Annotated in this window: 47 protein-coding genes, 2 tRNA genes and 1 pseudogene (1 of these 50 running past the window's edge); 7 read left to right on the top strand and 43 right to left on the bottom strand. The window is 62.7% G+C overall.

Translation table 11 applies throughout. The annotated features are described in order from the left end of the window. The 3 genes from rpoB to H3S97_RS07480 form a co-directional block, all read right to left on the bottom strand. Positions 1–2,740: the 5' portion of a DNA-directed RNA polymerase subunit beta gene (gene rpoB / locus H3S97_RS07490; protein WP_198220152.1), read on the bottom strand. 827 nt of this gene lie to the left of the window's left edge; only the first 2,740 of its 3,567 coding nucleotides appear in the window; its start codon is at positions 2,738–2,740; its stop codon lies off the left edge, out of view. 194 nt (positions 2,741–2,934) lie between these two features. Continuing rightward, positions 2,935–3,585: a hypothetical protein gene (locus tag H3S97_RS07485; protein WP_198220151.1), complete on the bottom strand. Its 651-nt coding sequence runs from the start codon at positions 3,583–3,585 to the stop codon at positions 2,935–2,937. Positions 3,586–3,615: 30 nt separating this feature from the next. Further along, positions 3,616–4,647 (bottom strand): A/G-specific adenine glycosylase, encoded by a 1,032-nt coding sequence (locus tag H3S97_RS07480; protein WP_198220150.1) that lies wholly within the window; start codon positions 4,645–4,647, stop codon positions 3,616–3,618. A gap of 90 nt (positions 4,648–4,737) precedes the next feature. Between H3S97_RS07480 and H3S97_RS07475 the strand changes: the two genes are divergently transcribed. Next, complete coding sequence (locus H3S97_RS07475; protein WP_198206066.1) at positions 4,738–5,391, top strand: tRNA (cytidine(34)-2'-O)-methyltransferase; 654 nt, start codon at positions 4,738–4,740, stop codon at positions 5,389–5,391. A 15-nt stretch (positions 5,392–5,406) separates the two neighbouring features. Here H3S97_RS07475 and H3S97_RS07470 read toward each other — a convergent pair whose 3' ends face one another. The 19 genes from H3S97_RS07470 to H3S97_RS07380 all read right to left on the bottom strand — a co-directional run bounded on the left by H3S97_RS07470 (position 5,407) and on the right by H3S97_RS07380 (position 27,901). After that, positions 5,407–6,771, bottom strand: a complete 1,365-nt coding sequence (locus H3S97_RS07470) for a PFL family protein (RefSeq protein ID WP_198186819.1) — start codon at positions 6,769–6,771, stop codon at positions 5,407–5,409. A 10-nt stretch (positions 6,772–6,781) separates the two neighbouring features. Next, complete coding sequence (locus H3S97_RS07465) at positions 6,782–7,054, bottom strand: ACT domain-containing protein (RefSeq protein WP_029677784.1); 273 nt, start codon at positions 7,052–7,054, stop codon at positions 6,782–6,784. Positions 7,055–7,168: 114 nt separating this feature from the next. Continuing rightward, positions 7,169–8,431: a galactokinase gene (gene galK, locus H3S97_RS07460; protein WP_198220149.1), complete on the bottom strand. Its 1,263-nt coding sequence runs from the start codon at positions 8,429–8,431 to the stop codon at positions 7,169–7,171. After that, positions 8,428–9,711, bottom strand: coding sequence for a galactose-1-phosphate uridylyltransferase (gene galT, locus H3S97_RS07455; RefSeq protein ID WP_198220148.1), 1,284 nt, complete (start codon positions 9,709–9,711; stop codon positions 8,428–8,430). The genes galK and galT overlap by 4 nt, the downstream gene beginning before the upstream one ends. A gap of 82 nt (positions 9,712–9,793) precedes the next feature. Beyond that, positions 9,794–10,669 carry a DeoR/GlpR family DNA-binding transcription regulator gene (locus H3S97_RS07450; RefSeq protein WP_332468276.1) on the bottom strand — a complete coding sequence of 292 codons (876 nt, stop codon included), beginning with the start codon at positions 10,667–10,669 and terminating at the stop codon, positions 9,794–9,796. 218 nt (positions 10,670–10,887) lie between these two features. Then, positions 10,888–11,631 carry a polyprenol monophosphomannose synthase gene (locus H3S97_RS07445; protein ID WP_198220146.1) on the bottom strand — a complete coding sequence of 248 codons (744 nt, stop codon included), beginning with the start codon at positions 11,629–11,631 and terminating at the stop codon, positions 10,888–10,890. Positions 11,632–11,639: 8 nt separating this feature from the next. Further along, positions 11,640–13,001: an NADH:flavin oxidoreductase/NADH oxidase gene (locus tag H3S97_RS07440; protein ID WP_198220145.1), complete on the bottom strand. Its 1,362-nt coding sequence runs from the start codon at positions 12,999–13,001 to the stop codon at positions 11,640–11,642. Between the two features lie 88 nt (positions 13,002–13,089). Next, entirely contained in the window at positions 13,090–15,375 is a 2,286-nt protein-coding gene (locus H3S97_RS07435; RefSeq protein WP_232356369.1) for a transglycosylase domain-containing protein, read from the bottom strand. 41 nt (positions 15,376–15,416) lie between these two features. After that, on the bottom strand, positions 15,417–16,136 hold the full coding sequence (locus H3S97_RS07430) for a Crp/Fnr family transcriptional regulator (protein ID WP_198220144.1): 720 nt from the start codon (positions 16,134–16,136) through the stop codon (positions 15,417–15,419). 123 nt (positions 16,137–16,259) lie between these two features. Next, complete coding sequence (locus tag H3S97_RS07425; protein ID WP_198220143.1) at positions 16,260–17,507, bottom strand: lipoate--protein ligase family protein; 1,248 nt, start codon at positions 17,505–17,507, stop codon at positions 16,260–16,262. Continuing rightward, a complete protein-coding gene (locus tag H3S97_RS07420) occupies positions 17,489–18,436 on the bottom strand; it encodes a TM2 domain-containing protein (RefSeq protein ID WP_232356368.1) in 948 nt (315 codons plus the stop codon). The genes H3S97_RS07425 and H3S97_RS07420 overlap by 19 nt, the downstream gene beginning before the upstream one ends. Before the next feature lie 30 nt (positions 18,437–18,466). Then, positions 18,467–19,510 carry a 3-isopropylmalate dehydrogenase gene (locus H3S97_RS07415; RefSeq protein WP_045935085.1) on the bottom strand — a complete coding sequence of 348 codons (1,044 nt, stop codon included), beginning with the start codon at positions 19,508–19,510 and terminating at the stop codon, positions 18,467–18,469. Positions 19,511–19,576: 66 nt separating this feature from the next. Next, positions 19,577–22,000, bottom strand: a complete 2,424-nt coding sequence (locus H3S97_RS07410; RefSeq protein WP_198220142.1) for a S9 family peptidase — start codon at positions 21,998–22,000, stop codon at positions 19,577–19,579. A 7-nt stretch (positions 22,001–22,007) separates the two neighbouring features. Further along, complete coding sequence (locus H3S97_RS07405; protein ID WP_045935083.1) at positions 22,008–23,198, bottom strand: App1 family protein; 1,191 nt, start codon at positions 23,196–23,198, stop codon at positions 22,008–22,010. A gap of 10 nt (positions 23,199–23,208) precedes the next feature. Next, positions 23,209–23,622: a glycine cleavage system protein GcvH gene (gcvH, locus tag H3S97_RS07400; protein ID WP_045935082.1), complete on the bottom strand. Its 414-nt coding sequence runs from the start codon at positions 23,620–23,622 to the stop codon at positions 23,209–23,211. Positions 23,623–23,661: 39 nt separating this feature from the next. Then, a complete protein-coding gene (locus H3S97_RS07395) occupies positions 23,662–25,266 on the bottom strand; it encodes a L,D-transpeptidase family protein (protein ID WP_198178779.1) in 1,605 nt (534 codons plus the stop codon). 81 nt (positions 25,267–25,347) lie between these two features. Further along, entirely contained in the window at positions 25,348–26,385 is a 1,038-nt protein-coding gene (gene nudC, locus H3S97_RS07390; protein ID WP_198178777.1) for an NAD(+) diphosphatase, read from the bottom strand. Further along, positions 26,382–27,239 carry an alpha/beta fold hydrolase gene (locus H3S97_RS07385; protein WP_198220141.1) on the bottom strand — a complete coding sequence of 286 codons (858 nt, stop codon included), beginning with the start codon at positions 27,237–27,239 and terminating at the stop codon, positions 26,382–26,384. The genes nudC and H3S97_RS07385 overlap by 4 nt, the downstream gene beginning before the upstream one ends. A gap of 32 nt (positions 27,240–27,271) precedes the next feature. Next, positions 27,272–27,901, bottom strand: coding sequence for an NUDIX hydrolase family protein (locus H3S97_RS07380; protein ID WP_198220140.1), 630 nt, complete (start codon positions 27,899–27,901; stop codon positions 27,272–27,274). Positions 27,902–28,072: 171 nt separating this feature from the next. On the opposite strand from H3S97_RS07380, the gene trxA reads away from it, so the two are divergent. Both trxA and H3S97_RS07370 read left to right on the top strand, forming a co-directional pair. Then, complete coding sequence (trxA, locus tag H3S97_RS07375) at positions 28,073–28,417, top strand: thioredoxin (protein ID WP_045935079.1); 345 nt, start codon at positions 28,073–28,075, stop codon at positions 28,415–28,417. A gap of 149 nt (positions 28,418–28,566) precedes the next feature. Further along, entirely contained in the window at positions 28,567–29,574 is a 1,008-nt protein-coding gene (locus H3S97_RS07370) for an aggregation-promoting factor C-terminal-like domain-containing protein (protein WP_198176810.1), read from the top strand. A gap of 709 nt (positions 29,575–30,283) precedes the next feature. On the opposite strand, the gene H3S97_RS07365 is transcribed toward H3S97_RS07370, so the two are convergent. Beyond that, a complete protein-coding gene (locus H3S97_RS07365; protein WP_110412464.1) occupies positions 30,284–31,684 on the bottom strand; it encodes an NCS2 family permease in 1,401 nt (466 codons plus the stop codon). A 206-nt stretch (positions 31,685–31,890) separates the two neighbouring features. Here H3S97_RS07365 and H3S97_RS07360 point away from each other — a divergent pair, with 206 nt between their 5' ends. Further along, complete coding sequence (locus tag H3S97_RS07360) at positions 31,891–32,094, top strand: hypothetical protein (RefSeq protein ID WP_198186809.1); 204 nt, start codon at positions 31,891–31,893, stop codon at positions 32,092–32,094. 4 nt (positions 32,095–32,098) lie between these two features. Here H3S97_RS07360 and H3S97_RS07355 read toward each other — a convergent pair whose 3' ends face one another. The 5 genes from H3S97_RS07355 to H3S97_RS07335 all read right to left on the bottom strand — a co-directional run bounded on the left by H3S97_RS07355 (position 32,099) and on the right by H3S97_RS07335 (position 37,040). Next, positions 32,099–33,085 (bottom strand): AEC family transporter, encoded by a 987-nt coding sequence (locus H3S97_RS07355; protein WP_198220139.1) that lies wholly within the window; start codon positions 33,083–33,085, stop codon positions 32,099–32,101. A gap of 68 nt (positions 33,086–33,153) precedes the next feature. Further along, positions 33,154–33,933, bottom strand: a complete 780-nt coding sequence (gene pstB, locus H3S97_RS07350; protein ID WP_024627440.1) for a phosphate ABC transporter ATP-binding protein PstB — start codon at positions 33,931–33,933, stop codon at positions 33,154–33,156. Between the two features lie 31 nt (positions 33,934–33,964). Beyond that, positions 33,965–34,945 carry a phosphate ABC transporter permease PstA gene (gene pstA, locus H3S97_RS07345; protein ID WP_198220138.1) on the bottom strand — a complete coding sequence of 327 codons (981 nt, stop codon included), beginning with the start codon at positions 34,943–34,945 and terminating at the stop codon, positions 33,965–33,967. Then, the gene (gene pstC, locus H3S97_RS07340; protein WP_198206083.1) at positions 34,942–35,895 is read right to left on the bottom strand and encodes a phosphate ABC transporter permease subunit PstC; all 954 of its coding nucleotides are present in this window, start codon (positions 35,893–35,895) and stop codon (positions 34,942–34,944) included. Before pstC ends, pstA begins: the two co-directional genes overlap by 4 nt. Next, positions 35,892–37,040, bottom strand: coding sequence for a phosphate ABC transporter substrate-binding protein PstS (locus H3S97_RS07335; RefSeq protein WP_198220137.1), 1,149 nt, complete (start codon positions 37,038–37,040; stop codon positions 35,892–35,894). The genes pstC and H3S97_RS07335 overlap by 4 nt, the downstream gene beginning before the upstream one ends. A gap of 330 nt (positions 37,041–37,370) precedes the next feature. Here H3S97_RS07335 and H3S97_RS07330 point away from each other — a divergent pair, with 330 nt between their 5' ends. Further along, entirely contained in the window at positions 37,371–38,942 is a 1,572-nt protein-coding gene (locus H3S97_RS07330; RefSeq protein ID WP_198220136.1) for an MDR family MFS transporter, read from the top strand. 155 nt (positions 38,943–39,097) lie between these two features. Here the strand turns inward: H3S97_RS07330 and H3S97_RS07325 are convergent, their stop codons facing one another. The 14 genes from H3S97_RS07325 to H3S97_RS07260 all read right to left on the bottom strand — a co-directional run bounded on the left by H3S97_RS07325 (position 39,098) and on the right by H3S97_RS07260 (position 56,197). Then, the gene (locus H3S97_RS07325) at positions 39,098–39,895 is read right to left on the bottom strand and encodes an HNH endonuclease family protein (protein WP_232356367.1); all 798 of its coding nucleotides are present in this window, start codon (positions 39,893–39,895) and stop codon (positions 39,098–39,100) included. A 54-nt stretch (positions 39,896–39,949) separates the two neighbouring features. Next, positions 39,950–40,798: an aldo/keto reductase gene (locus H3S97_RS07320; protein ID WP_198220135.1), complete on the bottom strand. Its 849-nt coding sequence runs from the start codon at positions 40,796–40,798 to the stop codon at positions 39,950–39,952. 127 nt (positions 40,799–40,925) lie between these two features. Beyond that, positions 40,926–42,014 (bottom strand): class C sortase, encoded by a 1,089-nt coding sequence (locus H3S97_RS07315; RefSeq protein ID WP_198220134.1) that lies wholly within the window; start codon positions 42,012–42,014, stop codon positions 40,926–40,928. A 568-nt stretch (positions 42,015–42,582) separates the two neighbouring features. After that, positions 42,583–43,413 carry a hypothetical protein gene (locus H3S97_RS07310; protein WP_198220133.1) on the bottom strand — a complete coding sequence of 277 codons (831 nt, stop codon included), beginning with the start codon at positions 43,411–43,413 and terminating at the stop codon, positions 42,583–42,585. 192 nt (positions 43,414–43,605) lie between these two features. Beyond that, positions 43,606–45,603 (bottom strand): LPXTG cell wall anchor domain-containing protein, encoded by a 1,998-nt coding sequence (locus tag H3S97_RS07305; protein ID WP_198220132.1) that lies wholly within the window; start codon positions 45,601–45,603, stop codon positions 43,606–43,608. 244 nt (positions 45,604–45,847) lie between these two features. Then, entirely contained in the window at positions 45,848–47,362 is a 1,515-nt protein-coding gene (gene araA, locus H3S97_RS07300; protein ID WP_154313154.1) for an L-arabinose isomerase, read from the bottom strand. A gap of 31 nt (positions 47,363–47,393) precedes the next feature. Next, a complete protein-coding gene (locus H3S97_RS07295; RefSeq protein WP_045923976.1) occupies positions 47,394–48,086 on the bottom strand; it encodes an L-ribulose-5-phosphate 4-epimerase in 693 nt (230 codons plus the stop codon). A 64-nt stretch (positions 48,087–48,150) separates the two neighbouring features. Next, the gene (locus tag H3S97_RS07290) at positions 48,151–49,764 is read right to left on the bottom strand and encodes a xylulokinase (RefSeq protein WP_198220131.1); all 1,614 of its coding nucleotides are present in this window, start codon (positions 49,762–49,764) and stop codon (positions 48,151–48,153) included. Positions 49,765–49,866: 102 nt separating this feature from the next. Then, positions 49,867–50,988, bottom strand: a complete 1,122-nt coding sequence (locus tag H3S97_RS07285) for a LacI family DNA-binding transcriptional regulator (protein WP_045935061.1) — start codon at positions 50,986–50,988, stop codon at positions 49,867–49,869. Between the two features lie 38 nt (positions 50,989–51,026). Next, positions 51,027–51,734, bottom strand: a complete 708-nt coding sequence (locus H3S97_RS07280) for a ribonuclease HII (protein ID WP_198220130.1) — start codon at positions 51,732–51,734, stop codon at positions 51,027–51,029. Between the two features lie 7 nt (positions 51,735–51,741). Beyond that, on the bottom strand, positions 51,742–52,506 hold the full coding sequence (gene lepB / locus H3S97_RS07275; protein WP_198178749.1) for a signal peptidase I: 765 nt from the start codon (positions 52,504–52,506) through the stop codon (positions 51,742–51,744). A 145-nt stretch (positions 52,507–52,651) separates the two neighbouring features. Continuing rightward, on the bottom strand, positions 52,652–53,023 hold the full coding sequence (gene rplS, locus H3S97_RS07270; protein WP_024627419.1) for a 50S ribosomal protein L19: 372 nt from the start codon (positions 53,021–53,023) through the stop codon (positions 52,652–52,654). Between the two features lie 222 nt (positions 53,024–53,245). Beyond that, positions 53,246–54,943, bottom strand: coding sequence for a glucose-6-phosphate isomerase (gene pgi / locus H3S97_RS07265; RefSeq protein ID WP_198220129.1), 1,698 nt, complete (start codon positions 54,941–54,943; stop codon positions 53,246–53,248). Between the two features lie 129 nt (positions 54,944–55,072). Further along, complete coding sequence (locus tag H3S97_RS07260; RefSeq protein ID WP_198186798.1) at positions 55,073–56,197, bottom strand: mannose-1-phosphate guanylyltransferase; 1,125 nt, start codon at positions 56,195–56,197, stop codon at positions 55,073–55,075. 122 nt (positions 56,198–56,319) lie between these two features. Between H3S97_RS07260 and H3S97_RS07255 the strand changes: the two genes are divergently transcribed. Then, a tRNA-Thr gene (locus H3S97_RS07255) sits at positions 56,320–56,392 on the top strand. A gap of 40 nt (positions 56,393–56,432) precedes the next feature. Next, positions 56,433–56,513 (top strand) — tRNA-Leu (locus H3S97_RS07250). Positions 56,514–56,566: 53 nt separating this feature from the next. On the opposite strand, the pseudogene H3S97_RS07245 reads toward H3S97_RS07250, so the two are convergent. Beyond that, positions 56,567–57,671: pseudogene (locus tag H3S97_RS07245) on the bottom strand (hypothetical protein); the annotation flags it as partial.

Below are 57,671 nucleotides of genomic sequence, written 5' to 3'. Positions count from 1 at the left end.
GGGTGCCATCGGCCATGAAGGGCATATCCTCCTCGGGCAGGATCCTCGAGATGACGCCCTTGTTGCCGTGGCGGCCCGAGAGCTTGTCGCCCTGGGTGATCTTGCGGTGCTGGGCGATGTAGACCCGGATCATCCGGTTGACGCCGTTGGGCAGCTCGTCGCCGTCCTCCTCGGCATCCTCGCGGGTGACCTCCTTGACCTCGATGACCGTTCCGGTCTCGCCGTGAGGAACCCTGAGGCTGGTGTCGCGCACCTCGCGACTCTTCTCGCCGAAGATGGCCCGCAGGAGCCGCTCTTCGGGTGTCAGCTCGGTCTCGCCCTTGGGGGTGACCTTGCCGACCAGGATGTCCCCGGCCTCGACCTCGGCGCCGATGCGGATGATGCCGCGCTCGTCCAGGTTGGCCACCGCATCCTCGCCCACGTTGGGCAGGTCGCGGGTGATCTCCTCGGCGCCCAGCTTGGTCTCGCGGGCGTCGGTCTCGTACTCCTCGATGTGGATGGAGCTCAGGGTGTCGTCCTGGACCAGCCGCTGGGAGATGATGACGGCGTCCTCGTAGTTGTAGCCGTTCCAGGGCATGAAGGCCACCAGGACGTTCTTGCCCAGGGCCATCTCGCCCTTCTCGGTGGCGGGGCCGTCAGCCAGGACCGTGCCGGCCTCGACCCGCTCCCCGTCCTTGATCAGGGGGACCTGGTTGTAGCAGGTGGTCTGGTTGGACCGCTGGAACTTGGCCAGCTTGTAGGAGGACTGGGTGCCGTCGTCATTCATGACGCGGATGATGTCGGCGGAGACGTAGGTGACCACGCCCGGCTTCTCGGACAGGATGACATCGCCCGAGTCGATGGCGGAGCGCCACTCGGAGCCGGTGCCCACCAGGGGACGCTCGGACTTGACCAGGGGGACGGCCTGACGCTGCATGTTGGTGCCCATCAGTGCTCGGTGGCCCTCGTCATGCTCCAGGAATGGAATCAGGGAGGCGCCCACCGAAACCATCTGCCGGGGGGAGACATCCATCAGGTCCACCTGGGAGACGGGCACATCCTTGGCCTCGGCCTCGGCGTCACGCACCAGGGCCTCGTCCTCGACGAAGTGTCCGGTCTCGTCGATCTCCTGGTTGGCCTGGGCGATGGTGTGCTCGGACTCCTGATCGGCGGTCATGTAGACCACGTCGTCGGTCACCTGGCCATCGATGACCTTGCGGTAGGGGGTCTCGATGAAGCCGAAGGGGTTGACCCGGGCGAAGGTTGCCAGGGAGCCGATCAGGCCGATGTTGGGGCCTTCAGGGGACTCGATGGGGCACATGCGTCCGTAGTGGGAGGGGTGCACATCGCGCACCTCCATGGAGGCGCGGTCGCGGGACAGGCCGCCGGGGCCCAGGGCCGAGAGACGACGCTTGTTGGTCACGCCGGCCAGCGGGTTGTTCTGATCCATGAACTGGCTCAGCTGGGAGGTTCCGAAGAACTCCTTGATGGTGGCGTTGACCGGGCGGATGTTGATCAGGGACTGCGGGGTGATGGCCTCCGCGTCCTGGGTGGTCATCCTCTCACGGACCACGCGCTCCATACGGCTCAGGCCGGTGCGCAGCTGGTTCTGGATCAGCTCGCCCACCTGACGGATGCGGCGGTTGCCGAAGTGGTCGATGTCGTCCACGTCCACCCGCAGCTCGATGTCCTTGCCGTCGCGGCGGCCGGGGAAGGTCTGCCCGCCGGCATGCAGGGTCACCAGGTACTTCAGGGTGGCGATGATGTCCTCGGGATGCAGGCTGCGGTCGTTGAAGTCGGCCTCAAGACCCAGCTTGCGGTTGATCTTGTAGCGGCCGACCCGGGCCAGGTCGTATCGCTTGGTGTTGAAGTAGAAGGAATCCAGCAGGTTGCGGCCGGCCTCGGGCGAGGCTGTGTCCGCGGGCCGGATCTTGCGGTAGAGGTCGGTCAGGGCCTCGTCCTGGGTCTCGATGGTCTCCTTCTCCAGGGCGTCCAGCACCAGTGGATAGCCCTTGAAGGCCTTGCGGATCTGCGGCTTGGTCATGCCGATGGCCATGAGGAAGACGATGGCGGACTGCTTGCGCTTGCGGTCCACGCGCACGCCCAGCACATCGCGCTTGTCGATCTCGAACTCCAGCCAGGCGCCCCGGCTGGGGATGATCTTGGCCCCGAAGATCTCCTTGTCGGAGTTGCGGTCCTGGGTGCGGTCGAAGTAGACGCCGGGAGAGCGGACCAGCTGGGAGACGATGACGCGCTCCGAGCCGCCGATGATGAAGGTGCCGTGGGGGGTCTGCAGCGGGAAGTCGCCCATGAAGACGGTCTGCGACTTGATCTCGCCGGTGTCCCCGTTCTCGAACTCGGCGTTCACGTACAGGGGGGCGGAGTAGGTGTAGTCCTTCTCCTTGCACTCCTGGACCGTGTGCCGGGGCTCCTCGAAGTAGGGATCGGAGAAGGTCAGGCTCATGGTCTGCGCGAAGTTCTCGATGGGAGAGATCTCCTGGAAGACCTCATCCAGGCCCGAGACGGGGGCCACGGTATGGGTCCCGTTGACCCGATCCTCCTCGACACGCTTCTTCCAGCGGTCATTGCCGACCAGCCAGTCGAAGCTATCGGTCTGCACGCCCAGGAGGTAGGGCACCTCGATGGGTTCGCGGATGGATCCGAAATTGACACGATCGGTGGCCTTGTGCAGTTTGATATCGTGTTCGTCAGCGCGTGCCTGCGTTGCGGTGGTACTACTTACAGCTTTATTGGCAGCCAAAATGGACGTTCCTTATCGCTCGCCGTACTCGATCATTCCTGTTACCCCAGGGAGATGCCGAATGGCCGCCATATGCCTATTCGCGGGCATCTCCTCGATGATGTATGCCCGCTATATGACACACCTCATGCAAAGACAAAACTATAGCAGACAAGAACCATGGATGCAATCGGCGTGTCGTCTTGGAAAAGCTGCTATTGGACCATGACCGGCACTGGCTGGGAGACCACATTGGAATCGGCCTTGAGCACCAGCTTGGCCTGGTAGGAACCGGCCTTGACCCGGGGCAGCTTCTGGTCGGGCTGACAGCTCTCCTGGCTCCTGTCGGCATGCCAGGTGATGGTCTGCACATCCTTGTCTCCTGTGGCCATGAGCAGGGTGCGCGCCCCCACCGGGCAGGCATCGGAGCGCCAGACGGTATCCTGACCGCTGGTGATGACCAGCACCCGGCCACCGTCGGAACCGTCCACCAAGCATGAGCCCGTTCCCTTGTGCCGGATGGTCACCGTAAAGTCGATGGACCCGCCGACCCCAGTGCTGGGATCGGGCGCAGCCAGCTCCAGGGCCAAATCCCCCTTGTCGCAGTCAGGAGCCCCGGAGGAACGCTTCTTGCCGGCGTCCTTCTTCTGCTTGTCCTTGTCCCTGGATTTGGTCTTTGTGGTCTGCTGGGCGCTGGTCGAGGCTCCCTGGCCCCCATCACCTCCACGCAGGGCTCTGATGCCGGCCCCCACGCCCCAGACCAGGCCAGCGCAGACCAGCAGGAAGAGCACCGCCAGCAGGGCGGCCGCAATCCTCCGGCGACGATACATCCGCCGCTTCTTCTCGCTCATGCGTCGCTTGGCCATACTTCTCCAGTCTAATCGCCGGGGCGGCCTTCACTTCGGCAGACTCAGACTGCCATCCTGGCCGATCTCCAGAAGACCATCCTCGTCCAGGGATGCGATGCACCGATCAAGCCGGATTTCGTCCTTGCACAGGGGTTTCAGATCCTTCCTTGGGACAGGCGCGCCCGAAGCCTGCCGCAGGGCCTGAAGGATGGCGCCGCGGACCTGCCGGTCGGTGCCTGCGAAGCGTTGCCGGGGCCTGGTCCTGCCTGCGCCCAGACCGGGCAGTCCGGCCTTGAGAAAGCGGCAATGGCCGGCCAGAGGGCATATGTCGCAGGCCGGCTTGCGGGCGATGCAGACCGTGGCACCCAGCTCCATGACGGCCTGGTTCCATCGGGCCGAGGGCGGCTCCCGCCAGGCTGCCGACCTGACCTTCGGATCAGCCAGTCCCAGACGGCCACTGCCGCCATCTTCCTGGACACCGCTGTCTTCGGCACCGATATCCTCCGGCCCTCCGTCCTCGGGCAGGACCTGCCAGGCCAGCTGGCGCTCCTCTCGACTGGCAGCGCCCCCGGTGGATTCATGCCCCAGAAAGACCCTGGAAAGCACCCTGCGGATATTGGTGTCGATGACGGCGATCCTCTCGCCGTAGGCAAAGCTCATGACAGCGCTGGCCGTGTAGTCGCCGATGCCAGGCAGGGCCACCAGCTGGTCGTAGTCACGGGGCAGCCGGTCTGCATACTGGCCGGCCACCTGCTGCGCACACTCCTGCAGGCGCAGGGCTCGGCGCGGGTAGCCCAACCGGCCCCAGGCCGTGATGACCTCGGCCTTGGGTGCAGCAGCCAGGGAGGCCGCATCCGGCCAGACCTTCATCCAGGCCGTCCAGTAGGGCACAACCCGGCTCATCTGGGTCTGCTGGCTCATGACCTCGGAGACCAGGACCCCCCAGGGCGTGGTTCGTCCGAAGCGCCAGGGCAGGTCGCGGGCGTATCGGCTCCACCAGTCGAACAGCCGCAGACGGATGGGCTCAGTCTTCGCAAAGGCCGTCTCCGCGTTCTCCATGGTCACACCACCCTTCGCCATCCGGTTCCGCCTCATTCAACGGCCGTATTCTGCCCGACGGTGCCGACCAGCCCTGCCAGGCCTGTCGTTTGGCGACGGTAGGTTGGCCTCATGAACAGGCAGGAGCAGGAGCGGTCAGGCGACCCATCGAAGGCCGTCGAAAGCATGTACGAGTACGGATACCGCAAATCGAATTATGGTCCCGACGAGCTGGTCACCGACGCCCACGGCAACCCTATCTCCGTGGTGGATGCCATGATGAAGGCCGATCAGGCCAGCCGGGTGAAGACCTCCACCCCCCACCTGTGCTACTACTCGCCGCGAATCCCCGGCAACACCGGATCGGCCATCCGCCTGTGCGCCGTGACCGGCACCATCCTGCACCTGATAGAGCCCCTGGGCTTCAACCTCAAGGACACCAAGCTGCGCCGGGCCGGCCTGGACTACCACGACATGGCCCACGTGGTTCTGCACCCGGACTTCGACGACCTGGTCCGCTCCATGCCCGACAGCCGGATCATCGCTTTCACCGCCCACGCCGAAAAGCTCTACACCGAGGTCGACTACCGGCCGGACGACATCCTCCTGTTCGGCCCCGAGCCCGGCGACATCCCCGACCCCATGGACATCATGGCCGGCCCCCACGTGGCCGAACAGGTCAGGCTGCCCATGCGGCCCAGCCTGCGCAGCCTGAACCTGACCAACTGCGCCTCCATAGCCATCTACGAGGCCTGGCGGCAGCTGGGATTCCAAGGCGGCCGCTGAACCCTGCGAGCGCGCTCAGTTCTTGAAACTGTGAATGGGCGCCGGGATGTGTCCGCCCCGATTGACGAAGTCTGCGCAGGAGCGGGTATTGACGGGCACGACCGGACCGCCGCCCATGAGCCCGCCGAACTCGGCCCACTCGCCCACCTGCTTGCCGATGACAGGAATGACCCTGACTGCGGTGGTCTTCTGATTGATCATCCCGATGGCCGCCTCGTCGGCGATCAGGCCGGAGATGGACTCGGCGGAGGTGTCCCCGGGGATGGGGATCATGTCCAGCCCCACCGAGCAGACGCAGGTCATGGCCTCAAGCTTCTCCAGGGTCAGGCTCCCCTCTTGCGCAGCCTGGATCATGGCGGCATCCTCGGACACTGGGATGAAGGCCCCGGACAGCCCGCCCACCGAACTGGAAGCCATGATGCCGCCCTTCTTGACCTGATCGTTGAGGATGGCCAGGGCCGCAGTGGTCCCGGGTGCGCCCACCTGCTCCAGGCCCATGGTCTGCAGGACCTCGCCCACCGAGTCTCCGACAGCCGGGGTGGGTGCCAGTGACAGGTCGATGATCCCGAAGGGGACATCCAAACGACGGCTGGCCTCCTGGGCCACCAGCTGCCCCACCCGGGTGATCTTGAAGGCCGTGCGCTTGATGGTCTCGCAGAGCTGCCCGAAGTCGGCTCCCTTGGCTGATTCCAAGGCGGTCTTGACCACGCCGGGCCCGGAGACCCCCACGTTGATGACGGCCGACCCCTGGCTGACCCCATGGAAACCGCCGGCCATGAAGGGGTTGTCATCCGGGGCGTTGCAGAAGACCACCAGCTTGGTGCAGCCGGAGCTGTCCGAGTCGGCGGTGCTCTCGGCAGTGGCCTTGACGACCCGGCCCATCAGGGCCACGGCATCCATATCGATGCCCGTCCTGGTGGAGCCCACGTTGACGCTGGCGCAGACCCGTTCCGTCTGGCTCAGCGCCCTGGGCAGGGACTTGATCAACAACCGCTCGGCCGGGGTCATGCCCTTGCCGACCAGGGCCGAGTAACCACCAATCAAGTTGACACCGACCTCCTGGGCCGAGCGGTCCAGGGCCTTGGCCACGGTTACATAATCCTCCACGGTGTGGCAGGCTCCGGCGGCCACCAGAGAGATGGGGGTGACGGTGATGCGCTTGTTGACGATGGGAATGCCGTACTCGCGGGCGATGGAGTCCCCGGTGGACACCAGGTCGCCGGCCAGGGAGACGATCCTGCGATGAATGTTCCGGCAGAGCATGTCCACATCCCCGCTCACACAATCCAGCAGGCTGATACCCATGGTGATGGTGCGCACGTCCAGGCGCTCCCGATCGATCATGTCGTTGGTCTCCAGGACCTCGTCACGTGTGATCATGGCTGCCTCCTCAGACCCGGTGCATCCTGGTGAAGATCTCCTCGCGCTGGCAGCGGATGGAGACTCCGATGTCCTCTCCCAGGGATTCCATCCGCTGGCTCAGTGCATCGAAATCATCCCGGCAGGCCGTGCAATCCACAATCATCATCATGGTGAAGAAGCCGTCCAGAATGGTCTGCGAAATGTCCAGCACATTGATACCCTGCTGGGAAAGGTCTGTGCAGACCTTGCCGATGATGCCTATGGCATCCTTGCCCACCACCGTGATGATCGCCTTGTCCATGGCCGTCCTCCTCATCCACCTCACCCTTGACCGGACCCACTGAAAACCGGGACCCCGCTCCTCCAGCTTAGAGGAGCGCCGGGAGAAGCGGGGTCGTGAGGTCTGCAGCCTGATTCAGGATTCGCGCGCAGCCGCCGAGGAGGGCAGGGCGATCAGGGCCCTGGGGGCCTTGAATCCCTTGGAAGCGAATCGTCCGGCGATGTCACGGGCAAGATCGGAACCCTTGCCGGCGTCAGCCAGGGCGATGATGGATCCGCCGAACCCGCCGCCGGTCATGCGAGCCCCGTAGGCCCCACCCTGGCGTGCTGCGTCCACGGCCTCGTCCAACTCCGGGCAGGTGACCTCGTAGTCGTCCCTCAGGGAGTCATGGGAGGCGTTGAACAGGCGGCCCGCCAGGACGTAATCGCCCCTGCCGAAGGCCTCGATGAAGCGGTCCACCCGCCCTATCTCGCTGACGACATGACGGACCCGCCGACGCATGGTCTCATCGGGCAGCCGCTCCAGCAAGGCAGCCAGGGCGGATGGCGGATCAGCAGCCCCATTGACCCGGTCTGCCGCCTGGCGCAGGTTGGCCACCCCCAGCAGATGCGCAGCCTGCTCGCAGGTGGCCCGCCGCTGATCGTATTGACCATCGTTGAGCTGGTGCTGGGCCCTGGTGTCGACCACCAGCAGCTCCAGGCCCGCAGCCTGCAGGTCGAAGGGCACCTGGCGCACGTTGCTCATGGCATCCAGCTCCGGCCGGCAGTCCAGCCGCAGGGCGCAACCGGATCGACACCGCATGGCGGCGCTCTGATCCATGCCGCCGGTGGACGCGCCGGCCATATCGTTCTCAGCCGTGATGGCGGCCTGGATCAGCCTGACCCGGCCAGCCTCGTCACCGCCCAGCCCCAGAGCGAACAGGTCATCCAGGGCCAGGGCCACGGCACAGGTCATGGCCGCCGAGGAGCTCAACCCGGACCCGACTGGCACGCAGGAGGCCAGGGCCAGGTCGAACCCTCGAACCTGGGGGAAGCCATCCCGCTGCAGGGCCCAGGCCACGCCGACCGGATAGGCCGCCCAGCCGCTGACTCCCCTGGCCTGAAGACCATCCAGGTCAGCCTGGACCGGGTTCTCCGGATCCATGCTGGAGACCAGGCGGACCCGGCTGTCCGTCCTGGGACTGGCGGCCACATAGGTACGGTTGGGCAGGGCGATGGGCAGGCAGAGCCCGGCGTTGTAATCCGTGTGCTCGCCGATCAGGTTGACCCGGCCTGGAGCGCTCCAGACGCCCTGGGGATCCTCGCCATAGACCTTCTGGAAGAGCTCGCGGGCCTTGGTAGCCCCTTGGCCGTCAGCTCCCTGGGTCCAGGCCTGTATGAATTGGACTGTCGTCGTCATTGATTCTCTCCATTCTCCAGGTCCAGGGGCCCCAGCTGGCGGAATCGGTCGGCGATCCGCTCAGGAGTGGTGTCCGACACCCAGGCGGCCATGCCTGACTCGGACCCGGCGAGATACTTGATTTTGTCCACGGCACGGCGGAAGGAGAAGAACTGCAGGTTGAGCCGGTAGTCCTCCCGCCGCGGATCGTGCAGTGGGGCCTGGTGCCAGGCGGCGATGTAGGGCAGATCCATCCCCCTGCCGTCGCCCCTGTCGAAGAAGGCGTTGCCCCGCTTGAGCAGGGTGGAATACATGACGGCCAGGTCCCAGCGCTCCTGGTCGTTCAGCTGGTCCAGGCTCAGGATCCCGTCGCGCACGGGGGCCATGTGGACCTCCAGCGGCCAGCGGGCGGCGGCGGGCACATAGGCCACCCAAGTGGCGTTGCGGAAGACGATCCGTCGACCGGAGTCCAGCTCGGCCTTGAGGATGTCCGCCAGGAGGTTGCCGCCGGTGCGTTCCTTGTAGTCGGCGCACTGTCTCAGCTCCTGCTCAAGGCGGGGGGCGATGAAGGGATAGCAGTAGATCTGTCCGTGTGGGTGGGCCAGGGAGACGCCGATCTCCTGTCCATGGTTCTCGAAGGGGAAGATCTGTTCGATGCCCTCCATGGCCGAGATCTCTGCAGTGCGGAAGGCCCAGGCCTCCACCACCGTCCGCAGACGCGAGACAGGCAGATCGGCAGGGAGTGCATGCTCGTCAGGGTCGAAGCAGACCACCTCGCAGCGTCCGTTGGCCTCGCGCACCGGCCAGAGGGGATTGCCGTCCACCAGGGATGGCTGATCGGCCGCCTGCATATCGGGCACCTGCATCATGGAGGGGAAGCGGTTCTCGAAGACCGCCACGTTGTAGTCCACATCGGGGATCTCCCCATCCTGGTAGGGGTCTCCGGGCTTTCTGGCGGCCAGGGGGTTGCCCTTGGCGGTGGCCTGTGGCCCGGCGGTGATGGGCCGGTTCATCCGGGCCGTGGCCATGGGGATCCAGTCTCCGGTCAGAGGGTCCCGGCGCATCTGCGGCGGCTGGAAGGGCACCGTCCTGCCCTCCTGATCCTGGTGCGGGGCGAACCGGTCGGTCAGCGGACGAGGATCGTCCAGACGCCTGGTCCTGCGGCCGGATACATACTCGGGATCATCGTCCAGGTAGAAGAACCGACGCCCGTCGGCCAGCCTGGTGGGGGTGATGCGGATGTGCCCCCTGGCATAGTCGCCGGGAACATACCGTTGGGGGACATACTGCTCTGACTTCATGCTGCTCCTTCATCGTCCGTGATGATTGACAATCCATGGCAACCCGCTATGGCAACCTGCGCACCCCTGTGTGACCGGTCGTTCATTGAATCTGGGCTGCTTTCCCGGCATCGGCCTTAGACACGTCGGAAGAACCCTCTTGAGCCTGGCCTTCCTCGGGGTTGACCGGGACCAGGACCAGCCGCTTGACCAGGGACCGGGTTGCCTCGGCCGACTCGTGGTCCAGCTGGTCGTCGGTGATGACGGTGTCCACCTGGTCGAAGGAGGCGAACAGGGAAAGGGAGGTGCAGCTCCACTTGGTGTGGTCGGTCAGGATGATGGTCCGGTCGGCGATGTCCATCAGGGCCATATCCGTAGCCGCCTCCAAGGAGTTTGGCATCAGGAAACCCCGCGGAATGGAGACCGAGTGGGTCCCCAGGAAGACCGTGTTGACCCGCAGGGAGGCGATGACCTTGTCTGCAATGGGGCCGACCAGGGAGTTGGACCGGGTGATGACACCGCCGGTGACGATGACCTCCACATCCTTGCTCTCCATGGCCTGGACCAGTTCGGCCACGGGGATGGAATTGGTCAGCAGGGTCACGCCCGCGCACTGGCGGCTCTCCAGCAGGTGCTGGGCGAAGACATAGGCCGTGGTCCCTCCCCCGATGGCGATGACGTCGCCCGGGGAGACATAGTCGATGGCGCGACGGGCGATGGTGTCCTTGAGGCCCATGTCCATCTGCGACTTGACCGAGAAGAGCGGCTCAGCCAGAAGCGAGCTGGTGGTGACGGCCCCTCCGTGGACCCTCTTGAGCAGGCCCTTGTCCGCCAGGTCGGCAATGTCACGGCGGATGGTCATGGCGGAGACGCCCAGCTCCTTGGAGAGGGCGGTGATACGGACTGCGCCACGAGTACGCAACCGGTTCAATATCAGATGTTGGCGTTGTGACGATATCATTCGAACATTATCGCACACATTCGCCCAAATTGGCAAGCTGGCAATCGGACTGCGGTCGCTGCCCAGATGCAAGGGCGAAAATCGACATTTCTCAGATACTGGGACCATTCTTCCATACACCTGAGGCTTGCCAGGACTCTTACAGAAATCCAATCACCGAAGTGTAATTTGTCCTTTAAAGTCCCAACAAGGCCTGCAGGGTCGCTTATGAAAACGAACACGAATATGAGCCAATGTCAGTTTCGACGGGTCAACCGTTCAAGTCCCCACAGCGTCACCTGTGCCATGGCCTCCAGCACGATCCCGGCATCCATCTTCGAGCTGCCGCGAACCCGCTCCACGAAGACTATAGGCACTTCGACCACACTGACGCCCATGGCCTGGACTCGGCGCAACATATCCACCTGGAAGACATAGCCGCTGGATCGGACCCTTCCCAGATCGATCCGCCTCAACACGTCCGCTCGATAGACCCGCAGGCCGGCGGTCATGTCCCTTACCGAGGATCCCAGGGCGGTGCGGGCATACCAGGATCCCGCGCGCGAGATCAAATCCCGATGCCAGGGCCAGTGTTGAGTGCGGCCTCCGCGCACCCTGCGCGAGCCGATGACCAAGCCCGGATGCGTTTCTCCTCGGGCCACAGCCAGCATCCTGGCCAGATCCTGAGGTCGGTGGGAACCGTCCATATCCATCTCGCAGATCAGGTCATAGCCATGCTCCAGCGACCAACGGAACCCCTGTACGTAGGCTGGACCCAACCCGCGGCGGGCATGCCGATGGATGACGTGCACGCGAGGATTGCCACTGGCCATATCCTCAGCCAGGGCGCCGGTGCCGTCCGGCGAGTTGTCGTCGACGACCAGGACATCGACCTCGGGGCAGCATGCCAAAAGCCGAGGAAGGGTCACCCCGATGTTGTCAGCCTCCTGGTAGGTGGGCATGACCACAACGATCCCTGCTCCGCCACGAACAACGTCCATGGCCGCTCTCAGCGTGCGATGCCGTAGGCCCCGCGCCGGTAAGGCTCAGGGTAGGGGGCCTGCTGAGCGGACAGCCCCAGTTTGTAGGCGGCCCTGAGCGGCCAGTAGGGGTCGCGCAGGCAAGCTCGACCGATCTCGACCGCATCGGCCAGGCCCTTGCGCACGATCCGATCAGCCTGCCTGGGCTTGGTGATCAGCCCCACCGCAGTGGTGGGAATCAGCACCTGGCTGCGCACCTGGTAGGAGAAGGGCACCTGGTAGTTGGGAGCGGCCGGAATCTTCACGCCTGGCACCAGACCCCCGGTGGAAACGTCAATCAGGTCCACCCCATGCAGCTTGAGCACCTTGGCAGTGCGGATGGTCTCGTCCAGGCCCCAACCGCCGGTGGCCCAGTCGGTGGCGGACATGCGCACCAGCAGGGGCATGCCCGAGGGAATGACCTCGCGCACGGCATCGGTCACCTGGATCAGCAGGCGCATCCTGCCGGACAGGTCGCCCCCGTACTCGTCGTTTCGTCGGTTGATCAGGGGATCAAGGAATTGGGAGAGCAGGTAGCCGTGGGCGGCATGCAGCTCCACTGCCAGGAAGCCGGCCTGAACGGCTCGCACGGCAGCGGAGCGGAAGTCGGCCACGATGGAGGCTATCTGGGCCCGCGAAAGCTGGACGGGGACCGCCATCCGCCCAAAGGCGATGGGGCTTGGGCCTACAGGTTGCCAGCCGCCCTCGGCCACGGGCACGGTGGCGTTGATGTAGCCCATGGAGGAGCACCCGGAGGAACCCTTGCGACCAGAGTGGTTGAGCTGGACGATGGGCACTGCCCCGGCGGCCTTGACATCCCGGACGATGCCCTGCCAGGCCCTGGTCTGCTCGTCGTTCCACAGTCCCACATCGCAGGGCGAAATCCGCCCCTGGGGATTGACGGCCGTGGCCTCCCCAATGACGACTCCGAAGCCGCCCAGGGCCCGGGACACATAGTGCTGGTAGTGGAAGTTGGTAGGAACCCCGTCGTGCCGCAGGGCCGAATAGGTGTCCATGGGCGGCATCCAGATCCTGTTGCGGATATGCTGGTCGCGCAGTTCCATGGGCTGGAAGAGCGCAGGCAGGGCCCTCTCCCGCCTTCTGCCTGATTTTGATTTCCCAGCCTTTTTGGACCTTTTGTCCTTCTTGCCCTTCTTGGCCGATTTGACCCCCTTGGCAGCCTTGCCAGCCTTCTTCTTTCCGTCGGCAGCATCCGACTCGAAGGGCCGGATCGGTTTGGAGACATCCAGCCTGCCGGAGCCGCTCACCGGCCCTGGCATCGCCTGATCTTCCTTGACCCGGCTGTCGGCCCGAGGGGCCTTGTCATCCAGCTCTGAGTATTCCTGGACCATCAGTTCCTGCCTCTCCCGGCGGGCGGCCGCACCCCTCGTGGTCCGCCCGTTGACGAATCCCTCATGGTCTCCATTGTAGGCACAGGCCCTAGTCCTCCGGCGAATCCACCGTCTGCGACTGGTCCTGACTGGTCCGCTGGTTGCCTTCTTGACCTCCTTGGCTGTGACGGTAGCTCTGCCGTTGTCTGCCCGAGGACCGTTGCTGGGACTGCTGGGACGGCTGAGGCTGCTGGACCCCGCCGGTGAACCGGGGATCGGGATTGCCATAGGAGTTGTCCGGCTGGATATTGGCTGCGGCCAGGTAGGTGTTCATGAAGTCCTTCCAGGCCGGGGTGGCGATATACATGCCGTACCAGGTGTGCATGGACCTTCCGTTGATGGTCCTGTTGGTGAAGGAGACCTGACCCTCCGCATTGCCCACGGTGACGAAGGCGGCCACCTGGGGCACGAATCCGCCGGTCAGCATGTACTTGTCCTCATGGGTGCCGGTCTTGGCGAAGGTCTTGCGTCCCCCGTCCAGCTGGGTCGTGGATGCCTCGCCTCCTGGCTGGACAACGCCCTGGTTGAGTGCATAGGCGGCGGTCTCGGCGATGCCCGGATCGATGGCCTGATGGCAGTTGGCCTTGGGCACCTTGACGGACTTGCCGTTCTTGTCGATCACCTTGGTCATGGCTATGGGGCTGCAGGCCACCCCCTTGGCGGCGATGGTGGCGTAGACGTTGGCCATGGTCAGCGGGGAGGCCTGGACCGCACCAATGACCATAGGCGGCTGGAAGGTGTTGACCGAGTGGATGTCCATCTGATCCTTGGGCGAATTGTGGTAGCCCATCTCCTTGGCCGTATCGGCTATGGTGCACAGACCGATCTGCTGGGCCATGGAGGCCTGGGTGGTGTTGTGCGAACGCACCAGACCCTGCAGGGGGGTCTCCGGAGATGTGGTGCCGCCGCCGGAGTTCTCCACATGCCAACTGCCGGTGCCGAACCCGTAGGGGGTGCCGTCCGCCATCTTGCAGGCGAAGGAGGTCTGAGGGTAGCTGGTGGAGGTGCGCAGGGGCTGGTTGATGGATTTGCCGGCCTTCATCCAGGACACCAGGTTGATGGGCTTCCAGGTCGATCCCACAGGGAAACCCCAGCCGCCGCCGTCGACCTGATCCACAGCGTAGTTGATGGCCGTTCGTGTGCCGCCGCCCGAGTCCTGGGTGGCATCGTAGATGCGGTTGATGCCGAAGCCCAGGACCTCGCCTGTGCCCGGGCGGATGGAGGCTATCGTGACCTCGAAGCCGCTTCGATCATCGACGGGGATGGTGTCCCGGGCCGCCTTCATGGCTGCAGCGTTGGCGTTGACGTCCATGGTGGTGTAAATATCCAGGCCGCCCTCCTTGAGGAGCTTGTTGCGCTCCTCCTGGCTCTTGCCGAACTCCTTGGAGTTGAGGATCTGCTTGGTCACGTAATCGCAGAAGAAGGCTGCGTCCCCAGCCGCCTGGCATCCGGCATCGACCGACTGCACGTGCAGCATCTGGTCCAGAGGCTTGGCCTTGTTCTCGTCATACTGGCGCTGGGTGATGTAGTTCTCCTGACGCATCAGATCCAGGACGATGTCCCGCTGCTCCTGGGAGGCCTTGATATTGACGGTTGGATCGAAGCGGGCGGGATTCTTGGTCACGGCGGCGATGGTGGCGGCTTCGCCCGGATCCAGGTCCTTGGCCGACTTGCTGAAGTAGCGCCTGGCCGCCGACTCAACCCCGTAAACGTTGGTGCCGAACTGAGCTATGTTCAAATACCCTTGAAGAATCTCGGCCTTGGAGTACTTCTTCTCCATCTGCACCGCAATCAGCATCTCCCGCATCTTGCGGGCTATGGTCTCCTCCTGGGCGTGGTACTCGGCGATGGGGTCGTTGTTCTCCTCAGCCTGGCTCATGAGCACATTCTTGACATACTGCTGCGTCAGGGAGGAGCCTCCCTGGGTGTCGCCCTGTTTGATGTAGGTCTGGATGAAGGCCCTGAGCACGCCCTGGGTGTCCACGCCGGCATGCTCGAAGAAACGACGGTCCTCGCGGGCCACCACGGCCTTCTGCATGTAGTCGGAGACGTCCTTGATGGGCACCACGATTCTGTTCTGCGCATAGAAGGTGGCGATGACCGTATGCCCGTCGGAGGCGTAGAGGCGGGACTGCTGGGGCAGATCGTTGACGTTGAAGTCGATGTTGTCCGTCTTCAGGGCAGGCATCAGATTCCTGGAGGCGGCGTTGATGCCGAAGACAGCGGGGAACAGGAAACCAGAGACGACCACGCCACCTGCGACGCAGAAGATGAGGTAAGCCAGCAGCAGCGTGAAGAAGCGCCTGACCGACATGGATTTCTTTTGTTCGGGCATGGTCTCCATCCTAGGCCGTCGGCTCTACCGAACAGTGGCGTTCACATGCGCGAGCGTCGAATCAGCGGTCCGGGCTGGAAAATGATGATGGTGCGGCCTTTGCGAGAGATCCATCCCCGGTTGGAGAAGTCCATCAGAGCCTTGTTGACGGTCTCTCGTGAGGCACCGACCAGCTGGGCCAGCTCCTCCTGAGTCAGGTCGTAAGGAACCATCAGCCCCTGCTCGAAGGGTTCGCCGAAGCGTGTGGCCAGATCCAGCAGGGTCTTGGCCAGGCGGGCCGGCACGTCCAGGAAGACCAGGTCGGAGATGCGCTCGTTGTCGGTCCGCAGTCGGTGGGCCAGCACCTGAAGCATGTCCACAGCCACCTTGGGATGCTGGTTGAGCCAGTCGAAGAGGGCATCGTGGTCCAGGGCAGCCACCTTGGTCTTGTTGACCATGACAACGGCCGAGGCGGTACGCGGCCCGCCAGAGGGGTCAAAGACGGGAATCTCACCCAGGATCTCCCCGCGCCCGTGGATGCTGAGCAGCTGGATGCGACGGTCGGGCGACTGGCGGACCAGCTTGACCCGGCCCTCCTCCAGCAGATACATGCGGTGGTCGGTGTCCCCCTGTCGAAAGACCGTGGACCCCTTGGCGTAGGTGGACTCGTGCATGCTGTCCAAAAGCTGATCGGCATCCAGCCTGGGCACCTGTTTGAATAAGGCGGTCTGCCTGAGGGCGTTCCCGTCATCGGGAATCTCGTTGGGCTTGTGAACCGCCATACTCCGCACTCCTTTTCGCCATGTCTGGCGGGTCTGCACCGACTCACGCATGGTTGATGACCTCACGCCGGGTTCGACGCGACTGAGCACGATTATACCCACACATATCAACCCCTTGCCGGGTCAGGCGATCTGGGCGGTCCACTCCTCACGGCCGTAGCGTTGCCGGGTCAGAGTGCGGGCCCGCTGCTCGACCTCGGGCGCTGGACTGGATATATGCAGATCCGCCACCAGGGAGGGCAGGGTATCCAGAAGGGCATCGATCAGGGATTGACGGGACAGAGTGGTCTGCCTGTCGATGGGGTCCACCCGACTTCTGACCGAGGTCACGGCCTTGTCACGGAACTTCTCCGGGTCCACGTTGAGCACCTGGGCCATCAGATCGGCATCCACCGAATAGGAAAGCGTGGTGTGGTGGAGCAGCCCGCCCGGTCCGCGGGAGCCTGCCGGCAGCCTGCGCTGGGCGGCGCCACCCATCTTGCCCTGCGGGGAGGCGATGTCATTCATGCCCTGCCAGCCCGCCTGGATCCCCAGCATGCGCAGACCACGAACCAGCCAATAGTCGCAGATACGGTAGGAGTCGATCATGTCCGCCCCCTTGACGAAGTCCAGGGGCAGATAGAGTGAATAGGTGATGGCCCGGTCGGGCTGAATGACCATGGTGCCACCTCCGGTGCAGCGACGGACCAGGGTAAAGCCCAGACTGCGTGCCCGCTCGACGTGGACCTCCCGGCTCAGGGACTGGAAGCGCCCCAGGATCACCGCCGGCGCCGCCCAGTTCCAGATGCGCAGGGTGGGCGGCAACTGGCCTTGGGCCACAGCGTCATTGAGAGCCTGGTCCATGGCCATCTGCATGACCGGCTGACGTGGACGGTCCCTGATCAGGTCCAGCTTCAGGCCAGACCAACGGCGGCGGCATTCGGCCTGGTCCGGCTGGGAATGACTGGAAAACGTCTGGTCCGACGCTGATGACAGTCGGTCGGGCTCGCCTTGTCCGTGAATGACCAGCCCATCCGGCAGGGCACGCTCCAGCGCGGTCACCAGGGTCCATGGGGACACACCGACTACCCGTTGGCCATCCCCTTCTGCCATGACCCTGCCCAGCTTTTCCAGAGCCAGACCAGGATCCAAGGGCAACGGGAGGTCGCAGATTGCGGACTCCAGCCGCGATACCGGCCCATGATCTTCCTCGGATTCCTGAGAGGCTACCGGGGCTGGCTCCGTGAAGAAGTCGCCGTCAATCCTGCATGAGGCGATGAACGGACGGGAGTCGGACCCCTGGCCCAGGGTCAGGGTTACGGCCGCCAGCTTGCCGCCCATCTGCTTGCCGACGCCGCGCAGACGGGCCAGGTTCAATCCATCAGCTCCCATCCGCGAGCGTCACGATGCCAGAAGGAGCCGGTCGAGGATGTCAGAATCAGGATGCCTTCGATAAGTCCCCAGATTATGGCGATGGTCGGCCCAATGAAGAAGAAGGGGAAGCCGATCAGGGTGAGCATGAGCTGGGCCACGCCCCGCCCGGTCCTGCCCAGGTAGAAGTTGCCCACACCGAAGCAGCCCAGAAAGATGCTGAGCAAACCGGCCGCCAGCTTGCTGTGTGGAGTGGGCGAGATGGGATAGGGGCCGTTGCCGTTGGGCATAGCCCCGGGGTAACCGCCCTGGGGCATGCCCGGGTAGGGCCAGGGCGTGGAGGCCTGCGGAGGATATTGCCCGCCGGGATACTGATTGCCGGGATACGGACCCGCCGGGTATTGATTGCCCGGATACCCACCCTGGGGGTATTGGCCGGACGGATACTGGCCGGGATAGCCCGGTCCCGGCTGATAGGGCCTTTGGGGATTCTGACCGCCAGGATACTGTCCACCGGAATACTGTCCAGCAGGATATTGCTGACCGGTTGGATATTGCTGACCGGTCGGATAACCGGCGGTCGGATACTGATTGGGCCGGTAGGGCCCTGCCTGATAGGCCCCAGGATATTGGCCGCCATTCTGAGGGGCGAACGGATATCCGGCATTGGCCCTCTGCCCGGTCGGATACCCACCACCATAAGGGTTCTGGCCGGAGGAATACTGACCGGTCTGGTACGGATTCTGATTCCCGCCGCCAACGCCATGACCGGCGGGATAGCCCGGAGCCTGCCGCTGACCGTCAGCTGCTCCTGCAGGAGCGTCCCCACCGGCGGACTCCCGATGTTCGGGCGGTTTCTGCGGGGAGGGGGAGGAGCCGAAGCCAGGATTCCCTGTCGGCGTATCGCTGGACTGCCGGTCGTCCGGCTGGGGGGCATCATCCATAGTCATGCCCTCCAGTCTAGCCGACAACCGGCCTGATCACAGACGAGCCAGAATATCCCTGCCGATCTGCTCGGTGCTCCTCTGGGTGGAGCCGGAGCGCTCGATGTCGTCCTCCACGGCCCGCTCAATACTGGCCGCCTCTTCCTCGAAGCCCAGATGATCCAGAAGCATTCCCGCCGAGAGAATGGCCGCCGTGGGGTTGGCGATCCCCTTGCCGGCTATGTCAGGAGCGGATCCGTGGATGGGTTCGAACATGGATGGGTAGGTGCCTGAGGCGTTGATGCAGCCGGAGGCCGAGTACCCCACGCCTCCCACCACGGCCCCCGCCTCGTCCGTGAGGATGTCGCCGAAGAGGTTGTCGGTCACGATCACGTCGAAGCGGCTGGGCTCGGTGACCATGAATATGGTGGAGGCATCGATGTGCAGATATTCGCGCTCCACATCGGGATACTCCTGGCCCACCTGGTCGACCAGCCGCTGCCACATGTCTCCCGCATTGGTCAGCACGTTCTTCTTGTGGACCAGGGTCAGACGGCGGCGACGCTTCATGGCCAGCTGGAAGGCGTAGCGGATGACCCGTTCCGCCCCGTAGGCCGTGTTGATGGAAACCTCGGTGGCCACCTCCTGGGGAGTGCCCCGGCGAATGGAGCCGCCAGCCCCGGCGTAGAGCCCCTCGGTACCCTCCCGCACGACCACGAAATCGATGTCGCCCGGGTCGGCCAGGGGCGACACCACCCCCTTGTAGAGCTTGGAAGGCCGCAGATTGACGTACTGGTCCAGCTCGAAACGCATTTTGAGCAGCAGTCCCCGCTCCAGGATGCCGGCCTTGATGCGGGGGTCGCCGATGGCCCCCAGGAGGATGGCGTCCTGCTGCTTGAGCCGGTCCAGGTCCTCGTCTGGCAGAACGGCTCCATCACGCAGGTAGCGCTCAGCGCCCAGGTCAAAGTCCTCGTAGCGAATGTCGGCCTTGCCCCGGGTGACCTTCTCCAGAACGGCCTGAGCTTGGGGAACAATCTCCTTGCCGATGCCGTCACCGGCAATGACCGCAATGTGATATGTTTTCTGCTTGCTATTTGTCATACCCCGAGCATAACGAGACTGCCAGGGCCCTTTCCTGACCCCGACCGAATCCCGGACAGACCAGGATCAGCGGCTTTCGGGGACCATGATGGACAGGCACCAGGCGTTCTCGAAGGCCAGCTCCTCCCATTGCCGGTAGCGTCCGCTGATGCCACCGTGGCCTGCCTGGACCTCGATCCTGATCAGCGCATCGGCCCCCACCTGCGGCTCCTGCAGCCTGGCCACCCACTTGAGGGGCTCCACGTAGAGCACGCGGGTATCGTTCATGGATGTGGTCACCAGGATGGCGGGGAAGTGGTCGCTACCGAAGAGCCGGCGCCTGCCATCAGCGTCAGGAACGTTCTCGTAGGGCGAGTAGGAACGCATGTACCGGTAGACCTGCTGATCATGCAGGGGGTCTCCCCACTCGTCCCATTCGGTCACGGTCAGCGGCAGATCCGGGTCCAGGATGCTGGTCAGCGCGTCCACGAAGGGCACATCCGCCTCGATGCCGGCATAGAGCTGGGGAGCCATATTGGCCACGGCCCCCATCAACAGCCCGCCGGCCGACCCGCCATTGGCCACGGTATGACGTGGATCCGCCCAGCCCTGGGCCTGCAGTGCGGCGGTCACATCAATGAAGTCCAGGAAGGTGTTGACCTTGTGCAGCCGGCGGCCCTGCTCGTACCAGGCGCGGCCCATCTCCCCGCCGCCGCGCACATGGGGGACGGCGTAGAGCACGCCTCGGTCCAGCAGGCTGAGCCGGCCGGTGGAAAACCCCGGATCCTGGCTGATCTCGTAGGCCCCATACCCGGTGATGAACATGGGTGCAGACCTGTCCGGATCCTGGTCCGGCCAAGGACGGCGCTCGGGATGGTCGGGGGCCTGGATGACCGTGTCATCGGACCCGGTCCGCCCGCCGGCATCCAGCGCCGGATGCATGCCCCGCCGCCAGACCAGGGAAACCGGCACCAGGGCTCCATCCCTGACGCGGACCAGAACCCGACGCTCGGCGTAGTGCTCGGGCCGGAAGTCACCCAGCACCCGGGCCCGCTTGAGCAGCCGATCCACACCCCGGACCGGATCCAGCTCCCGCAACTCGGCCGGGGTCCCATAGCTGCCCCGGATGTAGCGCAGCCCGGGGGCCTGGTAGGAGGGGTTGTCCGTGGGGCCGATGCTATAGAGACGGTCGATGCCGTCCCCTCCTTGGTCGGGCAGGACCTCATGGAAGCGCCAGGGCCGGCCCGCCCGCAGATCTTCAAGTGCCTGATCCTTGGCGATGACAGCCATATGAGGCAGGCTGTCGGCCCGGTAGGTCAGAACCACAAAGCTGCGGTGGATGCCCAGCCCCTCGATTCCCAGTCCGCGAGCGCCTTGAAGAATGGCGGGATTGCCCGGGTCATGGTAAGGCTTTTCGGGCGGCAGGGAGGCCAGGTCTCCGGAGCGCTCGCAGCCATAGGGGCTGCCTTGGGCCAGCCGCACCCCTTCCCCCAAACGGAAGGGCGGACGGTGACTGCGCAGATCAATCAGATCCACCTCGAAATTGGGGTTGTTCACATTGTGGTAGACCACGGCCACCGGCAGGTCCTGTCCCGCCGGACCGGCATTTTCGAACCTGGCCAGGCTGATGTCGTACTCGATCCCCTCCTTGCGGGGGATCAAGGGCACAAACTCGCCCTGCGGATCCTTCAGATCCAGCATGAGAACCTCGCTGGTGGTCTTGGACCCGGTGGCTACGAGCATGGCTGATTCGTCGTAGCTGAGGCCCAACCCCACCCAGAAACGCTCATCGTCCTCCTTGTATACCATGACATCCTGGTCGGCCGAAGTACCGACCTTATGCCGCCAGACCGTGTCCGGACGCCAGGCCTTGTCCAGGCCGGTATAGAAGACCCAGCGGCCGTCGGGGGTCAGCACCGCCCCGGAGGAGACCTGGTCGATACGATCAGACAGGTCCCGGCCGTCTGTCAGATCGCGGATGCGCAGGTCGTAGCGCTCATTGCCCCTGGTATCCAGTCCATAGAGCATCCACCGGCCGTCGGCGCTCAGGTCCAGGCATCCCAGGGAGAAAAAGTCATGCCCCTTGGCCTCGGCGTTGGCATCGAAGATGACCTCCTCGCCCGGCATGGATCCAGGCGCTGCATCGGACTGGACAGCAGGAGGGTCCCAGTCATCCTGGTCGCGCACCGGCAGGCGGCACTGCACCCCATACTCCTGACCCTTGAGGGTCCGGGAGAAGTACCAGTAGCCATGCATCCGGGTGGGCACCGACATGTCGGTCTGCTGTACCCGGTCGGTGAACTCCTTGAGCAGGGTGGCCCGCAGACCCTCCTGACCTGCGAGCCGTTCCCGGCAGTAACGGTTCTGGTCACGCACGTAGGCCTTGGTGGCGGGATCCTCCCGGTTGCGCATCCACTCGTATGGATCCTCGAAGTGATCCCCATGGAAGCATCGATCGGTAGGACGACGCTGTGCACGAGGAGGATCGGGATTGACGGCCGAAAAACTCATGGGGCGATTATATTCGGGCGCGACGACGCAGATAGGGCAGCAGGGTTCGCATCAGATTGGCGCCCGTGGTCCCGTAGAAGACCGGCACCTCCGTCACAGGCACCGGCTGTGTGGCAGTGCGTTTGACCAGGACTCCCAGCCCGGTCTCCTGGGGGCTCAGCTGACGGATGCCGATGGCCAGGACCCGGCCCGGATACTGCCGCACCACCTGGGCGAAGGTGGAGGGGTCGCTCTGCCCGTCGTCGCCCATCAATACGAAGCGCATCTTGGGAAAGTCGGCCATGAGTTGGCGGATGAACTCCATCTTGTGCTGCACGATTGAGGGCACAAAGGTCTTGGGCCTGGGATCCAGATCCCGCAGCAGCAGGGGTCCGGCAGGAAAGCCATGGTCGCGGATGAAGCCACGTATGGACCCCTCCACATTCCAAGGGGAGGCCGACAGGTAGAAGAAGGGCATCCGTGGGTCCAGGTCGCGGATGCGGTTGTAAAGGACGGCCATGCCCGGCACCGAGGACCGGCGGTGCGGATTCGACAGGAGCAGGTTCCAGGCAGCCTTCCAATGATTGGGCACCTGGCTGATCATGATGGTGTCGTCCACGTCGGATATGACGCCGACAGGAGTCTGACCGGGCACGATGTACAAAGGCGCGTCGACGGGCCGGCGGCCCCGCACCTGGTAGGAGACCCGGTGCACGCCTGGGGTCAGCTGATGCTCGGCCACCAGATCCAGGTAGCCTGATCGGTCGGAGAAGACCGCATCCGCATTCAGGCTGCGGCTGGGATCGACGGCATCGTAGACCGAGGAGTCACCCACCTGGACCCTCCCGATGGCCGTGCTGTCGATGGCCAGCCTGACCCTGGTCCTGGGCGCGGGCACGGTCAGCAGGCCGCGGATGCCACGAATGGCCGGATCCTCGCGTCTGCGGCCGTCGGTCAGAATGGTACGGCAAATCAGCCGGGAATATGACTCGGTACCGTAGCCCACATAGGGCTGGACGTCAGCCGACCACCCCAGGCGGCCGGTCATATTGATGGACAGCCCCACCCAGAGATCGAAGGCGCCGGTAATCAGTCGCCTCAGCAGACGCACCGGAGCCGGTCTGCTCTCGATGCCCTCCCCGGGCGCGGCCGAATCGAAGGTGGTGCTTACCGATCGGACCCGCAGGGGCCCTTCGTTGCGGCCGGATCGCCTGGTCATAACCGGACCGTCAGTTCAGGCTCTTCAGCAGCTGACCGTACTCCTCGGCGCTCATCAGATCGGGCTCATCGTCCTCCAGGTCGATTTTGGCTATCCAGCCTTCACCATAGGGGTCGGAGTTGATGACCTCCGGATCGTCCGAGGCTGCCCTGTTGACGTAGGCGATGGTGCCTGCCACCGGGCAGACCACCGGCTCAACAGCCTTGGAGGACTCCAGCTCAATGACCTCATCGCCGGCATCGACGTGGGTGCCGGTCTCGGGCAGATCCAGAAAGACCAGGTCTCCCAGCTGGTCCGCCGCATACTCGGTGACGCCCATGGGCGCCGGGGATTGACTGGGGTCGATCCAGACATGATCCTGGGAATACCGCAGGTGTTCGGGCACATCCAGGCGGGAAGTTCCATCACTGTGTTCATCGCTCATGGTTCCAGCCTACTCGAACGTCTGCCGTGGCAGGTGCTCCTAGCGGGCCGGACCCGATGGAACCTGCCCCTCCACCTTGACCATGGTCCCGATTGGGGCGTTGTCAAAGATCCACTTGGCATCCTGCTCATACATATTGATGCAGCCGTGGGATCCGTATTGGGCGGGGTCGCCCTTGGCAATGCCGGCGGAGTTCCAACTGGCCGTGTGGAAGCCCTCGCTGCCGTTGTAGTAGGAGACCCATTTTACGTTGGGCGTGACGTAGCCCTGCCCACGCATGGTCTGGACCGCGTAGCGCACATTGATGAAGAAGGTGCCGGTGTCGGACCATTTCCCGTTATCGGGCTTGCCTGAGCATATGGGGAAGGTCTTGACCTGGGTGGTGCCGTGGTAGGCGGTGGCGGTCTGGTCGCTGAGGTTGACCTGGATCCAGATGTCGCCGTCTGGCACGTCGTATCGGGCCACCCGGGTCTGCTCCTTGTGGGGTGTGATCTCGGCGCTCGCCTGGACGGGATTCGTGTCGCCCTCTTCCAGGGCCTTGACGACCAGGTCCGCCGTGGCGGACACATCCGTTACCCGGACACCGTCCACTCCCTTGGTGGTCTCGGCCACCACATCGCCCTTGGTGTTCTTGACGTTGACGGCGGTGACCATATCCCGGTCCAGCTGCCGGGCCAGCTCCTGGTCCAGATACTGCTTGATGGCCTGCCGATCGAAGCCCAGCTCCATGGTCCCCTTGTCCAGATCGGTGACCGGCTTGACCCAGGTGGCCACAGTGGCGGCCGGGACGGTCATGAGGTCATCATCGGCACCCTTGATGACCAGGTCCTTGGCCAGTCGTTGGTTGGCCTGGGAGGCCACCTGATTGGCGGTGTCCAGGCTGATGGGCATGGACACTTCCTTATAGACCACCCCCACGGCCAGACGCCTGCCGGGCTTGTCTATCAAGGATGAGACGGCATCCTGCACGCGGCCCAGCTCAGGCGCCTTGCCTCCGCGACCCTCTTGTGGCCGGAAGGCGTGTGCGCCTTGATCAAAAACGATAGTGGAGGGAACGGAGCGGTCCTGACGGGGGATGAAACGTTCAGTCAGATACCTGTCCATGGCCAGCTGATCCCGCTCGGCAACCAGCGGCACCGCCTCGCCATGGAAGGGGTTCAGCCGGGAGAGGCCCGCAGACCCCTTGGCGTTCATGATCTTGGTGACCGTGGCATCCGAATCCACGCTTACGCCCAGGTCCTTCAGCCCTGCCCGGGCAGAGGTGCCTTCACCCTTGAGCTCCACCTGGGAGTCCCGAACCTGCCGATCGACGATCTGCCTGACCTGGTCCTTGGTCCGACCCATCATGACCTGCCCGCCCAGGGTGACGCCGGGGGCCACCCGATCGCGGAAGAAGGCACGGACGCCGAACCAGCAACCCACCAGGATCAGTACAGCCAGAAGCAGCAGGGCCAGGATGGTGCGTCCGCGGTGACCGCTCGAAGGAGCCTTGTGGGCGGCACCTGCGCCGAAAGCCCGCTCTGCTTCTTCATCGGCGAACAGGTCCACAGGGTCGGGCCCCTCCCCGGTCGTCGGCGGCATAGTCACGGTTTCGGCCTGGTCGACATCAGAGATACGAGGCTCTTCTTGCCCCTCCATGGCCATAACACACCTTTCGCTGCTGACAGTTCTTCGAAATATCTTACGACGAGACCAGGTCCGAGGGCGCAACACCACTCGGATGAATCAGAGCTCGCTGCCGTACCACTGCTCAATCATATGTCTGGCCACACTGGCCGTCTGAGGTATGCGCAACCGACCCGAGGACAGAGCAGCGCTGAATTCCTCCCGTGTGAACCAGTTGGCCTCATCGGTTTCCTGACCGTCCACCCGGATGTCCGTATTCAGGGATCTGGCTCTGAAGGCCACCATCAGGGAGGCCGGGAAGGGCCAGGGCTGGGAGCCCAGATACCGCATCTCCCCCAGGTTCAGGCCCACCTCTTCCAGGGTCTCCCGCCGGACTGCATGCTCCAGATTCTCGCCAGCCTCGACGAATCCGGCAGTGACCGAGCAAAAGCCGGGAGCCCACTTCCGATTGTGCTGGAGCAGAAGCCGGTCGCGGCCATCCACCACGGCCATGATCACTGCGGGTTCGATGCGGGGAAAGAGCGTGTGTTGGTCCCCTGATGCATCCCCCTGGCAGATCTGAGCCCATCCGGCTTGGCAGGGATGGACCGGTGCGCCGCAGTGGGGGCAGAAGGCCTGGCGTCCATGCCATACGGACAGGGCGACCGCACAGGTTGCCAGGCCCACCTGACGCGGACGCCCATGAGGGGCATACTCACGCAGGCCAAGCCAGTCGAAGCGCCGATCGGCAGCCTGAGCCAAATCACGAAGAGGGTCCTGGACGGCCCGACCGGCGCAGGCAAGATCCAGATCCAGGGCCAGCCAGGCCTGCCGGTCGGCCTTCCCAAGGTAGTAGCAGGGCGGCTCGAACTGGTCTGCCGAGCCTGTCAGAGGATCCCGCAAGTATGCAGCAGGCAGGGTAGCCAGACGGATGCCGGCTCCAGTGCGACCAGCCAGCGCCCCTTTGCCCTTGGGCACGGCCACCTTCTCGCCCCGCACCAGGATGACCCCCGTGTTGTCCCGCTCCAGCAGATGGTCAAGCAGACCGGGCTGCGGCCGTGCTACCGTGTCGTAGTCCACATCCCCCTGAGCCAGAGGCAGGAAGTGCAGGGGCTCGGTAAGGGCCAGCGGGGAGAAGACCGTTTCGCAATCGCTCATGAGAGCCTCCCTACGCGACGAACCAGGTCCAGCAGGGCAGCAGCCACCCGATCCGGATGCTCGACGGCACTGAAGTGGCCGCAGTCGTCGATGGCGGTGAAAGTAACTTCCGTTCCGGCCTGACGCATGGCCTGGGCCAGAGGTTCCATGGCACGTGGAGGGCTGGAGGGGTCGCAACGGCCGCTGACCAGGGCCACGGGCACCCTGATGCGGCCGACCAGATCGCTCTGATCCGGGCGGCCCGCAGCCATCCGCTCCCGCCAGGCGATGCCCCGGGGATCCTGGGACTGTATCCATTCGGTCATGGTCTGCACGAAGGCGGGCGAACGCTTGAACGTGGAATCACCCTCCTGGGGCCGGGCGAAGTGCATGACCGGTTCAAGGGTCCCCCCCACCTCACAGGTTCGGGCGATCCGCAGCCGGTTGGCCCGGGATGCCGGACGGTCAGCCATCATGGTGGTGTCGCACAGGGCCAGACCGGTCACCATCTGCGGGTAAAGCCTGGCTACCGCCTCGACCAGGTAGCCGCCCATGGAAAGTCCGACCCAGATGGCCTTCTGTGCACCAGTGGCGGCGATCATGTCCACAAAGGCACGGGCCATGGCATCCAGTGCGCCTGGCAGGGCACCATCAGAGTCCGCCGGACCACAGGATGCCGGCCCAGGCAGGGGGCAATCGCCCGCTCCAGGCATATCCGGAGCATAGACCGGGAAGGGGGTCATACCTGCACGATCCGCCTGGGCCATCAGCGAGGCCGCGCACCGATCCCACATGCGGTGGTCCACAGGGAAGGCATGGACCAGCACCAAGGGCAGCCCCTCCCCTTGCCGATATACGGTATTGGCAATGTTCATGCCCGCCTCCAAGGATTCACGGCTCATAGTGCTCATAGCGCACCGGCCCAGCTCAGGGCGCCCATCAGCACCTTGCCGTGTCCGCCGGGCATCTGGCTGATAAAGGACTCCAGCATATCCCCCTTGGGATCGATCCACTCCACATCCAGGGTCTCGTCCTGGGGCTTGCAGTCCCCGGCCACCGGCACCAGGTAGCACAGAGCGATGGCATGCTGACGCGGGTCGTAGTACTCCGAGACCCCCGGCGTGGGGAAGAACTCGGCCACGGTGAAGGGCTGGGGGCTGGCAGGCAGCATGGGCAGGGCCAGCTGACCCAGATCCTTGGCGATGTTTCTGGCCAGGGCCTCCCTGATGGTCTCGTGGTAGAGAATCCGTCCGGTGATCAGGGTGCGCTCGATGTTACCCTGATCATCCACGCGTAGAAGGGTGCCCACCTGGGTGACGGCGCTCATTTCATCCACGCGAACCGGCACCACCTCCACATAGGGCATGGGCAGGCATCGCCGCGCACGGTCGATGGCGTCACGGTCCAGCCATCCGGGGGGATTCGAGCCTGAAAAACCCCGGTTGAAGTCCTCTGGGGTGATGTGTGAGAAGGCGCCACGGTCGCGATCGGCATCGAAGTCGTCATCATCGGGAATCTCGTCGTTCAGCACTGGCATGTCTCCATTATCCGTACCAGGCTTGACCGGCCACGGGACCCCGGCGGACATCTCCACCCAGAGCATATTCGGGCGCTTTCTCCAGCCTTGATGGAATGCTGATGATTGAAAGCGGTTGCTAAGCACGGGAGCTTCCCGCGCGACAGACAAACGACTTCAAGGAGCGTTACCATGGCCACCACGACTATTACTTCGGAAAACTTCGAGCAGACCATCAAGGACAACGACCTGGTGTTGATTGACTTCTGGGCCACCTGGTGCGGACCCTGCAAGGCCTTTGGCCCCATCTTCGAGAAGGCTTCGCAGGCCAACACCGACATCGTCTTCGGCAAGGTGGACATCGACCAGAACCAGGATCTGGCCGCGGCCGCCGACATCCAGGCGGTGCCCACGCTGATGATCACCAAGCAGGGGCAGATCATCTTCAAGCAGGCCGGCGCACTCAGGTCTTCGGATCTGAACGACCTGATCGACCAGGCACGCAAGGCCGATTTGTCAACCCCGGCACAGGCCTGAGTCGGTCGAGTTGGTTCCAAGACCGATTTGCACTAAAGTAGTGATGTGTTTGTCCAGTGACCCTTTCGGCGCTACCGGAAGCATGCGGTCGATAGGAAGCGTTACGTCGACTGATCACTGAGGATCTGTCGGTCCAACAGAGGAGAGTAATGGCGAACCACCGTAGAGGACGGATGAGTGCGGTCAAGGCTCTGACCAGGCGTCAGTGGCTGCGGTTGGCTGCCGGTGTCACTGTTCTCGGCATGGTCGTTGGCGCGGGCTTCGTCTCGCGCGACTTCTACACATCCACTGAGAGCTCGGCCAAGTCAGGCGTAACATCCTATTCAGCCACCCAGGATGTGGACACGGTGTCCCGCGGCAGCACCAGGCAGGCCATCCGCAACGGCGCGGGCGGAGCCAACGCGAACACATCCTATGTAAATGTACAGATCAACGGGAAGAACAAGGTGGTCCTGGGTACAGGCTTCACCGATGTCAAATCCGTGCTGGAGGCCGGGGACATCACCCTCCAGCCTGGGGACCAGATCACCCCGTCCCTGACCACTCGCGTCACTGAGAAGACCGTCATCCGCATCGACCGGGCCGATGCCCAGGTCAAGACGGAAGAGTCGCCCATTCCCTTCAACACCATCGAAGAGAAGACCAACTCCCTCCCGGCAGGCACCACCAAGGTCAAGACAGAGGGACAGAACGGCGTCATGGAGACCACCAGCCTGGTCACCGCAGCGGGCAATAAGCACCTGACCAGCAATATCTTCGCCTCCTTCGTCAAGACGGTCCCCGTCGACAAGGTGGTCCTGGTGGGCACCGGCGGCGGCACTCCCGCAAAGTCAGGTTCGACCACCACCACGGTCCCCGTGGGCACGGCCCAAAGCATCGCCCACGGTCTGGTCACCTCCCGAGGCTGGGGCGAGGACCAGTTCACCTGCCTGGTTCAGCTGTGGAACAAGGAGTCCGGCTGGCGGACCAATGCCTCCAACCCATCTGGCGCCTACGGCATTCCTCAGGCATTGCCGGGTAGCAAGATGGCCTCGGCCGGTCCCAACTGGCAGACCGATGCCCACACCCAGATTGTTTGGGGACTGGGCTACATCCAAGGCCGCTACGGAAACCCCTGCGGCGCATGGGCCCAATCCCAGGCGACCAACTGGTACTGATCCGATTTCATAGGACCTGAACCAAGAATCCCCGGTAGACTTCCCGCAGCCTGCCGGGGATTCTTCTATGCAATACCGATAACAATCCAGAATAGTCCGGCCGTTTTGGTCATCCGCTCCAGGTTTACTAAACCTAAGCCAGTAGTTTGGGTCGACAACGACCAAGGATCAGCGTATGGTATATCGGCGGTCTGCTCCCTCTGACCAGTATCCCCCCCCCCATTAAACCGAGCATCTTATCTTTCTATGGTGCCCGATGACACATTGGAACCAGCCGTCTTTCTACAGACAAGAAACGACTCCATGGACCTCACGACGGTAGACCCCTCTTATGGAAGCTTGATGAGGCTATAGAACCCAGCGACGAGACTATTGCCCGCATAATTCACTCAAGCATCTTCGTCTGATCTTCCATGTCGGAATCGCCGCATGCAGTCATTGGCCCGATGGCCAGGCGGCAGCACGTTGAAACACAAGGCAAGAGACGGTCGCTCGAAACGAGTGCTGCCGCACAGAAGCAAATTCAAGGACACCTTTTTAGAAAATCACCTCTCATCAGACCAAGAACAAGTGAAGCTCCGCCACTACACACGTGGCAGAGCTTCACTACGGTCTCATGTCAAGCTTTCTCTATCAGCCTTCCCGGTCTGCAGATCGCTAAGATCACAACCTACAAATCGGGATGGTTCTGATATGCCGAATTCCTGTTCTAAAGCACGGCCTGGAGCACGAAGTCCAGGATGAAGAGGGCCGAGACCGCCCAGATGATGGGATGGACCTCCTTGCCCTTGCGCTTGCAGACCATGGTCAGGCAGTAGGTGATGAAACCGGCAGCCACGCCATAGGAGATGGAGTAGGCGAAGCCCATGAAGATGGCCGTGAAGAAGGCCGGAATGGCCTCAGACAGCTCGCCCCACTCAATCTCTGCGAAGGAGCTCATCATCATGCAACCCACAATGACCAGGACGGGCGCAGTGGCCGCCGAAGGCACAGCCGAAATCAGCGGAGCGAAGACGGCGCTGAGCGCGAAGCAGGCGGCGATGACCACCGAGGTCAGTCCGGTCCGGCCACCGGCTGCGATGCCCGCAGCGGACTCCACATAGGTGGTGGTGTTGGAGGTACCGAAGAGGGCGCCGATGGAGGTGGCCGTAGCGTCGGCGAACAGGGCCCTATCCATCTTGGAGCTGAAGCCGCGACCGGTTTCCAGAGCCTGCTCATCCTCGGCTGAGAAGATGCCTGAGCGCCGACCGGTGCCCACAAAGGTACCGATGGTGTCGAATGTATCCGACAGGGAGAAGGCGAAGATGGTCACCAGAACCACCGGCAGCTTGGCCGGGTCGGAGAAGAGGGCAGGGAAGCCCTCCGGACTGAAAATGGCCAGGAAGGTCTGCGGCAGCTGTGACCAGGCCTGTCCCAGATCGACCGACTTGGCCATGCTGGTGACCCCCATGGGAATGCCCAGGAGCGTGACCGCGATGATGGCGATGACAAAGGCGCCTTTGTTGATGAAGGCCAGATGGCCCTTGAACTTGAAGATCAGGAGGAAGACGGTCAGCAACAAGCCGATGACGAAGAGGATGACACCGGGGGTGTTGAAGGTGGTCAGCCCTGGGTTGGCGCCGGCTGCCGAGGTCTTGTCAGGAGTGAACTTGATGATGCCCACATTGAGCAGACCCACATAGGCAATGAAGACGCCGATGCCGCCGCCGATGGCGTGCTGGAGCAGAGGCGGAATGGCCTGGATGATCATCTTGCGCAGCTTGGTGGCCGTTACCAGGATGTTGATCAGGCCGCACAGGAAGACCATGCACATGGTCTGTTGCCAGGTGAAGCCCAGCCCCTTGACCACGGTGAAGGTGAAGAAGGCATCCAGTCCGACTCCTGGCGCCACGCCGTAGGGCACGTTGGCCACCAGACCCATGATCAGGGTGCCGATGATGGCAGCGATCAGGGTGGCGAGAAAGACGGCGCCCCAAGGCATCCCCGCCGTGGAGAGCACCGAGGGATTGACCACGATGATGTAGGCCATGGCGAAGAAGGTGGTGATGCCTGCTACCACTTCCGTAGAGACTGTGGTATTATTATCCGAAAGCCGAAATAGCTTATGCATATTCGATTCCTTATTGTCTTATTTGGCGATGAGACAAGGAAAGAATATCACGAGCACTCGGCTTTTTCTGTTACAGGTCCCTCCTATTGAGCTCCAATACCGCTGCAGAACCTTCCGCTCACCTATAATCGGCATGTCGGCACGGCCCTGAAGCCCTCCCGCATGGGGAATGAGTTGAGGGGCACGGCGCTTTCGAGGAGGGGCATATGGCCAGGAACAATCATTGGGATCCGGACGATCAGAAGCAGTATCAGCACGTGCATGACAGCGAGGTCGATCGTGGTCAGGATGAACGAGCTGCCGAACGGATTGCAGCCGCCACGGTCAACAAGCAGCGCACCCGCGAGGGTCGCACCCTGCGTCAGGAGCAGGAGCGCCGCGACCAGGGCAAAGACAACAAGAAGGACTGAAATCTCAGAGGGCACCCATCAGCAGGTGCGCCAAGACCATGAGCACCGCACCGATCACCGCAGTCAGGGCCAGGGTGAATCCGGCCAGACGGGCGTTCCCCAGGACCTTGTCGGTGAACATGGTGGCGAAAACCGCCGTCGGAGCCAGGCAACATAGGGCCACCGCCTGACGGATCAGGGGTTCGAAGGGCAGCAGATACCATGCGGCCGTCGCGAACAGGATGCCGAAGGGCAGCCGCCAGGCCAGAATCTGCAATACGGACTTGACATCATCCCGCCCGCCAGGCAAGTCCATGAGCATGCCCACCATAAGCATGGAGCAGAAGGCGTTGGCTGCAGAGAGTGGGCGGGTGACCTGGGCCGACCAGTCCGGCAATGAGATTCCGGCCAAGGTAAAGCACACCATGACCATGTAGGTGTCGAAGGATGGCGAGCTCAGGAAGCCCTTGGCTATGGAGATGGCTGCAGCCTTGCGATGGAGTTTGCGGGCATCCGGGTCATCCAGCTTGACCGGCTCCCCAGCATCAGGATCCAGGGACTGGCCCGGTCGAATATGCAGAAGCCCCTGGGTCATGACGTTGGTCCCGGCAGAGACCATGACCGAGTTGCCGATGTCGAACATGGCGGCGGGAACCAGGGCCGCCGTGCCCAGCAGCGACTGGAGCATGGGGAAGCAGAAGCATCCGATGTTGAAACCCGATCCGTTGAGCATAAGAAAAGCCCGCTGAGCCGTGGGCCGATGCCTGCTGGTCAGGAAGATGGCCAGGGGCGGAATCAGCGAGGCCACGAAGGCGAAGGCCGAGACCAGAAGAAGGCTGGGATCGTGGGGGTTGGTGGCGAAGGAGTAGATGATGGCCCCCGGCAGGACCAAGTCGAACACTACGGTCTGCAACACCCGGTAGTCCAAGGGACGAAAGAGCCCAAAGCGCTTGAACAGGTAGCCCACCAGGATGATGCCCAAGAGGGTGGCCGGTTCCAGCAATACTCCCATGCCCTCGCTCCTTCCGTGGATGCCGGAACCATGATACCTGACGGGCGGGTGCGCAGACCGGTTCCGTCTCAGCCGAAGCGACCGGAGATGTAGCGCTCGGTGTCCGGCTCGTGCGGGTTGGAGAAGATGGTGGTGGTGTCGTCCATCTCCACCAAATGGCCGGGCTGACCGACCGCCTTGAGATTGAAGAAGGCCGTATAGTCCGAGACCCTGGCGGCCTGCTGCATGTTATGGGTGACGATGACGATGGTGTAGTCCCGTTTGAGCTCGTTGATCAGATCCTCCACAGCCAGGGTGGAGATGGGGTCCAGGGCCGAACAGGGTTCGTCCATGAGCAGGACCTGGGGGTGTACGGCCACGGCACGGGCGATGCAGAGCCGCTGCTGCTGACCGCCCGAGAGCCCGATGCCCGGCTTGTCCAGGCGATCCTTGACCTCATTCCAAAGGTTGGCTCCGCGCAGGGCCCACTCCACCAGATCGTCCGCGTCCGACTTGGCGATGTGCTTCTTGTTCAGCCGTATGCCGGCCAGGACGTTCTCCCGGATGGACATGGTCGGGAAGGGGTTGGCCCTCTGGAAGACCATGCCCACGTCCCGCCGCACCTCGACCGGGTCTACATCCGGTCCGTAAAGGTCACGACCCTCCAAGAGCACCTGCCCGCTCACATGCGCCCCCGGTGTTATCTCGTGCATGCGGTCCAGGGTGCGCAGGACCGTTGACTTGCCGCAACCGGAGGGGCCGATGAAGGCGGTGACCTTGTTGGCCTGGATTCGCATGTTCACGTCCTGGACGGCCAGGAAATCGCCGTAGTAGACGTTGAGGTGGTTGATGTCTATGCGTTGGCCCATGTTCCGGCCTCCGTTTCTCTCATGGCGGCGCTCAACGCGTCCGCCCAACAGCAAAGATGCGCGAGACCAGCCGCCCAAGCAGATTGAGCAGCAGGACGATAAGAATCAACACCAGGGCCGCAGCCCAGGCCCGCTGCATGTGGATGTCGCTCAGGCATCCCGGATCGGCCCCCGGTCCGCAGACGGCCAGCCCCTGGGAATACTCGTTGTAGACGAAGACCGGCAGGGTGGTCATCCTCCCGGAGAATAGGTTGGGGTTGGTGGTGGCGATGAAGCCCGAGGCGATCAGCAGGGGCGCCGTTTCACCAATGACCCGTGCCACAGCCAGGATGGTGCCCGAGACGATGCCGGGCAGGGCCGTGCGCAGAACAATGCTGGTGATGGTCCGCTGCTTGGTCACTCCCAAGGCGTAGGCAGCCTCACGCAGGTCGTCGGGAACCACGGCCAGCATATCCTCGGAGGTCTTGACCACCGTGGGCAGCATGAGCAGGGAGAGGGCCACCGAACCGGCCAGGCCGTTGACGGTGCCCGGTCCGACCACCAGGGCGAACATGGAGAAGGCGAAGAGGCCGGCCACGATGGAGGGGATCCCGCTCATCACGTCCACCATGAGACCGATGGCCTTGGCCAGACGGCCTCCATGGGCGTACTCGACCAGGTAGACCGCGCACATGACACCCACCGGAATGGATATGACCATGGATCCAAAGGTGATCTCCAGGGTGCCGATTACCGCGTGCAGGATGCCGCCGTAACCTCCGGTCGGCGTGGGGTTGCCCCCTACCACCCCGCTCATATTGTGGGTGAGGAAGTCCGGTGTCAGCCGCTGCACCCCCTTTGACAGGCTGACCCAGAGCACCGAAACCAACGGAATCAGGGCCACCAGGAAGGAGAGCCCGATCAGGACGGTCATCAGCCGGTCCTTACGCTTGCGCGCCCGGATGGAGGACCTGGTGGGCCTGAAGCGGTCAAAATCGATGACCGGTCCACGATCAGTTCGGCTTGCCATCATGCACCCGCCTTTGCTGTGATCCTGCGCGCCAGATAGTTGACGATGAAGGTGATGATGAAGAGGACCAGGCCGGTGGCAACCAGGAGGGCCACGCCCTGGGAGTCCGCCTCGGGGAACTGGGCGGCGATGTTGGCGGCGATGGTCTGGCTTTTTGAAGCCTGCAGCAGCCGCAGGGAGTAGCTGAAACCAGGCGAAAGGATCATCAGCACCGCCATGGTCTCGCCCAGGGCGCGCCCCAGCCCAAGCATGGAGGCCGAGATGATGCCCGAGCGGCCGAAGGGCAGGACCGCAAGCCGGATCATCTCCCACTTGGTGGCACCCAGGGCCAAGGCGGCCTCCTGCTGAAGTCGAGGGGCCTGGATCAGGATGTCTCGGGTGACCGAGGTGATGATGGGCAGGATCATGACCGCCAGCACCAGGGCCACCGTGGCCACGGACCGGGCCGGTGCTGCAGCGGGTCCGGAAAAGAGCGGGATCCAGCCCAAATGGACAGACAGCCAACGCCAGAAGCCGGTGATGTTGGGAACCAGGACCAGAGCCCCCCAGAGCCCGTAGATCACCGAGGGCACCGCGGCCAGCAGGTCGATCACCGTGCTGAGCAGCGTGGACAGGCGGGCGGGGGCGTAGTAGCCGATGAAGAGGGCGATACCTAGGGAGACGGGGAAGGCCAGGAGCAGGGCCAGGCCGGCAATCAGAACGGTGCCGAAAACCAGCGGGCCCACATAACCCAGGAAACTGCTGGCCCGTCCCCCGCTCAGGGAAAGGATGGCCTGGGTGCGGGAATCCGTATCCCCGGTGAAGGCCGGAAAGGCCCGCAGGATCAGAAAGAGGGTGACCGCGGCCAGGGCCAGCAGGATCAGGATGCCCGCCCCGGTGGCACAGGCCTTGAAGATCCGGTCCACCCGTTTGGCCTTGTTCAGGGTTGCAGCCTCGTCCGGTTTCTCGCTCATGACTTCCCCCCAATGGTCTCCACCGAGGCCATGGCCTGACTGCGGAGCCCCTGCCCCAGCTCGGCGCTGCCCGCATTGGCCGCAGCCATGCGCTGGCCCTGCTCGCTCAGCAGATAGGTCAACCAGGCCTTGGCGAACCGGGCCTTGGATCCGTCCTGATCGTTTCGATAGACGGTGCAGGCCACATCGTAGGAGACCAGGACGATGGGATAGATGTGTTTCCGTGTGGTGCGATGGTCCACGGTCAGGACCACCCGGCCGGGCTGGCTGGCCTGGGGATCCCGTTGGGCCGAATCCAGCAGGTTGGCCACGGTCTTTGCTGTAGGCGGCTGCCAGGTCTTCCCCACCTGGACGGCCACGGTCCCCAACCCGGTGGTCTGTGCCGCGTCCGCATAACCGAAGGTGCCCTCTGCCTGGTTCATGGTCATGACCACCCCGGCAGTGCCCTTGGCACCCTGCCCCAGGTCGTTGGGCCAATTCTCACCCGCTGGATAAGGCCAGGCGGACCCGGCGGTGTCGTGCAGATAGGACAGGAAGCTTTTCGTGGTGCCGGACTTGTCCGAACGATGAATCACAGTGATGTCCAGGTCGGGCAGATTGGCCTCCGGGTTGAGGGCTGCGATGCGCGGATCCCGCCAGTTGGTGACCTTTCCAGAGAAGATCATGGCGATCAGAGCCGGGTCCATCCGCAGATGGCCGTCTGAACCCTTGGGCCACAGATCAGGAAGATTGTAGGCCACGGCGATTGGAGTGGCATAGACGGGCAGGTCAAAGGCCATACCGGAACCGCAGACCTTTCGCGAGCGCTCAAGCTGATCGGCGGTCAGCGGTGCATCGGTGCCGGCCCAGATGGTCGAACCCGAAAGGAAGGCATTGACCCCGGCACCGGAACCTGCCGGGTCATAGGAGATACGCGCCCCCGGATGCTGCTTGTGGAAGCCGGCTATCCAGGCCTCGTCAGCGCTCTGCTGGGAGGATGCGCCAGATCCGGCGAACTCGCCTTGGAAGAGGGTTTGATCCGCAGTATTGCCTGTCTCGCCGCCATCGACGGGGACGTTGTCGCCGCAGGCAGCCAGGGAAATCATCATTGCCAGGGACATGAGGAGGGCCGCGAATCTACCACGACCATGACCATGTGCGTGCATGCTACCTACCTTGACCGCCGTTGCATTTCAAACGTCCGTCCTCATCAGCCCGTGCTTGACCTTCCCGTATTCACATTACCGAAGCTCGCCTCACACAGCATACTGGAAACGCTGACCGCCGGACAAGGTCGCTACATCCGCGTCAGCCATGTGGAAAAACCCAATCACAATCCACTACCGGGTATATTATAAGGTCATTGTCAGACGCTTAGCCCTCTTGTTCTTTTCTTAGTGTCACCGGTATCGGTATGCCCTGATTTGCTTTCTAGGACGGCACCGCAGGGAGTGGTATGCGCAGCGAAAACTGAACCTAAAGGAAGTGGTGATTGCATGAGGAAGCAGGAGCTCGCCAAGCAAGGGCGGACCCTCAGCAAGGATGGAGCCTTCGTCAACGGAAAGCTCACCCATGAAGCCTTCCTTTCGTTGGCCATCCTGACCGTCATCACCTTCCTGGGCAACTTCACCCAGCTGCAGCTGGCTTCGGCCCTGCCCACCATTGTGGACGAGTTCCACATCACCCTGACCACCGGCCAGTGGCTGACCTCGGTATTCCAGCTGGTCATGGGCGTCATGGTGCCATTGACCGGTTTTCTGACCAAACGCTTCTCCACCAGGCAGATCGTCATCACCTCCATGGCCGTCTTCACCCTGGGGTCCCTGCTGAGCTGGCAGTCGCAGACCTTCGCCCTGGTTCTGCTGGGCCGCATCCTTGAGGCCATAGGCACGGGAACCATGTGGCCCGTCCTGCAGATCACCGTCTTCTCCATATATCCTCTGTCCAAGCGCGGCATGGCCATGGGCACCGTGGGCCTGGCAATGAGCGTGGCCCCGGCCATCGGCCCCACCCTGGGCGGATGGCAGACCGATGCCAACGGCTGGCGCTCCATCTTCCTGACGCTGAGCATCTGCGGGGCTGTGGCGCTGCTCCTGTCCATCTTCGGCCTGCGCAACTTCGGCCAGCGTGACACCAGCGTCAAGGCGGACTTCTTCTCGGTGGCCCTGTCCATCTTCGGATTCGGCGGACTCATGTTCGGCTTCACCAACATCGAGAACTTCCCCATCACCTCCTTCATGACCTGGCCCTTCATGCTGGTCGGCCTGATCGGGATCATCTGGTTCGTTCTTCGCCAGCTCCACCACGACAAGCCCCTGCTGGACCTGCATGTGCTGCGGATCAAGAACTTCACCGTGGGCACCATCATCGCATCCATGTCCTTCTTCGCCTTCAGCTCGGTCACCGTCATCCTGCCCATGTACATCCAGACGGATCGCGGATTCTCAGCCACCATGAGCGGTCTGGTCATGCTGCCTGGAGCCATCGGCACCGCCATCGCCCAGTTCTTCGGCGGCCGGCTGCTGGACCGCTGGGGGGCTCGACCCGTGGCCATGACCGGCTGCTCGGTCCTGTTGCTGGGCACCATCGCCATGAGCCTGATCGGCGCCAATACCTGGATCGGTTTGGTCTCCATCTGCCAGTTCATCCGCCAGATCGGTATGGGCTTCACCCTGATGCCCTTGACCACCTGGTCCCTGAACAACCTGGCTCCCAAGGACGTTTCAGCCGGTTCGGCCGTCACCAACACGGCCCGGCAGATCGCCGGCGCCGTCGGCGCACCCATCCTGGTCATCCTCATGGAGACCATCACCACCCTGCGCCACAACGCCATGGGCGGCGGTCACTCCACCCAGATCGCAGCCAACATCTTCGGCGTGCAGTGGGCCCTGCGCATCTCGGCACTGATCTGCCTGGGCATGGTTCTGCTGGTCTACTTCGGCGTCCGTGGAAACGGCGCCGGCTCCGGCCGTCAGATGACCCGCATGCTCCTGCGCCACATGCACATCATCCACACCGAAGCCCCTGCCGTCACAGCCTCCACCGCCGACACCAAAACCCAGGACTGATCCCCGGGGTGTCTTTCTCCGGTACCCGCTAGATCTGACCAGATTCATCGCAAGGTGCAGGATCGACAGACTGATAAACACAAGACGTCAACTGAAAGATGTCAGTTGTCAGCTTGTTCTTTCGGCGGAAGTATCGGTCTCCTGTAGGCCAGCGATCAGCGATCCTGCGGAAGGGGCTGGCCCGGACAGGTATGCAGAACGGCCAGCATGGCCTGCTTTTCCGAGCTGGTGACGCTCAGGGAGTACTTGTCCTTGACCGCTATCTGACGGGCCACATAGGAGCACTGATAGTCCTTGTTCTCGGGCAACCAGTAGTCGGCCGAGGCACTCCCCTTGGCCTGGTTGGCGGGGCCGTCAACAGCAAGAAGATTGTAGGGGTCGTTGCCAAAACGGTAGCGGCGGGCCGTGTCCCACTTGCTGGCTCCTGACCGCCAGGCATTCTCCAGGGCGACCACATGGTCGATCTGCACAGCCGAGCTGGTCTTCGGCCCTCTGACGAATTCGATGGTCCGCCCGGTATAAGGGTCCTGCAGACGACCACTGGCCACCTTGCACCCGCCGGGAGTGGTGGTACGCAGGTCGGTCAGGTCGCGGGTCAGCACATCCTCGCGCACATTGCAGCCGTTGCCGTCCTCGTCGGTCTCCTTGAAGCCGAAGGCCTCGCGCCTGTACTGGCGGCCGGGACGGGCATGATCGTCCACTGTCAGACCCTGAAGGGTCTGGGCCGCATCGCCGGTTGCTGTATATCGTCCGGTCAGCCGTCCGACTCCACCGTTGACCCTTGGCAGTATCAGGCCGATGGTGATGCCCAGGACCACAGCCACTACCAGAAGGATCAGCACCCGTTCCGTGAGTGATTCGCGACGGAAGCGGGCCGGGGCGGGACTTCGCCAGACCGAACCGTACCGGCTGCGGCCTCGATACCGATATCTTCTACGTCTCGGACCGGTCATCTACCGCCGATACCTCCTATGTCGACTGCATGCATGAATCATCCATCATAGCGGTCAGGCGTATGCATAGGTCATCGGGTCGTGTCCTGCGCGCACCGGGGAGTCCATGGCATCGATGGCGGCATGCTCCTCAGGTGTCAGGTTGAAGCCGAACAGGTCCAGGTTCTCGGCCTGCCTTTCCCTGTGGACAGACTTGGGAATGATGATGGTCCCGTTTTCGATGTGCCAACGCAGCACCACCTGGGCCGGCGTGACCCTGTGGGCCTGGGCTATTTTCTCCAGCCTGCCGCCACCGGCTCTCAGGTCTGCGCCTCGCGCCAATGGAGAGTATGCCTGGACGGCTATGCCATGCTCCTTGCAGAAGGCGGTCACCGCGCGCTGCTGCCAGCTGGGGTGCAATTCAATCTGATCCACGGCAGGGTACTCCCCTGTCTCCTGGCGCAGCCGTTCCAGATGTTCCGGCAGGAAGTTGCAGACCCCCAGGGTCCGCACCCGCCCCTCATCACGCAGCCGATGGAATGCGCGCCAAACCTGGTCGGCCCGCCAATCGAACGGTGTTGGCCAATGGATCATATACATGTCGACATAGTCAGTGCCCAGCAGAGCCAGCTGGCGGTCAAAGGCCCGCAGGGCGCTGTCATACCCCTGTTCGGAGTCACGCAGCTTGGTAGTCAGCCACAGCTTGGTACGCCCAGGACCGCTCTGGCAACCGAATGCCTTGAGGCCACGGCCCACGCCGCCTTCGTTGCGATAGCCCGCCGCCGTATCGATGTGGCGATAACCCAGTTCCAGGGCGGATTGCACTACCCCAGCGGTTTGATCATCGTCGATCCTGAGCACGCCCAGGCCCACCTGCGGAATGCGATTGCCATCAGACAATAAGATGTCAGGAACTGCTGTCATGGTCCACACCTTCCCAGGATGCAGCCCAGCAGTCTGCCGGGCCATGCTCGCTCCATTCTAGAACCAGGCAAAAGCCCGATTACGGCAGAACTGGCGCATGTGGTCAAGCGTGCGCTCATACACCGGCTTAGAATTTGCTAATGCCGAAGAAGTACAGCACGTGGGTGTCGAACCAGTGGTAGCCAAGGTCGAATACGGGCAGCAGACTGATTCTCATCATCATGCCGACCGTACCCCAGGCGAAGAAGAGGCCGAGCACAGCCAACAGCCACATGAGCGCGCTGCAAATCCGTCTGGTTTTGATCAACCGACGGCGGCGGGTGGCTTCTGAACGGGTCTCCTGCTCATGGCTGACCATGATCGTGGCCAGCGGCTCGCCCATGGCCCCCGGTCCTGTCGCGCGGGATTCCAGATGTTCCATCTGCTCCAGTTCGTGACGACAGTTGCGCCGACGACGTGAGAGCAGGTACCAGCCCACCAGGCAGGCCAAAAACAGGGCCAGAAGCACCCAGACCATGTAAATGGGCGCCCCTTCAGGTTGGGTGGGAGGTACGTCATCGCCGATATAGTGCCCACGCACAATCAGACGGTGGGAATTGACACCATAGGGGTAGCAGGTCAGTAGGGTCACATAGTTGGAATTCTGGACTGGCTGCAGTGCGCTCACATCAGTAGGCAGGATGATCTTGATCTGATCCACCTTGTAGCTCATATGCCGTTTGAGCACTCGTATCTGGAAGACGTCCCCCTTGCGCAACTGCGTCAGGTTGTCGAAAAGCATGTAGCCGACTTCGCCGGTGTGTCCGGTAATAACGGAGTGGATTGTTCGGTTGTCTGTAGGCACGTGGGTTGTGGCGATGTGCCCGGTGCCGTCCTTGAGCACCTCATCGCTGGTACCGTGCCGCACGGGCAGCTTGACATTGATCTTGGGGATCTCCACATAGGCCATCATGCCCTTACCGTCCACATTGAGGATTTTGTAGTAGCGGCCCAGTGGTTCCTTGACTTCCTTGTACTTGAAGGGGTCCCTCAGCGTAGGCTTGCCCAATTCCTCGTCATACTTCTTGGCATCACGCCACATCGCCCTGCGCTGTGCAGGCGAGAGTGCATCCACGATTTGATCGTAGTTGTCTACTGCGGAGGAATCCTTGGAATAGTTCACATAGGCTGCCAGCAGGGGATAGAGAAAGATTGCCAGACCAATCAGGAAGGCCAAGGTCTCTAGGAGGCCGAACCCCCGCCCTGACTTGCTAGCCTTGCCGCCGTTCTTGGCCTGTTTGGATGCAGTCGCAGCTTCCTGATCTGCTTTACCTTGTTGATCTGTGTCCTGGGAATGATTTCCCGAAACGACAATTATCGGAGCAGACGTTGTAGCGTGGCCTGGAACTGTCACTGGAGCTGCTATTACATCTGAATCATCCGATTCTGAAGCTCCGCGATCCTCAGGTGTTGCCGAAGGTGGATAGGAGGGCGGCACCTCGGAACTAGGAGCATAGGAAGGTGGCATGTCCCCTTGCTCAACAGGCATGTCTGACGAGGCTGACTCAGCCGGGATGGATACGTTGGCATCACCGTTTCCGGTCGTCTGGGATGGGCTCATAGTAGCCGAGTCAGTGTACTGGTCCATCTATAGCCTTTCTCATGCCCGCTTCAAATAGTCCGATTGTTAGTTCTTGACATACAAAGACCGGCGGCACCTGTATGATACCGCCGGTCTTTACACATCCTCACAGATGTCTACGATGCCGTTTGATGGCATCACACCGACATTGCCATGAGAATACCTAACGCTCATCCCTGTTCCAGGATCGTGCGACTACCGCCAAGTAGAGGCCCATCATGGCCAGGATCATAAGCAGAATGCCAGGCGCCACCATGGAGACGCCGGTAGCTGCCAGCTTGCCATGACCTCCAGATCGCACGACTGGGACGACCTGAGGTATGTCCACAAGTTTGGGGCTTATAGTCACATCATAAAGTGGATGGACTTCACCCTGCTCGCGGTAGAGCGGCAACTGTACGACCACTGGATCGGTTTTTACCTTTGCATTCTTGGGTGTGGCTACCAGGGTGACCAACCAGTATGAAGCATGGAAATAGTCGCCATCAAAAACAGCGGGACTACCTCCGGTCAGACTGGATGCGTCTAAATCAAGATTGGCTCCTGTAAGCCAGACACCTTGTGATTTGGCTTCTGATGCGTTGGTTATAGTGCCATTTTGATCAGAGACACCATAGTATTCAGCGGGTTGCGTCTTGTCCTTGAAAGCATCTGGGTTGGCTGCCACCTCGTTACTGATGGCCCCTTGCGCCTTATCAGCGCCAGGATTATGGTCTAGTGCCTCCACCCGGCTCTTCAGAGTACCAGCATCCAGCCTCAGGGCACGAAAGACATATCCTGCTCCAGCAGATACAGGAGCACTCGGAAGGATGTCGCTCTGACCACCTTGACCTGAATGCCCTCTCTTGAGCTGCACCGTCAGGGTCGGGTTGACCGTCTCCGCCTCTGCCGCCGGCGTCATATCGAAAGCGGTAAGGCCTAAACAGGCCACGGCCGCAATCAGACAGGGCAGGACCCGGTGGGCGAGGCATTTCGGCAAGGCAATTCCCTTCATAAACCTTCCCTTCCAAGGCCGCCTTTCGACGACGTGGTTGCGTCAGTTCTGCTGGTCCGAAGAAACCAAACCAGCGTCCCGACATGTGCGGATCGTAAAAGTTCAACGGTCCGTATGAAAATGGCGGACGATTCACGGAGGAACCGTCCGCCATCGGGTCACCTCACATGATTCTTGATGTGACCGTGATCATCAGGCCCGGGCGGCGTTATTTCGCCGATTACGGGCGTACAGGGCACCACCCATGATCAGGGCACCTACAACCAGCAGGAGCAGGATGCCACGACCACCAGTCAGGGGCAGGGCCAGAGGCGCATCAGCATCAGAAGTCGCATAATGTGCCAAGTAAGTTTGTACTGGCACATTATTGAACTGTATCGCTGTGCCACCACCGTCAGTGATCTGCTTAGGTGTCCTTCCGAACTTTCCAAACCCAAGCTTTGTATAATCAGGCTGAATTGTGGCATGAGGTCCATACTCCTGAGCGACTTGCTCCTCAGTCTTACCGGCATCCCCAAATGTTACTGTGTGGAAGGGAATGCCAGGGTTACGCCAATCCTTGGGGGTCTTGGTCTCTTTCAGCAACCAATCACCGGCCTGCACTGTCTTGCCGGCGTCTTTAGTTGGAGCTGCCGAGCCGAAGACAGGCAAAGCAGCGAACGCTACCAAACCATTCTTGTTGGCCGTGGCCTTGTAGAGCTGAACACCATCTGGCACCTTACCTTCGGCATAGAAGTTCCCATCAGATGCGAGGTACTCATCCGGCTGAGCTTCAGACTTGATCAGACGGAACTCAGTGTCGGGCAGAGCTGCAAACTTTGTCTTTTCATTCTGCACAGCACCGAAAGCAATAACAGCATTGATCACATTCGTATGCTCACGAATTGGATCTTGGTGGTTGCCATCTGCGTCAACGTTTTCGGTGAAATCGGAAGCTGCATCGTTGGCCACACCATCGGTGCCAGTCGAATCACCATCTCCAGTGACCGTGGCATCATAAGTTATGACAAGCAGGAAAGCCTTTGGAGTGAAGTTCTTTACTTTGGTTAGAGTATTGAAGAAATCAAACTGGTAATAAGATACATTACTGCTCGGGGCTTCATTGGCGAACATCTTATTATCCCCAAAAGAGTTAGGATTTGATGTTGGCTGTGACTCCGTATAATCAGCAGTAGCACCTTCAGCCAATTGCACATCATCAACTCCATCTGCATGAAGCACAACCTTGAATTCGCCCTTCAGCTTCAGAGAGCTGGACATGCGATCAACAATACGCAGATCCTTACCGTCGCCATTCAGCTCACTGACATCAAGCTTGCCGTCTTTTGGTGTCTTCACGCCAGTGTTGTAGAGCTTCTGAGTCAGCTTGTAGCTAATCGTATCTCCAGCAACAGCTGTCCGCTGAGGCTTCACATTATTCTGCGAATCCTTGACCGACTGGACGGTCTTGGAGAACTGCGTGATGTTCATGTTCTTCGGATACAGGTGCAGATGGTAAATGTATCCTTGAACCTGGCTTGCAGTATCGGTGGCATCGAGTGAGTTAGCCGCATAAGGCAGACCAAAGAACGACGGTGCTGCATCTTGATACTTGTTGCTATCAAGCTTATTCGGATTGTTAGCCTTGAAAGCCGGCGACTCATCACGATTCTCTACCAGCACGTACCAATGGTTGGCACCTCCGGGGAAGCTGACAGCTTTCGACGAATCTGAAATATCAACCGCTGGAGCGTTGGTTGCAGTGTCAGCCGGATACCAGGTATTGATCACACCTTGGCCGTCAGTGATACCGATATAGTTGGCCGTGACCTTATATGTGTTCTCATCCGAGGCACTAATGTCAGATAGATTTTGACCGGGTTGGGGAATGACTTCCCTGACATTGAAAGCAATGCCCTTGGCAGGAACCAAGTCGGCATTCTTGCTCAACTCAACGGCATCCTTAGAAGAACCCGTGGGGCTGTACCCCTGAGCCAGCGACAGGTACTTGGTAACTGTCAGTTGGGGGTGCACGTCGCTCTGAACTGCACCCGGCCTGAAGTCATCTTCGGCATTATATCCATAGTCAGTAGCGGCCGAAGCCTGGGTGGCAGGCAAAACTACCATGCCCGCCAGGAGCGTCGCTCCGGCAACCGCCAAGCCTAAAAGCTTAGGGAGCCTTATCCCTTCATTATCTCGTTGCATGTGCATGCACGCATTCCCTTCTTTGTTAATAGGCACAGGATGGCCAGGCACATCTTCGCCTCCCCAACCGATCACTTCCCCGACTCAGGGGGGTGGGCAATATGTCAACTTTGGGACATGCCACTGTTCCCATTGCCTAATCATCACTGTACCGACAAAGGAGGGACAACGCAAACCGACAAGCCGAACATGTAAAGGCCCCGCCACTTATACAGCGGCAGGGCCTTGTTATCTTTCCTGGAACAGGTGATCAGTGCCGGTTGTCCAGCCGGTGGTAGAGCTCGGCTGCACGTAGATCGGCCTCAAAACGACGCGGTTCGGTGTTCTCGTCGATGACGGCGAGCTCCACGCCGGCCATCCGGGCGAAGTCCTCCCAGGCCTCGCGACCAACGGTGGTGGTCATGCAGGTATGGTGGGCTGCGCCGGCGCGCAGCCAGCACTCAGCCGAGACCTTGAGCGAGGGCCGGGGCTTCCAGAGGGCGCGTGCCACAGGCAGCTTGGCCAGGGACCCGCCGGGCTCGACCACATCCACCACGTTCATGACCAGGCGGAAGCGTTCGCGTACATCCGCCAGGGAGACGACCACAGCATCAGTGCAGGGGGTGGCCGTGAAGACCAGACGCACCGGGTCTTCCCTGTCGCCGATGGACAGGGGGTGGATCTCGAGGCGGGGCCGTCCCTCAGTCAGCAGCGTGGGCGAGACCTCCAGCATGTGGGCGCCCATGATCTCCTCATGGCCGGGCACGAAGTTGTAGGAGTAGTCTTCCATGAGCGAGCAGCCGCCCTTGAGACCGTAGCCCATGACGTTGCCGATCCGAATCAGAACCGAGGTCTTCCAGTCGCCCTCTGCCGAGAATCCGTACCCGTCGGCCATCAACCGCTGGGCTCCCACGCCGGGCAGCTGACGCAGGGCTCCCAGATCCTGGAAGTTGTCCACGGCGGCGGTAGCACCCACCTCTTCCATCATGGCCCGCATGCCGAGCTCCTCGCGAGCGGCCACCACCAGGGAGTCGTACCGGGAGTCCAGAAGTTCGGGAGCCACCTCATAGCTGCGCTTGTAGTCCTCGATCAGATCCTTGACCTGGTCGTCGGTGACGGCGTTCACATGGTCCACCAGCTCGTTGACCGGCCAGGTGTTGACGGAGACGCCGAAGACCCTCTCAGCCTCGGTCTTGTCGCCCTCGGTGACGGCGACATCGCGCATGTTGTCGCCCCAGCGGCAGACCTTCATGTTGTTGGCGGCATCCCAGCCTGCGCATGCACGCGCCCAGACGCCGATCTTGTCGGCAACCTCGGGGTCGGTGTAGTGGCCGACCACAATCTTGCGCGGGATTCCCAGCCTGGTCAGGATGTAGCCGAACTCACGATCGCCATGGGCCGACTGGTTCAGATTCATGAAGTCCATGTCGATGGTGTCCCAGGGGATCTCCACATGATGCTGGGTGTTCAGCTGCAGGAGCGGCTTGCGCAGCTTCTCCAGACCCCTGATCCACATCTTGGCCGGGCTGAAGGTGTGCATCCAGGCCACCACGCCGATGCAGGCCGGGTTCGACGAGGCATCGACCATGAAATTCAGGATGGAGTCCGAATCCTTCAGCGTGGGCTTCAGGACCAGCTTGACCGGGATCCGACCCGAGTCGTTGAGGGACTTGGCGATGTCCGCAGCCTGGACGCCCACCTGGCGCAGGGTCTCCTCGCCGTAGAGGTCCTGCGAACCAACGGCGAACCAGAGTTCCTTGCCCTCGAAGGGATTTTTCATGCTCATACTTCTTGCTCCTTTGCTTATGCTTTCCGACTCAGTGCTGGCCGTAGACGTGCTGGTACCGGTCGTTGAGCTTGGCTATGTCGGCTGGATCGATGGGCTTGGGCGTGCCGATCTGCTCGGCTGCCCAGACCGTGTGGGCCACCTCCTCGGTCATGGCCGCTGCCTTGACGGCAGCCTCGGCATCGGCTCCCACGGTGAAGGGCCCATGGTTGCGCATGAGCACGGCCGGGCAGCCCGGGTGATCCTTTAAGGTATCGACCACGCCCTTGCCGATGGCCTCGGAGCCGATCAGCTCGAAGGGACCCACCGGCACGGGGCCGCCGAACTCGTCGCCCATCATGGTCAGCACACAGGGAATGTCCCTGCCGGTGGCCGCCCAGGCGGTGGCATAGGTGGAATGGGTGTGGACCACGCCGTAGACCTCGGGCATGTGCCGGTAGATATAGGCGTGGGATAGCGTGTCCGAGGACGGGGCCTCAGCGCCGTCCACCACGTTGCCATCCAGATCGGTGACCACCATGGATCCCGGGGTCAGGTGCTCATAGCGCACCCCCGAGGGCTTGATAACCATCAGATCGGCGGAGCGCAGGCGCTGCGAGACGTTGCCCGCCGTCCAGACCACCAGATTCCACCTGGTCAGCTGCGCATGCAGGGTGGCCACCTGCTCGCGCACCAGTTTCACCTCGTCGCGCACCTCGGGCGAATAATCAGCCAAGGACACCATCAGCAACTCCTTTTCCCGGCCCGATCCCGCTGATCCGGCCGCTTGACGTTTTCAGCTCCCGGCCTCATCCCTGCAGGGGAATGGTCTTCACGGCCGCCTGCTCGATGGGCAGGCCCTTGGTGAAGCGGTCGAAGAAGGTTCTGAAGCCCTTCACATCAGCCGGGTCCGGCTGCTCGGTTGTGGACTGGACGCCCGCAAAGACATTGGCATCCAGGTAGTCGGCCAGGGTCTGGTCGGCATGGCCCAGATAGTCGGCCAGGACGGCCATGCCCCAGGCGCCCCCCTCCACAGCGGTGGACATGACCTTGATGGGGGCGTTGAAGGCGGCGGCCAGGATCCGCTGGGCCACCTTGGGGGTGGCGAAGATGCCGCCGTGCCCGACCATGGTATCCACCTGGACATGCTCCTGACGGGTCATCACATCCATGCCGATGGTGACCGGCGAGAAGGCCGAGAAGAGCTGGGCGCGCATGAAGTTGGCCAGGGTCATCCGCCCCTCGGGGCCGCGGGCAAAGACGGGACGACCCTCCTCCAGGCCAGCCAGGAACTCCCCGGAATAGAAGCAGTAGTTGATCAGTCCGCCGGCGTCCTTGTCTGCCAGAAGGGCCTGGTTGAACAGGGTGGCGTAGAGCGCATCCCCCTTCAGGTCCAGACCGGCGGCCTTGGCGAAGTCCCCGAACAGTCCAACCCAGGCGTTCAGGTCCGAGGTGAAGTTGTTGGCATGGCTCATGCCGGCCGGATCCCCAGCCGGTGTGGTGACCGGATCCACCTCGGGGTGGAAGTCACGCAGGGGATGCTCCAGGACCACCATGGCGAAGATGGATGTGCCTGCAGACACGTTGCCGGTGCGGGGACGAACCGCGTTGGTCGCCACCATGCCGGTCCCCGCATCGCCCTCGGGCGGGGCCATGGGCACGCCGGGCTGCAGCTGACCACTGGGATCGAGCAGGGCGGCGCCTTCTGCGGTCAGTGCCCCCGCATCGCTGCCGGCGGTCAACGGCTCAGGCAGCAGGTCGTGGATGTCCCAGGGCTGGGCCTTGACCTGGGGCAGTCGGGAGAAGATGTCCAGCAGGCCCTGGTCGAACTCCTTGCGTGAGGAGTCAATGGGGAACATGCCCGAGGCGTCGCCGATGCCGATGACCTTGCGGCCGGAGAGCCTCCAGTGCATGTAGCCTGCCAGGGTGGTGATGTAGGCCACCCTGGGCACATGCTCTTCGCCGTTCAGGATGGCCTGGTAAAGGTGGGCGATGGACCAGCGCTCGGGAATATTGATCTTGAAGGCCTGCGACAGCTCCTCATGGGCCTGGCGGGTGTTGGTGTTGCGCCAGGTGCGGAAGGGCACCAGCAGCTGGCCATCCTTGTCGAAGGCCAGGTAGCCGTGCATCATCGCCGAGATCCCCATGGCGCCGATCTTGGTCAGCGTCACCCCGTACTGGCGACGGACACCCTCGGCCATGGCCTTATATGCCGCCTGCAGACCCTGGTGAATCTGGTCCATGGAGTATGTCCACAGGCCGTCCTCCAGCCGGTTCTCCCACTCGACGTCCCCGGTGGCCAGCGTCCGGTAGTCGTGGTCGATCAGCACAGCCTTGATGCGGGTGGAGCCGAATTCGATGCCCAGACTGGTCGCGCCCTCCTGTAGTTCGCTTACGATGACGCCTTGTTCGCCAACAGCCATGTCCGCTCCTTTGCCTGATATGTTAACGCTCACATAGTCTGCTTACGATTGTAACTGAGACCAGGTCATCAGGCAAGCCCGCTCAATGCGAGCCAACAGTGGTCAGATGCGCTCGACTGCGTAGCCCAGGGACCGACGCTGGATCACATCCGCCTGGATCAGCCCCACACCGTGGTGGGTGACCGGGAAGTCCACCGGCTGCCCCTGGTGAAGCAGGGCCAGGACCTGCCGCATGGTGGCCACCCCCAGATCCTCAAAGCGGGGACGGACCGTGGCCAGCGGCGGAAACATGTTGTCAACCGTGGGTACGTCGTCGAAGCCCACCAAGCTGATGTCACTGGGAATGCGGATGCCGTGCTCCTGCAAGGACCGCGCCACGCCCACGGCCTGGTTGTCGTTGGCGGTGACCACGGCTGAAGGCAGGGAGGTGCCACTCATGCCCCGCTGATCGATCAGGTGGTTCATCAGCGTGTAGGACTCCCCCGCCTCCCAGCTGCGGGCGTGGACCACGGCCGTGCGTATGCGGCAACGGGCGCAGGCCACCTTCCAGGAGGCCAGTCGGGTGGAGGCATCCCGCCACTGAGAGGGACCGGCCATATAGAGCACCCGCCTATGGCCCCGGGAGACCAGCAGCCGGGCCAGCCGCTGCACGGCGCCCCACTGGTCGATTCCGGTCATGGCTATCCGGCCTTCACCCCGCCGGCGGCTCAGGGCCTCTTCGACGCTGGTGATGCCATGCGTGGAGGTGACGATGACCCGGGGCTGGCTCACCTCCACCTGGCAGGCGGCCTGGAACATGGTGTCGGTGGGGGTCAGAAAGATGAAGGCATCCACATTCTGCTCCAGGAAGGTGCCGCAGAGCTCCTGGAATCCGGCAAGCGTACAAGCTGACTCGTCCACCATCATGACCGACATGAACAGACCATGGGAACGGGCCACGGTCTCGATGGCCGTGATCGATGAGACAGGCCCGAAGAGACTGACGCCGCCAGCCACCAGTCCGATGGTCCGGCTGCGGCTGGATGCCAGGGCCCGCGCAGAGTTGCTGGGTCGGTAGCCCAACTTCCTGATGGCCTGCTGGACCTTGATCCGCGTCGCCGGAGAAACGTCCTTGGAATTGTTGATGACCCTGGAAACGGTCTGGTGGGAGACCCCGGCCAGCCGGGCAACCTCGAACATGGAGGGGCGCTTGGACCGTGACCTGCCCCCGTTGCCTGCGGGCATGTGACCTTCTTCCGATAGCCGTGTCGACCGTTCCGATATTAGCCCCTGCCGGGACCGGACGAGGGCAAATGCCAGCTGACCCGATGCAGACGGCTGGGCCCCAGACGGCGAATGGCCTCCAGGTGTGCAGGCGAACCATAGCCCTTGTTGTGCTCCCACTGGTATGGGGCCAGGGCGGGGTCGGAGGCGGCCAGACGGACCATAAGCCGGTCACGGGTGACCTTGGCGATGACCGCTGCGCAGGCCACACTGGCACAGTGGGCGTCGCCCTTGACCTGGGTGGAGACCTTGGGCAGAACAGGAAGGTCGGGGGCGTCAAAACTGTCGGCGGCCGGGGTGATGTAGTCATGGGGGCCGTCAAGGATGGCGGCCAGGCGACGGCAAGGCCCCAGGTCCATCCCATGCTCCAAATCGGCCAATGCACGCAGGGCGGCGATGCCCAGGGCATGGACGATGCCCCACTGATCGATCTCATGGTTGGAGCAGGCCCCCACCGCCCAGCCGGCAGCCCAGTCCTCCAGGTCACGGTACATGGCCAGCCGGCGCGCAGGAGTCAGCATCTTGGAATCAGCCACCCCGTCAGGGACCTTCAAATTGGGCAGGTCAGCGGACCGGACAGCCACCACGCCGACCATGGCCGGACCCGCCAGGGCTCCGCGGCCGACCTCATCCAGACCAAGCACATACTCGGCTCCCTGGCCGGCCAAGGCAGCCTCGGTGGCCAGGGTCGGCAGGATCCGCCTCACAGCCGGTTCAATCCTGCGTCGGCTCGGGCACGGCGTCGAAGACCTTGTGCTGGTTGTTGAGCAGCTTCCAGCTGCCCACCGGGTAATAGGTAAGCAGCGCGGTGCCTTTGATGTTGTCCATGGGGACCAGGCCATTGTGGCCGTCGTCCTTGTGCAGACGGGAATCGGCGGAATTGGAACGGTTGTCGCCCATGACGAAGACGTAACCAGGGTCCACCTTGACATTGAAGGCAAAGGAGCTGGGCTCCACTCCTGGGCGCAGGTAGGAGCTCTCGTCCAGGGCAACGCCGTTGACGGTGACCGGGGCGCCATGACCCTTGCAGGCCACGGTGTCGCCGGGCATGCCGATCAGACGCTTGACCAGGTGACTGCCACGGAAGCTGGGTGTGGACTCTTCACCCAGCCAATTGGCAGGGTCAGTGAAGACCACCACATCCCCTCGGCGGGGGGCCAGCATGGATCTGGTCAGCCGATGAGTGGTCAGGATTCTGTCCCCGACGCCAAGGGTGTTCTCCATGGAGCCGGAGGGGATGACGTAGATGCTGAACAAAAATATGCGCAGGACGGCGACGACGGCCAAGAGGGCAACCAGCTCGAACAGAAATTCGGGCAGGAAACCGCGTTCACCCAGCCGCGGGTGGCTTCCCCTGGTGGAACCGCGTCCACCGGGGCGGTCCAAGGCATGACGGGGCGGCACCGGGGCTGAGGTGGCCTGTCTGCCGTCCGGGTACCAGAGTCCCGACGAGGTCGCTGCCTCATCCCGAAAGGCCATATCCACTCCTTGTCATCCGCCGGAACCCACACACGAACAGGTTCCGCATGCCTCATAGCGTACACACCCAAGCATGGAAAAACCCGGGAGAATTGCATCCCGGGTGTTAGCGGCCAGCCTTGGGCTGGGTCGCCCTGGTCGAAACCTACTTGTTGGACTCGGCCTTGTTGTCGCGACGCTCGACAATGCGGGCGGCCTTGCCATGCAGACCACGCAGGTAGTAGAGCTTGGCTCGGCGGACACGGCCGTGGCGCAGCACCTTGATGGAGTCGATCTGCGGGGAGTGCAGAGGGAAGCGACGCTCGACGCCCACGCCGAAGCTGACCTTGCGCACCAGGATGGTCTCGCGCACGCCGGAGCCCTGACGGGCGATCACCACGCCCGTGAAAGCCTGGATACGGGAGTTGTTGCCCTCAGTGATGTTGACGTTGACCTCGACGGTATCGCCGGGGCGGAAGTCGGGGATCTGCTCCGCAGGCTTCATGTGGCTGGCGTCGAATTCCTGAATCGCGTTCATGCTGTTCCTCCATGGCCGCCGCACATCGACCCATGACATGGACCGCAACCACCAAAGGAGGCGATCCTGGACGGAACCCGACGGTCTGCCGTCGGGGGTGCCGATCCGCCGGGGCATCCGGCTGGACCTGAAAGGAAGGGAGCCCATGCGGCAGCTACCCTTCCGGCAAACAACTGTCCAATAATATACCACGAGCCGGACCTGCATGGGCCCGGCCGGACATCAGCGGCGGTGGGCCCTGTAGAAGGCGATCAGGGACTTTGTGGACTGATCCTGCTCAGCCAACGCCTGGTCGTCCCGGGAGATGGCCGGCGTAATCTCGCGGGCCAGCTTCTTGCCCAGCTCAACGCCCCACTGGTCGAAGGAATCAATGCCCCAGACAGTGCCCTCGGTCAGGGTGATGTGTTCGTAGAGGGCGATCAGCTCGCCCAGGGCGGCCGGGGTCAGCGCATCACCGAAGATAGAGGTGGTGGGCCGGTTGCCGGTGAAGACACGGGCCGGGACGATCGCCTCCGGGGTGCCCTCGGCGCGGACCTCGTCGGCGGTCTTGCCGAAGGCCAATGCCTTGGTCTGGGCCAGGAAATTGGCCAGGAAGAGCTCATGCACGTCCTGGTCGCCGTCCTTGGCCGGATTGGGGGTGTTGGCGAAGGCGATGAAGTCGGCGGGGATCAGGCGGGTGCCCTGGTGGATCAGCTGGTAGAAGGCGTGCTGTCCGTTGGTGCCGGGCTCCCCCCAGAAGATTTCGCCGGTCAGGCTGGTCACCGGGGTGCCGTCCCAGCGCACGGACTTGCCGTTGGACTCCATGGTCAGCTGCTGCAGGTAGGCCGGGAAGCGGTGCAGATACTGGTCATAGGGCAGCACGGCGTGCGAGTGGGCGCCGAAGAAGTTGACATACCAGACGTTGAGCAGACCCATCAGGGCCACCACGTTCCGATCCAGAGGGGTGGCGCGGAAGTAGCGGTCTACAGTGTTGAAGCCCTTGAGGAACTCCTCGAAGCGGTCCGGGCCGATGGTGATGGCCAGGGAGGTGCCCACGGCGGAATCCACCGAGTACCGACCACCGACCCAGTTCCAGAAGCCGAAGACGTTGCCCGGATCGATGCCGAAATCGCGCACCTTGTCCAGGGCGGTCGAGACGGCGATGAAATGCCGGCGGATGGCCTCGGCCGAAAGGTCCTCGCCGTCCTTGGACAGCAGGCCACGCTCGCCCAGGCTCTTCAGGAGCCAGGCGCGGGCCTGGCGGGCGTTGGTCAGGGTCTCCAGGGTGGTGAAGGTCTTGGAGACGATGATGAAGAGTGTGGTCTCCGGATCCAGATCGCGAGTCTTCTCGGCCAGATCGTTGGGGTCGATGTTGGAGATGTAGCGGGCGCTGATGCCGGCATCCGCGTAGGGCTTCAGGGCCTCGTAAGCCATGACCGGGCCAAGGTCGGAGCCGCCGATGCCGATGTTGACCACGGTGGTGATGCGCTTGCCGGTCAGACCGGTCCAGCTGCCCGAGCGGACCTGGTCGGCAAAGGCATAGATGCGCTTGAGGGTGTCGCGGACGTCGCCGACAACATCCTGGCCGTCCACGATCAGCCGGCCGCGATCCTCCTCGGGACGGCGCAGGGCTGTGTGCAGGACGGCCCTGTCCTCGGTGTTGTTGATGTGCTCGCCGTTGAACATGGCCTCGATCCGCTCCTCAAGGCCGACCTCGCGACCCAGCTGGGCCAGCAGTGACAGGGTCTCGGGCTGAATCAGGTTCTTGGACAGATCAATATAGAGATCACCCAGCTCGAAGCTGAGCTTTTCGGTGCGCTGCGGGTCCTTGGCGAACCATGCGCGCAGATCGATCCCTTGGCGCTGCATGTCGTCGAAGTGCTGGTGCAAGGCCGCCCAGGCCTTGGTGCTGGTAGCGTCCACTGGAGGATTGATGGCCATGGTTGTTCGGGTCCTTTCATGAGGTGATGCCCGGTCTACCGAGCACCCGGTTCTGTAACCCAAACTACTCACAAAAGCAGACAGAAGACAACAAAATCAGTCAATCTACTTGACCGAGCAGAATCGCTGTCAAAGTATGTCGTCACAGCCGTACTGGGCCAACTTGGCCACCATGTCCTTGACTTCCTGACTGCGGGCCCGGGGGGCCACCAGGAGAGCATCGGGAGTGTCGACGACGATCATGTCATCCACACCCAGAAGGGCGACCGTGCGTTCAGAGCCTGGCACGACCATATCTCCGGCTGAATCCAGATACATGACCCGGTCGGCATCCCCAAGAATCTTGATGTTGCGCCTGTTGGAGGACGGCAGCAGGCCGGCCACTGAATTGAAGTCGCCGATGTCATCCCAATCGAAGCCCCCTGGAACAACCGCCACGCCGCCGGCCGCCGAAAGGGGCTCGGCCACGGCATAGTCAAAGGCGATCTTCTCAATGCCCGGCCAGTGCTCCTCCATGGCCTGGCCGCGGGTCTGCTCGCCCTGGTCCCAGACCTGGGCGATGGCCATGACCGCGGCGTGGAGCTCCGGCTTGTAACGACGCAGGCAGTCCAGAAGCACTTGGGCCTGCATGACGAACATGCCGGCGTTCCATCGATACTCCCCTGTGGACAGGTAAGCCTGGGCCGTAGAGGCATCCGGCTTCTCGACGAATTCGCTGACCAAGCGGGCATCAGGGGCCCCGGGAATGCGATCGGCCAGGGAGGGGCCTTGGTGGATGTAGCCGAAGGCGGTGGAGGGACGGGAGGCGGCGATGCCGATGGTAGTCACATAACCGGCCCGGGCCGCCGCCACCGCCTGCTCCACTGAGGCCGCGAATGCTTTGTCGTCTCGGATGACGTGGTCGGCGGCAAAGGAGCCCACGATGATTTCCCCGCCGTGCCGCTGGGCCAGTACAGCAGTCGCCAAGGCTATGGCCGCCGTGGAATCGCGAGGAACCGGCTCGGCGAAGAGCGCGTCCTCAGCCAGATCCGGAAGTTGCTGACGCACCTGGTCCACATGCCGCTGGCCAGTGGAGACGACCACATGGTCAGCCCCGCAGATGCCGGCCAGACGGTCAAAGGTGCCCTGGATCATTGTTCTGCCTGATCCCAACAGATCATAGAGGAACTTGGGCCGGTCCTGGCGGCTCAATGGCCAGAGCCGGGTGCCCACGCCACCGGCCGGAATGACGGCATAGAAATCATTGAGATCCATGCCTTCCATTGTGTCAAGAAGCTTGTACACCCTCGGCCCGAAGTGCAAGGCGTTTTTATCGCGCGCATCCAGTATGATGTGACATGTTGTCTTCTTCCGGCAGGTCCGGACGGGAGGCGAAGGCCACTTTAGCTCAGTTGGCAGAGCGTCTCACTCGTAATGAGAAGGTCGACAGTTCGATTCTGTCAAGTGGCTCTTTCACTAGCTGCCCTTTCAACGGCAGGGCATGTCGTACGCGCGAGTGGCGTAATGGTAGCCGCGCAGGATTTAGGTTCCTGTGTCTTCGGACGTGTGGGTTCGAGTCCCATCTCGCGCACGGGAATTAAGAACAGGGCCCGCAAGTACAGGCCCTGTCTTACGTTGCGGGGATCAGCGTCGGCTCTCCTGCTTGTTCCTCAGGCAGGCCACGAAGCCCACCAGGCCTAGGGCTATCAGCAGCAGGATCCTGAGCACGGAAAGCGGCCATCCGCCGGTAAGCGGCAGGGAGGAGGTCGAAGGCCGGAACTCCAGCATCTGCGACACCGAGGCCGACTGGTTCCCGCCTAGGAACCTGCCCTGCGCGTCAGGGCCCTCGGCATCATCCGAAAGCACCTGGACGGCGACATCCCCCTGCTTCATTCCCTCAGGTGGGACCGCCTGCCAAATGCCCTGGTCCCCCACAGCCACATCCGTGCCAGTGTTGTCAGGCCAGGTCACATGCACCATGGTCCCCTTGGTCTCAGGAATCTTCCTGTCCCCGTCCACATACTTGTAGGCCCTGCCGGCCACCTGGAAGACGTCATGGCGGTCAATGGTCAGCGTGGTGGGCGTCATGTCGATTTTCCGCTCGATGGATGCCGGGCCCGAACGGAGGTTCATCGGGTTGACCATTTCAACCTGGAAAGTATAGGTCTGCGTTTCGTCGTCACCGTTGTAACCGGTGAACTTGTCAGCAGGGATATTCAGCGACCAGGACCAGGTGGAAGCCGCCGTCTTGGTCAGGTTCAGCGTGAGGCCTGATGTGGGGTCAGTGACGGAAGGAACAGCGCCGACCGCCGCATCCCTCTGGAAGGTGTTGGCCGGAGTGGTCAGCAGACTGGTCCAGCCCGAGGCAGCATTCTGCTTCATCGAAACAGCCATCCTGGAATCAGTCATCCCCAGCCCGCCCGACGACCAAGCCGTGTACACAGGCGACACCTCACCCTTGAACACAACGACCGAATCCGCCGGCAGGCTCCCGTTGACCGTATGGGGCACAGTGACCGAGAACTTGCTGGCATCCGGGACGTTTTCTCCCGAAACGAAATAGGCAGTTCCAATATTCGAGAAGAACGAGGTCAGGCCGAACCCGGAGACAGACTCAGTCACCCAGGCATGATAACGCCTGTAGCCGCTGTACTTGTTGCCAGGATCCGGCGACGGATACAGCTTGTTCGTGTCCTGTATCCGCCAGGAACCCCCCTGCTTGCTCTTGGGATCGACCTGGCACTCAGCC

It is taken from the genome of Bifidobacterium choladohabitans, assembly GCF_016102005.1.
Classification (GTDB): domain Bacteria; phylum Actinomycetota; class Actinomycetes; order Actinomycetales; family Bifidobacteriaceae; genus Bombiscardovia; species Bombiscardovia choladohabitans.
This window is presented reverse-complemented; position numbering and strand designations above follow the sequence as displayed.

Coding starts and splice junctions, on each gene's coding strand:
- trxA (WP_045935079.1), top strand. CDS start 28,073: ATGGCCACCACGACTATTACTTCGGAAAACTTCGAGCAGACCATCAAG.
- H3S97_RS07415 (WP_045935085.1), bottom strand. CDS start 19,510: ATGACAAATAGCAAGCAGAAAACATATCACATTGCGGTCATTGCCGGT.
- H3S97_RS07385 (WP_198220141.1), bottom strand. CDS start 27,239: ATGAACATTGCCAATACCGTATATCGGCAAGGGGAGGGGCTGCCCTTG.
- H3S97_RS07430 (WP_198220144.1), bottom strand. CDS start 16,136: ATGGCGGTTCACAAGCCCAACGAGATTCCCGATGACGGGAACGCCCTC.
- H3S97_RS07395 (WP_198178779.1), bottom strand. CDS start 25,266: ATGGCCATGGAGGGGCAAGAAGAGCCTCGTATCTCTGATGTCGACCAG.
- H3S97_RS07335 (WP_198220137.1), bottom strand. CDS start 37,040: ATGCACGCACATGGTCATGGTCGTGGTAGATTCGCGGCCCTCCTCATG.
- pstA (WP_198220138.1), bottom strand. CDS start 34,945: ATGATGGCAAGCCGAACTGATCGTGGACCGGTCATCGATTTTGACCGC.
- H3S97_RS07325 (WP_232356367.1), bottom strand. CDS start 39,895: ATGACCGGTCCGAGACGTAGAAGATATCGGTATCGAGGCCGCAGCCGG.
- H3S97_RS07435 (WP_232356369.1), bottom strand. CDS start 15,375: ATGCCCGAACAAAAGAAATCCATGTCGGTCAGGCGCTTCTTCACGCTG.
- H3S97_RS07440 (WP_198220145.1), bottom strand. CDS start 13,001: ATGGTCCAGGAATACTCAGAGCTGGATGACAAGGCCCCTCGGGCCGAC.
- galK (WP_198220149.1), bottom strand. CDS start 8,431: ATGACGACGACAGTCCAATTCATACAGGCCTGGACCCAGGGAGCTGAC.
- H3S97_RS07355 (WP_198220139.1), bottom strand. CDS start 33,085: ATGGGAGTATTGCTGGAACCGGCCACCCTCTTGGGCATCATCCTGGTG.
- galT (WP_198220148.1), bottom strand. CDS start 9,711: ATGAAGTCAGAGCAGTATGTCCCCCAACGGTATGTTCCCGGCGACTAT.
- H3S97_RS07370 (WP_198176810.1), top strand. CDS start 28,567: ATGGCGAACCACCGTAGAGGACGGATGAGTGCGGTCAAGGCTCTGACC.
- H3S97_RS07320 (WP_198220135.1), bottom strand. CDS start 40,798: ATGACAGCAGTTCCTGACATCTTATTGTCTGATGGCAATCGCATTCCG.
- H3S97_RS07290 (WP_198220131.1), bottom strand. CDS start 49,764: ATGGCTGTTGGCGAACAAGGCGTCATCGTAAGCGAACTACAGGAGGGC.
- H3S97_RS07310 (WP_198220133.1), bottom strand. CDS start 43,413: ATGAAGGGAATTGCCTTGCCGAAATGCCTCGCCCACCGGGTCCTGCCC.
- H3S97_RS07485 (WP_198220151.1), bottom strand. CDS start 3,585: ATGGCCAAGCGACGCATGAGCGAGAAGAAGCGGCGGATGTATCGTCGC.
- rplS (WP_024627419.1), bottom strand. CDS start 53,023: ATGAACGCGATTCAGGAATTCGACGCCAGCCACATGAAGCCTGCGGAG.
- H3S97_RS07465 (WP_029677784.1), bottom strand. CDS start 7,054: ATGGACAAGGCGATCATCACGGTGGTGGGCAAGGATGCCATAGGCATC.
- H3S97_RS07420 (WP_232356368.1), bottom strand. CDS start 18,436: ATGACTATGGATGATGCCCCCCAGCCGGACGACCGGCAGTCCAGCGAT.
- H3S97_RS07380 (WP_198220140.1), bottom strand. CDS start 27,901: ATGCCAGTGCTGAACGACGAGATTCCCGATGATGACGACTTCGATGCC.
- H3S97_RS07330 (WP_198220136.1), top strand. CDS start 37,371: ATGAGGAAGCAGGAGCTCGCCAAGCAAGGGCGGACCCTCAGCAAGGAT.
- H3S97_RS07425 (WP_198220143.1), bottom strand. CDS start 17,507: ATGGGAGCTGATGGATTGAACCTGGCCCGTCTGCGCGGCGTCGGCAAG.
- H3S97_RS07475 (WP_198206066.1), top strand. CDS start 4,738: ATGAACAGGCAGGAGCAGGAGCGGTCAGGCGACCCATCGAAGGCCGTC.
- H3S97_RS07260 (WP_198186798.1), bottom strand. CDS start 56,197: ATGGATCTCAATGATTTCTATGCCGTCATTCCGGCCGGTGGCGTGGGC.
- H3S97_RS07365 (WP_110412464.1), bottom strand. CDS start 31,684: ATGCATAAGCTATTTCGGCTTTCGGATAATAATACCACAGTCTCTACG.
- H3S97_RS07480 (WP_198220150.1), bottom strand. CDS start 4,647: ATGGCGAAGGGTGGTGTGACCATGGAGAACGCGGAGACGGCCTTTGCG.
- H3S97_RS07285 (WP_045935061.1), bottom strand. CDS start 50,988: ATGCCCGCAGGCAACGGGGGCAGGTCACGGTCCAAGCGCCCCTCCATG.
- gcvH (WP_045935082.1), bottom strand. CDS start 23,622: ATGAGCGATGAACACAGTGATGGAACTTCCCGCCTGGATGTGCCCGAA.
- pgi (WP_198220129.1), bottom strand. CDS start 54,943: ATGGCCATCAATCCTCCAGTGGACGCTACCAGCACCAAGGCCTGGGCG.
- araA (WP_154313154.1), bottom strand. CDS start 47,362: ATGAGCATGAAAAATCCCTTCGAGGGCAAGGAACTCTGGTTCGCCGTT.
- H3S97_RS07305 (WP_198220132.1), bottom strand. CDS start 45,603: ATGCACATGCAACGAGATAATGAAGGGATAAGGCTCCCTAAGCTTTTA.
- H3S97_RS07295 (WP_045923976.1), bottom strand. CDS start 48,086: ATGGTGTCCTTGGCTGATTATTCGCCCGAGGTGCGCGACGAGGTGAAA.
- pstC (WP_198206083.1), bottom strand. CDS start 35,895: ATGAGCGAGAAACCGGACGAGGCTGCAACCCTGAACAAGGCCAAACGG.
- nudC (WP_198178777.1), bottom strand. CDS start 26,385: ATGAGCGATTGCGAAACGGTCTTCTCCCCGCTGGCCCTTACCGAGCCC.
- H3S97_RS07445 (WP_198220146.1), bottom strand. CDS start 11,631: ATGGACGTTGTTCGTGGCGGAGCAGGGATCGTTGTGGTCATGCCCACC.
- H3S97_RS07360 (WP_198186809.1), top strand. CDS start 31,891: ATGGCCAGGAACAATCATTGGGATCCGGACGATCAGAAGCAGTATCAG.
- H3S97_RS07405 (WP_045935083.1), bottom strand. CDS start 23,198: ATGACCAGGCGATCCGGCCGCAACGAAGGGCCCCTGCGGGTCCGATCG.
- H3S97_RS07410 (WP_198220142.1), bottom strand. CDS start 22,000: ATGAGTTTTTCGGCCGTCAATCCCGATCCTCCTCGTGCACAGCGTCGT.
- pstB (WP_024627440.1), bottom strand. CDS start 33,933: ATGGGCCAACGCATAGACATCAACCACCTCAACGTCTACTACGGCGAT.
- lepB (WP_198178749.1), bottom strand. CDS start 52,506: ATGGCCTTTCGGGATGAGGCAGCGACCTCGTCGGGACTCTGGTACCCG.
- H3S97_RS07470 (WP_198186819.1), bottom strand. CDS start 6,771: ATGATCACACGTGACGAGGTCCTGGAGACCAACGACATGATCGATCGG.